Here is a 57,671-nt window from a genome sequence, read left to right as displayed (position 1 = left end):
GGCTTCCCAACTATAAAGCGCCAGAAGCGTTTTCTAAATATAAAGTAACCGTACATGTACCAAGAAGGCCTTATGTAGAAACCTTGCCAGGCATTCCTACCATCAGGCCTTTTGAGGCTTTAGCTTGTGGCATACCGCTTATCTCCTCCCCTTGGGAAGACACAGAACACCTATTCAGAACCAACCAAGATTACCTAATGGTGAAAGATGGAGCGGAAATGAAAAACCAACTTCAACATCTCATTCAGAATAAGGAAGCCCGAAACAATATTGCACAAAATGGCCTTGAAACCATTCAAAAAGCACATACCTGTAAGCATAGAGTGGATGAGCTAGAAGCAATTTGTGAAGAAATCGGATTAAACGTGTTTGAAACATTAAATAAATAATTGCTCAATGAACAATAAAAGCATTGCATTTTTTGGCTCTAGCCTTATTTCAGCATATTGGAATGGTGCCGCTACTTATTATAGGGGCATACTTAGGGCGCTGCACAATCTAGGCTACGACATTACTTTTTTTGAGCCAGACGCTTACCAACGCCAAGAGCACAGGGACATACCAGACCCTGAATATTCAAAAGTAGTGGTTTACAAAGCCACCGAAAAAGCTGTATTTGACATGCTGCAAAAAGCTTCTTCGGCAGATATTGTAATAAAAGCCAGTGGAGTGGGTGTATTTGACGAACTTTTGGAAGCAGAAGTTCTTAAGCTGAAGACCAGTAAAAACAAAATTATCTTTTGGGATGTAGATGCTCCTGCCACTTTAGACAGAATCGAAAAAGATCCTAAAGATCCATTTCATGAACACATTCCTCAATATGACATGGTGTTGACCTATGGCGGAGGAGAGCCTGTAATTAAAGCATATACTTCGCACGGGGCAAAAAAATGCATAGCGGTATATAATGCTTTAGACACAAACACGCACTTTCCAGTAAAGTCAGATGAAAGATTCCAAGCAGATCTGGCTTTCTTAGGAAACCGCTTACCAGACCGGGAAAGCCGTGTAGAAGAGTTTTTTATCAAAGCAGCCTGTCTGTGCCCACATAAAGAATTCATCATAGGCGGAAGCGGATGGCACGACAAACCTATGCCATCCAATATTAAAAACATTGGGCATGTATATACCAAAGACCACAATGCATTCAACAGTACATCCAAAGCAGTCTTGAACATTAGCAGAGACAGTATGGCCAGGTATGGCTTTTCCCCCGCTACCCGGGTTTTTGAAGCAGCCGGAGCCGGTGCATGCATAATCAGTGATCAATGGGAAGGTATAGAGTTCTTCTTTGAACCAGGCAAAGAAATACTCGTGGCCAATAATGGCGAAGAAGTAGCTGCTCTACTTAAAGACCTTTCGCCAAATACAGCTGCCAAAATTGGCGAAGCAGCCAGAAAGAAAGTCATTTCTGCCCATACCTATCCAAAAAGAGCAGAAGAATTGCACCCGGTATTACAAGAAAACATTGACCAAAACGTAGAAGTCTAACAAATGAAAATCGTCATATTAGGTTTATCGCTCACCTCTTCGTGGGGCAACGGACATGCCACTACTTTCAGAGGGCTAATAAAAGAACTTACTAAAAAGAACCACCATGTTACTTTTTTAGAAAGAGATGTCCCTTGGTATGCCTCAAGCAGGGACCTGCCCAACCCAGACTTTTGCGACTTGCACCTTTATAAAAGTTTGGAAGAACTAAAAGACCGGTGGCACACGACAATCAAAAATGCCGATCTTGTTATAGTCGGTTCCTATGTCCCGCAAGGAGTTAAAGTTGGTGAGTGGGTACAAAACACTACCCGAGGGATTGCTGCTTTCTACGATATTGATACCCCGGTAACTTTAGCAAAACTTGAAAGAAAAGATTATGAGTACCTAAAGCCAGAACTCATTCCAGCTTACGACCTCTACCTTTCTTTTACAGGAGGCCCAACATTAGACCTGCTAGAAAAAAAATATAATTCGCCTAAAGCCAAAGCTCTTTACTGCTCTTTTGACCCAAACCTATACCATCCAGTATCTTGTGAAAAGAAATGGGACCTAGGTTACCTGGGAACCTATAGCACAGACAGGCAGCCACCTTTAAATAACCTGATGTTAAAAGCAGCCACAGTACTGCCTGAACAAAGATTTGTTGTAGCAGGAGCCCAATATCCAGACAACCTACGCTGGCCAAAAAACACAGAGCATATCCACCACCTCCCCCCGGCTGACCACAGCTGTTTTTATAATAGCCAACGATTTACAATGAACATTACTAGAGCAGATATGATACGTGCAGGGTACTCTCCTAGCGTTAGACTCTTTGAGGCTGCAGCTTGTGGAACACCCGTTATCAGCGACGATTGGGATGGTTTAACAACTTTGTTTAAAGAAGAAGAATCTATTTTGATAGCCAGAAAAACTAGCGATACCACTTCTTTCCTTCAGGAAATACCAGACAGTCAGCGAAGGAGTATCGGTGAGAATGCACGAAAAGTAGTAATGGAAAACCATACCGCTGCACACAGAGCAGCAGAACTTGAAGAATACGTGAGAGAGCTGACCGATATAGGCATTAATGTGTAAAGATAAAATAAGCAATAATTACATAAACATCATAAACAAGAGGTATATACTATTTACATAAAACTTTTTATTACATGAAAGAAAAGGATATCACCGACCAGATACAATCAATGCAGCCATGGTTCCACAACATCCATTTGCCTAGTGGAGTACAAACGGCTCCTGATCATTTTCTCGGAGATTTCCCATCTTTCAAATGGCAGGCCTTAAAAGACCATATTCCTGCCGATCTCAATGGGTGGAAAGTGTTGGACATAGGCTGCAATGCAGGATTCTATTCCATAGAGTTGGCAAAACGCGGCGCTGATGTACTTGGAATAGATCTCGACCCACACTATTTACGACAAGCAGAATGGGTCGCAGAGCAGTTTAGGCTACCCAACAAAATCAGGTTTAAGCAAATGCAAGTTTATGACCTGGTAAACCTTAACGAAGATTTTGACCTAATTTGGTTTATGGGTGTGTTTTACCACCTTCGGTACCCATTATTGGCTATGGACATTCTTTCTAGAAAGGTAAAGGAAATGTTAGTTTTCCAAACCCTATCTATGCCTGGCGAAAAGCAAGAACATGTACCAGATGATGTGTCGCTAGAAAAGAGAGAAGTCTTTCTAAAAGATGAGTGGCCAAAGATGGCATTTATTGAGAAAAAATATGCCGGTGACCCTACAAATTGGTGGGCTCCAAATCCTTCTGCAATGGAAGCGATCATCAGAAGTTGCGGAATGGAAGTAGTAAGCGCCCCCTTAGATGAAACGCTTATCTGTAAACCTGTTTCACGAGACCATTGGAATGAGTCTGAATATCTATCAGCCATTGGCATGGATTGGAAGAAAGAAGCAGAGATGAAGGTAAAAAAGTAGTTTTGCTGGGAAGCTATAATGCCCGATTCTGGAAGCTGGCATTGGTCTTTGTGACCCTATAGGTATTTTCGGGGCTTGGTGGAGCTTCCACCTTTCAGTTCTCAGGGTCGCACCTTGAGTTATTTATTGCGCTCCTTTGGAGCTTGTTAATCTCAAAACAGGTCTTTTTTATACATTTCTAGCACCAACGATGCGTAATAATATAATAATGGATGATAGCCCCCAAAGGGGCGCAATATTCTTCAAAGACACCTCCCTTTTTAATATTTCTATAAATAAAGCATTACTAAAATTTTCGAGGTGCCTTATTATAAAATTCAATCAATTATATAAATTCCTTATCTTTGTGCCATAATAATATAGATATGGAATTAAATGCACTCACCGCCATTTCACCTGTTGATGGCAGATACAGACGCCAACTGAAGGACTTAGCTCCTTATTTTTCTGAGTTTGGGCTTATAAAGTACAGGGTAACAGTAGAAGTTGAATATTTTATTGCGCTCTGTGAAATACCGCTTCCTCAATTAAAAGATATTGACAAATCTGTCTATAGCAAGCTACGTGATATTTACCAAAACTTTTCAGAAGCTGATGCGCAAGAAATTAAAGAGACAGAAAAAACAACCAACCACGACGTAAAGGCTGTCGAGTATTTTATCAAAGCCCGTCTTCCTAAACTAGGTCTTGAGCAATACGAAGAGTTCATCCATTTTGGACTTACCTCACAGGATGTAAACAACACTTCTGTACCAATGCTGTTAAGAGACGCTGTTAACGAAGTCCTGCTTCCGAAAATACAGGATATACAAAACAAATTAAAAGCATTGGTTGAAGAATGGAAAGACATTTCCATGCTAGCTAAGACCCACGGGCAACCAGCCTCTCCAACCAAATTAGGAAAAGAAGTAATGGTTTTTGTGGAAAGAACTGAAAAACAGCTAGCCCTTTTAAGAACCATTCCATACGCTGGCAAGTTTGGTGGCGCCACAGGAAACTTCAATGCCCACCATATCGCCTATCCTGCAATTGATTGGTTAGCTTTTGCTGACAACTTTGTTAATGATACATTAGGTTTACAAAGAAGCAAATACACAACCCAAATTGAGCATTATGATCATCTAGGTGCTTTATTTGATAATCTTAAGCGCATCAGCACCATACTATTAGACTTGGACAAGGATATGTGGCAATACATATCAATGAACTATTTCAAGCAAAAAATCAAAGAAGGTGAAGTAGGTTCTTCTGCCATGCCTCATAAAGTAAACCCTATTGATTTCGAAAACTCTGAGGGTAACTTAGGTATAGCCAATGCCTTATTTGAGCACTTCAGTGCCAAGCTCCCAATTTCAAGGTTACAAAGAGACCTAACTGATTCTACCGTGCTCAGAAACATTGGTGTCCCTATTGCACACATGCTCTTGGCGTTGCTTTCATTAGAGAAAGGGCTTAATAAAGTAGAGCTTAATCCAAAGGCAATAGACCATGACTTGGAAGAAAACTGGGCTGTTGTGGCTGAAGCGATTCAAACAGTATTAAGGCGAGAAGGTTACCCTAAACCTTATGAAGCGCTAAAAGCCCTTACAAGAAAGAACGAAAAGATCACAGAAAAAAGGATCCATGAATTTATTGAAGAGCTCAATGTTAATTCAGAAGTTAAAGCAGAACTAAAAAAAATAAGCCCGTTCAATTATACAGGCATCAACTTCTAGACTGAGACAGGTAATATGAAAGGGCTCCTTATTGTTGATGTGTCGCAACCTAGAGCGTCTTTCAGCAAGCCCTAAAAGTTACCATTTTAGCTTTTTCATAAAAATAGAGGCTGTATTTACCAGCCTCTATTTTCTCTAATTTTCCAAAATTATAAACTCTATACGCCGATTTTTTGCCCTTCCCTCTTCTGTTCTGGGCGCAATAGGCTCCTCCTCGCCATATCCTTTGGCTACTAAGCGTTCTTTTTCTATACCTTTAGATATCAAGTAATTTACCACAGACTCACATCGTCTCTGGCTCAAAACCTTATTATAAGATGCAGCCCCTACATCGTCCGTATGCCCTGCTACTTCTATTTTCACCTGAGGGTTTTCCTTGAGGAACTCGGCAAGTTTATCTAATTCCTTATATGATTCTTTGCTCAACTCATGCTGGTTGAAGTCGAAGTAAATATTGCTTATCCTAGCAATGTCCCCTTTTTCTATTTTTCCTAAATAAAGGTCCATAGACACTTTTTGGAGTTTATCAGAAATAGCCGGCACTTCTAGTTCCTCTGCAATATACCCATAGTCTTTTTTCTGGGCTGAAACACTATATGCACCTTCCTTCTCAGGATTGATTTCAAACCTGTACGCCCCGTCATTTTCTGTTACCATTTCCTCAATAGTCTCTCCATCTTCATCATAGAGAATCACTTTAGCTTCTAACCTAATACCTGTATTTTGATCATATACAATACCTTCGACCACAACAGGTTTTTTCAACGCCTCCTTTTTTGCTTCCACCTGCCGTCTTTCGCGTTCGCGCTTTTCCTCTCCGGTTTCCACTTTTTTCTTGAGAAATTCTTCTTTCCTTTGGTCAATAAAAGAAGAGTCTCCTTTGGAAATCAGGTAATCATAATAACCAAGTCTGTCAGGAATACTTTTGGCAGTATCTTTACGGTCATTGCCAATTATTATTAATTCATTACGATTGTTAAGTTCATCAGCATCCTCAACCAAAGGGAATTTATCGCCATACCCGATAGGCTTAAGACGTTTCTTCTCTATACCTTTTTCTACGAGATAGTCAGCTACAGCATTGGCCCGCTTCTCGGAAAGTTTCTTGTTTTTCCGTTTAGACTCAAAGTCGTAGGCATGCCCAGAAATCTCGAAATCCAAATGCGGATTTTCCTCCATCTGCTCCCAATATCTATCAAGCTCAGGGAAAGATTCTTCTTTTAATTCTGCACTCTTGCTTTCGAAAAATATATTATTTAGAACGATATTTCCACCAGAGTCCAGCGGGGTCAAGCCAATGTCTTTCCGAACATTGTAAAACCCATGCAAAGGCAAATCAATATTTTCGGAATGAGAAAGAAAACCTTCAGACTCGATATAAACACCATAGTTCTTCCCAGGCTCTAGCATCACAGTATAGTCACCTTTGACTTTAGAAGAGTCATACTCAGCAACAACCTCATTAGTCTCATTATCAATAATTTTTATAGAAGACGGCACAAGGCTATCTTCCTCGTCTGTTATTTTACCATTAAAAAGGATTAAGTCCACATTAACATTTTCTCTGGTTACTGTATAAAGGTCATGATCGCCATGGCCATCTTCCCTTATAGCAGAAAAATACCCTTTTGTTCCATCAGGAGACCAAACGAAGAAGAGTTCATCATCAGCGGTGTTAATAGGATATCCAATATTTTCAGGTTCCGAAAACTTAAAGCTATCCTTATCAAAAGTGGCGGTAAATATATCAAAACCTCCTATACCATCATGACCTTTTGAGCTGAAATAAAGCGTCTTTCCATCAGCGTGTATAAAAGGTGCGTCTTCATCATAAGGGGTATTGATTTCTGGCCCTGCATTAACAGCTTCGCCCCATTCTCCATTATCCTGCTTTTTGCACACATATATATCCGTGCCACCATATCCCCCGTCTCGATCGCTAGAAAAAAACAGATACTCCTCACCAGCTGAAATACTTGCGCTGGGCTCCCACCCTTCTGAATTAATATGATCTGGCAGTTTTTCAGGCTGCTTCCACTCTTTGCCTTTTTTACTACTAAAGTAAATATTTCCTCCTTCATGATGGACAGTATCGTTCTTATAAATCAACAACTCCTGACCATCTGCAGAAAAAGCAATGCTGGCATCATGCGTTTCTGTATTTACCTCACCGGGCAAATTGATAGGGGTAGTCCACTCTCCGTCTTCTTTGTAAGAAATGTAAATATCTTCATAAAAATCACCTTTCTCATCCAATAAGCCCCCTGTAGAATTTGGTCTTCTGGATGTAAAAATTAGCACCTTTTCATCGGCTGAAATAACAGGAGCATATTCTGGATAAGAAGTATTAATGGTAGGCCCAATGTTTTCAATAGTTGCTTCAACAGGATTTCCGCTAAGCGCAATACCTGTCTTGCACCTTTCTATTTCCCGCTTTGCCTTATCTTTTAAATCCTTAGATTCAGAGAGGCTGAGTTCATAATAATCAATGGCTTTTTCAAACTCATGATGAAGATGGTAGGCTCTTCCAAGGTAAAACTCAATACCGTCATCCCTATAGCCTAAATCCCAAGCCTCTTCAAGATAATCCTTCCCTTTCAGTTTTTCGGGAGTCTGAGTATAAGAGATGCCAATTTTAGCCAAATATTCAGGGTTTCCTGGCTCATTATCATTCAACTCCAAATATAAAACCAGTGCATCCTTGTAGTCTTCTTGTTCAAACAGTTCTGCGGCCTCTCGTTTTATTGCTTTATAATCGCTCTGAGCAGAAGCATTAAAGCAACAAAGCATTAAGAAAAAACTTATTAGATACTTCCCATTCATAATCCCAACCTTTAGATAAGTTCTTACCCTTATAAGAATTACTGTGGGCGATACTAAAAGTTATGAGAATCAATGAAAAGTTTAAATTTTAATACATTAAAATATTCAGTTTTCAATTACCTTAAATTCAATTCTACGGTTTATCTCACGTCCATCTATTTCATCATCATTCGAGGCAATAGGCCTTTCCTCTCCGTATCCTTCTACACGTAAACGTTTTATATCTATTCCTTTGTTAATTAAATAATCTGCTACCGACTGAGCACGTCTCCTCGACAAAGTTTTGTTGTAGTCTTTATCTCCAACATTGTCTGTATGGCCTGAAATTTCAATCTTCAGCTCAGGGTTTTCTACGAGCAATTTCTCAAGTTTCTTTAGCTCCCGGTAAGACTCAGGACTTAACTTATAAGTATCTAAATCAAAGTAAATGTTTCTCAATTGAAAAACCTGCCCTTTTGCTAGTTCAGTCAAAACCAGTTCTACTTCTATTTCCTGAACTTCTGGACGATTCGCAGGAACTTTAACACTGCGCGTTAAATAGTTATAACCATTTATTCGTGCCGTAACAGAGTATTTAACATCCTTTTTGTTAAAAGCCTTAAAAGAGAAAGTACCATCGTTTCCACAAGTCATCTCTTCCAAGTCCACCCCAAAGTGATCACTCATTTGCACCGTAGCAGCCAGGGGAACACCTTTCTCCCTGTCCTGAACACTACCTTTGACAATAACAGGCTCCAGCTTACCGGCTTCTACACTGTCTTTTATGGCATCACGCAAAGAGACCTCTTTTTTATAAGCCGCGCTATCAAAGAAAACATAAAACCCAGGCTGCTTTTTCATAAGATAGCTGACCATTTTCTGTTTCTTAGATGCATGCTGCTCTTGTCCAGGCTTACTTTCATTATTGACAACCCCAGTCCGTTGTTTTTTACCCTTAAGTATCCCATCATAAGCCCCCAATCCAGCTTGTTTATAATCAGGATTCTCTTTCAAGTTTTCTTTTATAATTAACTCGGTTCGGCTTAGATCTTCGTCAGAACTGGCAAACCGATCACCATAACCAACTGGTTTAAGATTCTCATAATTAAGACCTTTGCTCACCAAGTAGTTAACAACCGCTTTAGCCCTTTTTTGGGAAACTTCCATATTTTCCTTACTCGATTCCATCTCAAAACAGTGCCCAGCAACTTCGATAACCAGTGAGGGGTTGTCATTGATCAGTTCAAAATACCGGTCTAGCTCATGCGTGCTTTGCTGGTTCAATTTACAGCTACCTTTTTCAAAAAGTACGTTATTGAGAACAATAAGTCCCCCTTTTTCCAAAGGAGTTAAAAAAACAGATTTATCTACTACATAAAAATCGTTAACTGGTACATTTACATTTTCGGAGTGAGACAAAAAGCCATCAGCCTCTATAGAAATAGCATAGTTCCGCCCGGGTTTAAGCATAATATTGCACTCTCCTTCAAAAGAAGTAGAGTCTCGTTTAGTAATTAACTCATTGGTAATGGCATCATATACAAAAAGGTTTCCAGAAGTAGGCTTAAAACCATCTGGCTCTCGACCATCGTAGAAACTAAAAGACAAGCTTACGTTTGGGCGGGTGATCATGTAAATATCATAGTCACCAAAACCATCTTCCCTGACTGAAGAAAAGTATCCTCTAGTACCGTCTGCCGACCATACGAAAAACTTCTCATCACCAGCAGTATTTATCGGGTAACCCAAGTTTTCGGGAGCTGAATATAGTCCCGTTTCAGGATCGTAAGTAGTACTAAAAATATCATAGCCACCTATTGACTTATGTCCTTCAGAGCTAAAAAACAAGGTCACCCCGTCTGCATGCAAAAAGGGAGAAGACTCATTGTAAGGTGAATTAATCAAGGATCCTAAATTTTTCGGCTTTCCCCAATCTCCGTCTTCCTGCTTATGGCTAACATAAATATCGCTACCCCCAAAACCTCCTTCTCTATCACTACAAAAGTAAAGAGTGTTACCATCTGGCGATAAACAGGCACTATTCTCCTCACCGGAAGTGTTAATGCTCAACTTTTTAGGGTCTTGCCATTTTCCTTTGCCATATTCCGAATAGTAAATATTGGTTCCAGAAGATTCCCGTAAGTCTTGCCGACCTAACAACAAGCCTTTGCCATCAGGAGTAACGGCAAGAGAAGCATCATTACCAGAACTGTTCACAGAACCAGACAACTTGATCGGTTTCTGCCATTTGTCATTTTCATAATAAGAAACATAGATGTCTTCAAAATACTGCCCTTGTTCATCTTTCAGGTTTCCGGTTGTTCCCGGACGTCGAGCTGTCAGAAACATGGTTCGCTCATCACCTAAAATAACTGGCCGGTATTCGGGAAACTCAGAATTAATTTCCTCTCCAAGATTCTCTATGCTTACTTTAACAGGGTTTTTACTCAACTCCAGACCGTTCCTGAAATGGCTCATCTCCGTCTCTATCTCCTCACGCAGGTCTTTGTACATTGAACGACATTGCCCCATAATAGAAATAGCTGTTTCAAAATCGTGGTGGGCATGATATGCTTTAGCCAAATAAAAATCTATATAGTCTTTTTTATATTTCTTTTCCTTGGCTGCTTTCAAATAGTCAAGCGCTTTTGTTGCCGGTCGCGTCTTTAGGTAGCAAATACCTATCCTAGCCAAAGTTTTGGCATCGCCGGGCTTTTCGGCATCTAAGGTTTCATAGAAATGCAAGGCCCTGTAGTAGTTGCCTGCTTCAAAATTTTTATCAGCCTTCTTTTTAATACTTTTAATATTCTGACCATAGCTTGCTAAAGAACACAAGCAAAAAAAGACTATGACAAAAACTTTATAGCTTTTCATATACAAGATTATTTTAATATAGCAACAGATGAAGCGTTAAGCAAACTAACTCAATCCGTGCCGTCCTTTTAACCAGAAAACTCCAACCATAGAAATCGGAGTTTAAATATAACTATTCTTACTGAATCAACTATAGTAGAAGTCAGCTTTTTAACTTTCTTTCTTATAAAACAAGATATTCAGACCCCACTTAAGCCCAAAAAACCATAAACTAATACTCAACAGGAAAGTAAACTATGGGAAAGACTAGCACAAGGGTTCATGCAATATAGGCTAGTAAAAAATGTTTTACTTATATTTGGCATTTAACAAAGTAAAATGAAGCACCTGATAAGTTTTATAATACGAAAAGTACCACGGAAATACCTACAGAAAGTCAGCCACTTTGTACTAGGCATAGTAGCTTTTTTTTACCGTGGCAACAAAGTTGAAGACCCTGTATCAGGCAAAACCTACCGAAAGTTTCTTCCCTATGGACGCATTCCGCGAGAAAATGCCCTTTGTCCAGGCTCTTTGACCCTTGAGCGGCATCGTCTGATGTGGTTATATTTAAAAGAGAAAACAAACTTTTTCACCGCAAATTTAAAGGTACTGCACATGGCCCCAGAGTATTGCTTTATCAAAAGGTTTGAAGCTTTAAAAAACTTGGACTATATAACAGCAGACATTGAATCCCCTTTGGCAAAAGTCAAGATGGATGTCCATGACATTCCTTTTCCAGACAACACATTTGATGTATGCTTCTGCAATCATGTAATGGAGCATGTAACAGATGACTTGAAAGCCATGTCAGAAATATACAGGGTATTAAAACCTGGAGGCTGGGCCATCATACAATCACCTATTGATTATAATTTAGAAAAAACTTTTTCAGACCCTAACGCCGACACCCCTGCAAAAAGGGAAAAAGTCTATGGGCAAAGCGACCATGTAAGACAATACGGCACTGATTATGGTCAGATTTTACAAAAAGCTGGTTTTACGGTTAAAGAAGATAAGTTTGTAATGGAAATGCCAGAAGAGAAAGTAAAACGATATGCCCTTCCGGCTGAGGAAATTATATACTTCTGCTCTAAAAATTGATTACGCAAATGGATATTATTTGCCAAGACTATTAAAGGCGTTTTTTATATAAACCAGTAAAATACAATACAAAGGGATAAGGCACCTAATTTCCCCCCTTTATCAATCAACTATAGAGCTGCTTTCTAAAATAGTTGATATTTTTTTCATTTTCCACTCTTACAAACTCTTTACAATTACAGCCTACCCCACTGCCTGCAATTCTTTTCAACACCATCTCTGATATACAGCAACAGCTCCCAATCCATCGACAAGCGACACTTACACCACCCTGTACAAGCAAAATAATAAAATTAAATATTAAATATAATTTTTTTAATGTAATTTCACGGGTTCAAAATTAACCTTATCATCAATGAAACTCTTTGTTAAAGTTTTGTTAGCAGTATGCTGCTTTTCTATCAAAACAGTAGTTTATGGCCAATTAAGTGAAGGTGGCAAGCCGATAAGCTTTAAAGGAAACTTAAAATCACGTGTCGAGTTTATTGACATGCCGGCCGTCGATGTAGAAAAACTGTTAAAAGAAGATTCTATCAATAAAGATTTAGGCAAACCATTTAGGTTTGGCCATGAAATGAAAGTTGACTTCAGCTTAAATAACTCTGGCAAATGGGAAGACTTAGGCGAAGGAGGAAGAGTCTGGCGACTTGGCATCCGCTCCACAAATGCCATTTCCATAAATTTAATCTTTAAAAAGTATAATTTACCTGCAAATGCACAACTATTTGTATATAATCAGACAAAAACTGAGGTTTTAGGTGCATTTACAAATAGAAACAATAAAGAAAGCGGGGTTTTCAGTATTGCACCTATAGAGGGCGATGCTATTGTTTTAGAATATTATGAGCCGAAAAATGTAAAGGGACAAGGTCAAATTGAATTAGGAAAAGTTGTACATGCCTATAAGGATATATTAGGGTTCGGTAAAGAGAAATCATTTAATTTTGGAGGATCAGGCAGTTGTAACATGAATGTCAATTGCCCTGATGGTTCTGATTGGCAAGAACAAAGAGACGCTGTAGCTATGATTATTATTGGTGGCTCTACGTGTTCAGGATCTATAATCAACAACACTTTAGAAGATGGAAGGCCTTTTCTGCTATCAGCAGACCATTGTTTGCTCGGAGGAGACGACACAGGCGAATGGATTTTTGTTTTTAACTATGAAAGCCCTAACTGTTCAAACATTGAAGGCCCAAGAAACCATACCGTATCAGGTGCTCAGCTTAGGGCTAAAGATACCCCTTCCGATTTTTTACTTGTAGAGTTAGAAGAAACGCCCCCTTTAGAATATAATGTATTTTATGCAGGGTGGAACAACATGGACGAACCTGCAAACAATACAGTTGGCATTCACCACCCATCCTCAGACATCAAAAAAATATCATTTGATGATGACAACCCCGTTTCAGACGCTTACTATAATTTTAATAACGACACACATTGGAAGGTAATTTGGAATAGGAACACCACTACCGAGCCAGGCTCGTCCGGCTCCCCTTTATTTGACCAAAACAAAAGAATTGTAGGCCAACTGCATGGAGGAGATGCTTCATGCACAAACCTAACAGGTTATGATTTATATGGCAAATTCTCTTATTCATGGGATGCAGGTTCAAATGCCACTAGCAGGCTTAAAGATTGGCTAGACCCGAACAATTCTGGAGTTACCACCCTTGATGGAGGTTACATCAACCAAGCCCCTTGTGCAGGACCTATTCAAGGAGGTGAGGTTGAAACAGATCAAGAAGTGGTCTGCGAAGGGTCACCCTTTACCCTGTTCTTAACGAATGCAACTGCAGGTGCTGGCACTACATATGAATGGGAATACTCTCTCGATAATATTGACTGGACAAGCATAAGTAGCGCTAATTCTTTTAGGCTCACTATAACTCAAAACGAAAGCCGCTACTACAGGTGCAAAATAAGCTGCGAAGAGGAAACTGCCTTCTCCACCTCCTTATTTGTTCCATTAAGTGAAAGCGACTGTGAATATATAGTACCGGAAAATGGTAGTATTCAAATAACTTCATGTTCAGGATCTATTCATGATTCTGGAGGCCCTAATGGCTATTATTCAAACAACAATGATGGCGTGGCAACAATCTATCCAGATACCGAAGGTCAACTGATTCAATTAGGTTTTACTCAATTTTCCCTCGAACCCGTTTATGACTATTTGGAGATCTACAATGGCACATCTACAAATGCAGAACTTATTGGCACTTTTACAGGAACCGAAAATCCTGGAAATGTTTACGGAACCACCTCTTCTGGTGCCATTACCTTAAGGTTTGTAACAGACCATTCTATTATCGCTCCAGGATTTTCTGCCAATATTGAGTGTGTTACCGAAGTACCCGATGCTGAACTAGCGATTGAATCTGTAGACCTGATTCCCTCAACAGTAGCCCCAGGAAGTACAGTAATAGCAAGTCTTAATATTGCCAACACAGGCGGTAGAACTACTCACAATGATGACCTACACTTCTTTTTCTCTACCGACGATCAATGGGACGAAAACGATACATTCATAGGAACTTACACAGCAGGCGTTATAAGGCCTGGCGCAACTGTGCCTGGAGATCACGTGTTCACGCTACCTGATCAAATTGATTATAATGAATACTACATATTAGCTTATATCGGAAATCTTGAAGAAACCATAGAAAGAGACAATTTCCATGTTACCCCTATCACAATAGGCGAGCAATATGTTATACCATATACTGGGTCACAAGTAATAACCACTTGTAGCGGCCCAGTTAGTGACCACGCACACAACAACAATTATTACCCAAACTCTAATGGAACACTCACTATACACCCAGAAGACGAGTCTTCCTACCTACAACTGTCCTTTTCCAGATTCCAAGTTGAAGAAGATTTTGACTATCTGGAAATCTTTGACGGCGCTACTACATCCTCTCCTCTGATTGGCGAATTTAGTGGCCACAACCTCCCTCATGACATTGTAGCTTCACAGGCAGGAGGAGCATTAACTTTACGCTTTTATTCAGATGGCAGTATAGAATTCCGTGGATTTGAAGCAGAAATCTCCTGCATAGACGAAAAGCCTTTACCTGATGTGTTTATAGAAAACGTTGCAGTTAATTTCCAGTCAGCATTTCCTGACAAATACATTTCAGTGAATGCGACTTTAACAAACAATGGAAGTGGTGTATTACTCAATAGCAACATAAGTTATTACTTGTCCAATGACATAAACTATAGTCCTAATGATATTCACCTTGGCTCCTCTCAAAATGGAGCAATTCCACCTAATAGCTCTGTTACGATAAACGAAGTATTAAATATTCCACAAAATACTAGCCAAGGAAATTACTATTTAATATTATATGAAAACAACAATCCTTATTTAGATGAAAATGACGAAGCAAGGATTGCATACATACCTATAGAAATAACAGATGAAGCCACAGCGCATTACACAATGCCTGAATCTGGCCAAGAAACCATTACTACCTGCTCACAAATAATAACAGACCATGCAGGGTTTCAGAACAATTATGATAATAATATAGATGGCACACTTGTACTTTATCCAGAACGTGAAGGCGAAATGCTAACCTTAAGTTTTATACATTTTGAACTTGAAGACTTGTATGACAACCTTAATGTGTACGATGGAACGTCAACACATGCTCCATTATTAGGTCGACTTAACGGCTTTTCCTTGCCGGAAGATATAACCGCAACAAACCCGGCAGGCGCCTTAACGCTCAGGATGGTCACCGATGCAAGTGTTACAGAAAGCGGGTTTATAGCTTATGTTTCCTGCCCTGAAGCAGAAACAAGCGATGATTTACCAGACTTGACCATTTCTACAACTACTACCCCAAACAATGCAATAGCAGGTTCTTCTATTGACTTATCCTGTACTATACAGAATATTGGCTCCACGGCATCTACTCCTACTAATGTCCATTTCTTATTGTCTCAAAAGCCTGATTATAACCAAGATGCAATCAACCTAGGGAGCTCTCAGGTTAATTCGATAGAGCCAGAAGAGAGTTTGTCAATAACTACACAAGCAAGTATCCCTGAGAATATTTCTGGGCAATTCTACATTTTGTACTATGTAAATTTCGAAGGAGAGATAGAAGAAACAAATCTCAGTAACAACACCTATACTGAACCAATCAATATTACGCTAGACGATCAATATGTTGTTCCACATACCGGGTCACAAACAATAACGACATGTACAGGCTCAGTCAGTGACCATGCACGAAACAGCAACTACTCTCCTGATGCCAACGGTACGCTAACTATACACCCAGAAGATCAAACTTCTTACTTAAAGCTTTCCTTTACCCGTTTCCAAGTTGAAGAAGACTTTGACTATCTGGAAATCTTTGACGGCGCTACTACATCCTCCCCTCTACTTGGGAAATATAGTGGCCATGATCTCCCTCATGATATTGTAGCTACACAGGAAGGTGGGGCATTAACTTTACGCTTTTATTCAGATGGCAGTATAGAGTTCCGTGGGTTTGAAGCAGAAATCTCCTGCCTAGACGAGAAACCTTTACCTGATGTGTCTATAGAAAGCGCAGCGGTTAATTTCCAGTCAGCATTTCCTGACAAATATATTTCAGTATCTGCGACTTTAACAAACAATGGAAGCGGCACATTATACCATAGCAACATTAGCTATTACTTGTCCAATGACATAAACTATAGTCAAAATGATAGATACCTTGGCTCCTATCAAAGCGGTACAATCCCATATAATAGTTCTATTACAATTAATGAGCGATTAGACATACCGCAAGATATTAGTCTCGGCAATTACTATATTATTATACGTGAAAACAGCAACCCTTACTTAGGAGAAGATGATGAAGCTAGGTTTGCATACATACCTGTATTAATAACAGACGAAGCCACAGCACATCACACAATGCCTGAATCTGGTCAGGAAAGTATGACCACCTGCTCGCAAATAATAACAGACCATGCAGGGTATCAAACTAATTATGCTGATAATATAGATGGAACACTTGTGCTATATCCTGAACGTGAAGGCGAGATGCTAACCTTAAGTTTCATACATTTTGAAATTGAAGACTGGCATGACAACCTTTATGTTTACGATGGCACATCCACACAAGCGCCATTACTAGGCCGACTTACCGGCTTCTCCTTACCGGAAGATATAACAGCAACAAACCCGGCGGGCGCCTTAACGCTCAGGATGGTCACCGATGCAAGTGTTACAGAAAGTGGATTTATAGCTTATGTCTCTTGCCCTGGCGGATCAAGCTACTTGCCAGACTTGACCATTTCTACTCCTTTAAACCCCAGCAATGCAGTAGCTGGATCTGATATAAACTTATCCTGTATTGTACAAAATATTGGCACTGCAACATCTACTCCGACTAGTGTCCATTTCTTCTTGTCTCAACACCGTAACTATAGCCAAGAAGCCACCCCGCTAGGCAGTGCCCAAGTTAGTTCAATAGAAGCTTCAAGCAGTGAACAGGTTAACACCCAAGCCAGTATTCCTAACAATATTGAAGGGCAGTACTATATCTTATATTATATTGATTATGAAGGGGAGGTAGAAGAATCGGATATAAGCAATAATATGTTCTCTGTACCAATTGAAATTACTAGAACAACATCTTTAAGGGAGCAACAGAACAGCAAGGTAAGCGTCAGCCCGAACCCGTCAAATGGTATTTTCCACTTGTCTATAGAAGCCCCTGCACAAGAGGTGAGCATTAATGTTTACAACTCCATTGGAACAGAGGTGTTTTTCCAAAAAACCCAAATTAATGGAGATAATGCAGTATACCCGATAGATTTATCGTTTGTTCCATCAGGTATGTACACGGTAAAACTAATGTTGGGTCAAGAAGTACAGGTAATGAAGGTAATTAAAAAATAGGTTTATCTTTCCCCCTGAAAATGCAGTAGAACTCTAAAATAAAGCAAAAAAGCTACTTTTTGCCATACAGGAGTTCTACTGCTAATTTCAGGACTGAAGCATTTCGGAAATACTTTGTCAAAAGTGTGATTTAGTGTTATTTTCCCCCTCATATAGAAACTCTATCGTATAACTTAAATAGAGCCAATTTTACACCTTCATTTATGAAACATTTTATTTTAAAATTTCTATTATGCTTAGTTTGCATAGGGTTTATAAGCGGATCAACTGCTATTGATAAAAAAACTTTAGGCAAAACACTTTCAGAATTGAATGATGTCGAAAAAAAAGAAGTTATTACGGATATGCTTAAAGGTAATTGTTCCTATAAAGACATCAAGCTTTATGGAAAGGTGACATTTGTAAAGAGTTTCCCCGACATCAAAATACAGTATGTAAAAAGCTTTCCAGATATTAAAGTACAGTTTGTTGATAATTTCCCAAACAAATGTGGCCAATGGCAGAAAGTTGATAACTTCCCAGACTTCAAGGTTCAAGTGGTAGATCAATTTCCAGACATCAAGGTCCAAGTAGTTGATAGTTTTCCAGGCATGGATTAAGTTTAAGGCCATATTTATTATACATTTAAGGCGCCTTCAACATGCCTTTGCCCCTTCTATCTTATACGCTCACTGTAGCTTGCAGCTACAGCACGTACCGTCAAATAAAGCGTATTGCAAAAGGTAGCTTGTAGCTACCAAAATTCTATAAAAAATCTACACTTTTCTCTCATAGAATTTTGTGCCATCATAAAAAAGGCATAGAAACAAAATGATCCTGTTGTCTGAATCAGAATTTACAGGATTAGAGAATTCACAGAATGGGGGAAATTCAATTTATCCAGAAGGTTTACTAGTAACCTACGCTCACTGTAGCTTGCAGCTACAGCACGTAACGTCAAATAAAGCGTATTGCAAAAGGTAGCTTGTAGCTACCAAAATTCTATAAAAAAATCTACACTTTTCTCTCATAGAATTTTGTGCCATCATAAAAAAGGCATAGAAACAAAATGATCCTATGCCTTTAACTGCTCTTATTCTTTTACAAATTACCTTGTTATCATAGCATCTCCCCTGCGCTCCTGTTGTCTGAATCAGAATTTACAGGATTAGAGAATTTACAGAATGGAGGGAGGTTCAATTTCTCCAGAAGGTTTACTGGTAATCTACGCTCACTGTAGCTTGCAGCTACAGCATGTAACGTCAAATAAAGCGTATTGCAAAAGGTAGCTTGTAGCTACCAAAATTCTATAAAAAAATCTACACTTTTCTCTCATAGAATTTTGTGCCATCATAAAAAAGGCATAGAAACAAAATGATCCTGTTGTCTGAATCAGAATTTACAGGATTAGAGAATTCACAGAATGGGGGAAATTCATTTTCTCCAGAAGGTTTACTGGTAACCTACGCTCACTATAGCTTGCAGCTACAGCACGTAACGTCAAATAAAGCGTCTTGCAAAAGGTAGCTTATAGCTACCAAAATTCTATAAAAAAATCTACACTTTTCTCTCATAGAATTTTGTGCCATCATAAAAAAGGCATAGAAACAAAATGTCCCTATGCCTTTAACTGCTCTTATTCTTTTACAAATTTCCTTGTTATCATAGCATCTCCTCTGCGCACCTTAAGCAAGTAAATACCTGTTTTTAAGTCCGACACATTCACCTGCGCTGAACTTCCAGATTCAATTACTTGCCCAATAGACGACATGACAGTCCAATCACATTCTTCAGAAAGTACTAGCTGATCGTTGACTGGGTTAGGGTAAAATGTAACTTGAAAATCCTCTTGGGTGGCAAGAGTAGATGTAGTCAACCGCTCTGGCACTACGGCGTCATTTATCACATTGTCGTTGTCATTTGTAGAGAAAGCCAGGATCAGAGAGCCATCTTTGTTCCCTACATTTTTAGGTACAAAATCAGCTATATTTCCTTCAAAAGTATGCTCGGAAAGGTTCCAATTGGACAAGCCATTATCAAAATTGTCTTCAAAAATAGGCTCTTCTGAAAAAGTAGAACCTTCAATCCACTCATAAACCTTTACATAATCAATAAATTGGTAAGTAGGGAGCCGGTCTTCTTCCAAAGGGCCTACCCATCCGGCTTCCTCGTGAGACCAGCAATTGAGCATTAGAAGCATAGGCTTTGCCCCTAAAACCTCAAGAACATCTGCATCCGTAAACTTCCGAAATGATTGTCCATTCACAAACCACTCCACATAATCAGGAGTCCACTCAATAGCATAAGTGTGCCACTCGGCCACAGAGCCACCATCGGGGATAGTATGAGTTTCTTCATCTGTAATTTGTGGCCCGGCAGGGTTGGTTTGATAGATCACATTACTCTGCCATGTATTGCGGGGTGCTTTGCCAAAAACTTCAATGTCTATTTCCTGCCAAATATGCTCATCCCGCCAGCCATCATTTTCAAAAAGAAATAATGTAGAAAGTATACCGCTTACATCAGATGCATAAAAGTTGGCTTCAAACCTTCCGTAATGATATGCTTGTTTAGACTGCACCTCTCCCCCTTTATAATCTTTACTAGACTCTTGACCATCTTGGTCATCTTGAGCCACAGCCAAAAAAGGAAAAACCAATAACAAGGACAGTAGAATTTTACCCATAGATAATGTATTTGCTCTTTTCATGTTGTATAAATTATTTGTTCGAACCTGAGCAAAAATAGATTTTCTCTGAGCAGATGGGTTTACATTTTCGTATTTTGGCTTTACATTTTATGAAAAATGCTTGATAAATGCATTTTATTGGGCTTTTTCTGTCACAACCCTGCCCCTAAACTCTGAAGGCGTACATGCTTCGAGTGACTTAAAAACGCGGTTAAAGTGACTGGGGTTACTGAACCCTACCCTATAGGCAACCTCGCTAATATGAAGCGCCTCCAAGTGAAGTAGCCTCTTTGCCTCGGTAATCCTTATTGTATTCAAATACTCTTTAAAGCTTAGATTGAACCTCTTTTTAATTTCCGCAGATATTATTTTCTCAGGAATTTTCAAAGTGGCACTTACGCCTTGAAGACTTAGGGCTGGATCAGGATATTGAGCTGCTAGATATTCCAGTGCAGCATCCAACTCTCCTGACCTCTTTAGCACTTTACCTTCTGTGGGCTTATAATGAATAGAAGGATTAGCCACCTGCTTTTTTGGAAGAAATTTAAAATAAACCAGTAAGCCAGAAAACCAAAATAGCAAAAAGCCACCAGACCAAAGGTAAAACCATTTCATATCTTTGGAAAATGTAATACCATTAATTCGGATCACCTGATCTTTGTGCTGGTCAAGCTTAATTTTTCCGGTAAAAGAAAATGATCGAGTTTTTGACAAATCAGCATGTCCGAGTTCCGCACTCCTGAGCTTAAAGCGCTCAAGCCACCACTGCGCTATAGCCATCCGGTCGATAGCCAAGGTATAAGACTGAAAATTGTCAGAAATAGGAATTTCAAGAATATTATGTCTAAAGCTCAATGGCTCATTTTCTTTGGTAACCCCGTTCTGGTAGGTAGATATGGTCAATTCAAGGTTTCTAATATTTTCTATCTCTAGATCTAGCTTTATATTGTCATACCCAGAAAGATCCCAATAATTGTCAGGTCTAAAAAAAGAAACGCCTGCATAGGGAGAAATAAACCCCTCTTGCAGATTGAAGCGAACAGACTTGAAGTTAACACTGTCTTCCGTTGCTAATACTTGTGATTTTCCCCCATCGGTATCCTGATCTGAAAATGCTGCCGTTTCAAGATTAGAAAATTCCAGAATAGAAACCGGCTCACGGTAAGTAATTGCCCAAGCTATAGCTATTATAAACAAAGGCAAAAGAAGCAAAAGGATGTTTTTTTTCATTTCTTACGACCAAACCGACTATAAAAGTAAGGAAAAATAGGCATGCAAACATGCATTTGTGAGATTATTCTTTGGAAAGACCAATTTAACCAACCAATCCTCTAATCACCAAACGCACTTTGAAGCATAATAATTGCTTCTAATATGGTGTATAATATCCCTATGTAGGCCAGACCTCACAGAAATTTAACAGACAAGTTTGTCCGCCACAAAAAGTTCTGACATTTTCTGAGTATTAAACCCAGAGAGGCTCTCCCCTACTGCCCCTGGCTAAAGCTTTCCTCAAAAAAAACATTAACAGTTATTGCCATTAAGGAAATGCAGCGGAACACAAACTTAATACGTATAATTTTCGTTATATTTGTACGTATGAATAAGAAACTAACAATATCGGTTGATGATGCGACAATAGAGAAAGCAAAGCAATTTGCAAAATCTAAAGGTCAGAGTCTATCTGAATTAGTAGAGAACTATTTGAAATTGATTACAAGAAAACCGGAAAAACCACAGGTTTCCTCAAAAATATCAAAACTAAAAGGAACTGTTAAACTATCTGCAGAAACTGAATACAAAAATATTCTCAAAGAGTCAATCTCCGACAAATACTTAAAATGAGACATTTTTTAATTGACACTAACGTTCTGCTTGATTTTTTATCTGATAGAAAACCTTTTTCTGACTACGCAGAGGTACTTTTTGAGTATAAACTACAGGAAAAAATTGAAATCTATGTATCTGCTATATCTTTTAACAACCTCTACTATATCATAAATAAAATTAGTGGACATAAAACAGCAATTATGCTTTTATCAGAGTTAGCTGATTTGGTGAACACCATTCCTCTTGATAATTCTATAATTCGAAACTCTTTAAAGAGCAACTTTTCTGATTACGAGGATGCCATTCAATATAATTCTGCATTAAGAGTGAAAGTTATTGAGGGAATAATAACCAGGAACAGTAAGGATTTTAAGAAATCAGATTTGCCAATTTTAAGTCCAGAAATAGCTAGGGTCTGCTGAAAAACTCAAATTTAACATATGTAAAAAACCGGCCCTGAGCGCTCGCCAGGCCGGTTTTTTATTGTCATCCTTTCAAATACGTCTTTCAGACCCCGAATTATGTTAAAAATTGACTTATGCCATGCTGAAAAACTCAGAAAATAGAGTGCCTGCCTGGTCAATTTGACCAGGTTGAGCACCAGGATTATTGAGGCGATCCACGTTTGGCTGGTATTCTTAAGTCTGGCACGGATACGGTTCATCCCATAGCTGTTTTTTGCTTGTCCAAACTTTCCTTCAACCGGATTCCTCTCTCCTGGACTTACGTGGTTTTCCACTGCCTTTGCGGATGGCCTGCCCAAAGGTTTGGCTGCCAGTTTTATTCCTTTTCCCTTCAACCACTTCCGGTTTTCACGGGTGCAGTAAATTTTGTCTGCCAGTACTTTGGCAGGATAAAAACCAAACCGTTTCCGATATTTTTCAACGTAATCAACAAGATGACTGCCCTCGTTAAAAGCCTCCCAGGACACAGTGTCCAGAAAGGAAAAACCATCCACCATGCTAAGGTGGATCTTGGCTCCAAATTCAGTTTTGGCTCGTGACTTTCCCCGTACAATAGGTCGCACATGAGGCTGATGGATACTAACAATCCGATCTGCTACATGGTGGCCCCGGTTCTTAAACATGCCAAGCTGTTGTTCATAAAGTGTCTGAATGACCCAGTATGACCGCTGTGTACGATGACACAAAGGAAAAACCTCAAAGCTGTCCAGCTGCTTTTCAATGGTCTTGAAGTTTCTTCTAAGGTATTGGAGCTGGGCTTTTATCCCTTTGCGAATTACTTTTCTTGATGGATTCTTGTTCTGGGCCACCTTCAGATAGGTTTTACGAGCTATTTTTCTGTAAGTCCTTGGTTTCTTCCCCTGGGTATTTTTACAATGAAGCTCATCTATGATCTGTTGGGTGATTTCCCTTGCTTTGTTCAGCAGCCCCAAATCGGTTGGGTAAATGATATCTTGAGGACAGGCAGTTGCGTCAAAGATTGCCTCTCCTTTGTTAGACTCTTGCCCACTGGCAAAGGAAGGAGGGTCATTTTTTCCTTTCGTAGTTTTGTCAACTTTTTTTGGGGCTTTTTCCATGTAAAACTCATGGATCCTTTCATTCATCGCATTGATAAGTTCCTGCCCCAACCGTTTTCTGATATCTACAAACAAAGATGGATCAAATGGAGGCTCCTTGATATAAGAACTGTACCCCAGAAAGTATTGCAGATACATGTTTTCGGTAATCTGGGCAACTGTCTCACGATCATCCAGGTTGAGGATATGCTTGATGATCACCACTCCAATCAGCACACGAGGGTTAAGCGCCGGTCTCCCTGTCTTTTTTGGAGGATTGCGTTTGTTGTAGAGATTGACAAGTTCATCCCATGGAATTTTGTTGCTGAGCAAAACCCACCGGTTGTTGGGGTCAAGCTGATTATGAAACGGTGTCTCGAAACCAATAATTGACAACTGGCTGGGACTTGAATATTCGCAGCGTGGTGCACGCCTTTTAGGGGTCTTCTGCATATTTCTTTGCACTTGGACTCCCTCAAATTCATAAAAATAGTTCTAAAATCCTCTTAATGCCGCTATTTTTTATTTCTAAGCAGACCCTAGCTATAAAATTAACAGAAGAAAAATAATGCCTGCATATAACCGTGCAAATCCCCCTACCAGTCCACCTAGTCCCAGGGCTAACGCATTTAGAAAACATCTAAAATTTCTTCCCTAAAAGCATCGTTGAATATTGCTTTATACCTTTTTTTTGGCTTTGTTTCCTTAGATTTATGTTTTTGTAGCAAGATCAGGGACACTTTATTCAAGATGTGGAAGTTTTGTGCTGTATACCCCTTTCTTCTTCTGGAACTATCTTCCCCAAAAACCACATCCAGGCTCCAGTGCAGCTTGTTTTCAATTGCCCAGTGGTTGCGTATTGTACCGTTAAGCCATTCAGCGGTCTTGTCATGGCTGCTTATATAATACCTCACCTGTTGCTCCTGCTTTCCTGTAAGCTTGTTATAGCGCTCTGACTCTAACCTTGCCACTGACTTTATGCCGCACCATTGATGTGCTGCATCTATGAACCTCAGGTCATTTATCAGTTTGCAGGTGCGGCTCTCCAACCTGCCATGTCCCGTGTCTATCTGTTTGTGCACATCTGCAACCCCCTGTTTTTCAAATACCCTATCTATTTGCTGGAATAGCTCTTTCTGGTTGTTCTTTACAGCAATTACATAGTCACCGTTTTTCCGGATTATTTTTTCCGTAATATCTTTTTGGCAGCCCATGGCATCTATTGTCACTGTTGTGTTTTCAACAGTTATCATATCCAGAAGCTTGGGGATGGCTGTGATCTCGTTGCTTTTGTCTGGCACGGCCAATTGACCGAGGGTAAGATGGTTAGCGGTGGCATAAGCCGATACCATGTGCAATGCATTGGCGCCCTTTCTGCTGTCATACGATCCACGGATTCGCTTCCCGTCAATATTGATTGTCTCGTTTTCGACTGGCCTGAACATGGTTGATGCCCACTCTACAAAACACTCGCCAAACTCATCCGGTACTATCTTTGCAAATACCCTTTCCAGGGTATCGTGCGAAGGGACACCGTTACGGTAAGGGAAAAATTTACGTAGCCATTCAATTTTTTCTTTGCCGAATGTAACAATCTCATGCCAGTCCCCCGCATTGCTGACAACGGCACTTACGCACAGAAACAGGATCTCCTGCAGCGGATATTTGAAATTGCCTTTGATGGTTCTTCTTGGTTCTGACACAGTGCCAAAGATACGAACAAATGAATCGGAAACTGAATTTTTTAATGGAGTTCTCTATATAGAAAAAAGTCAAGCCAAAAATAATAAAACACTGATTATCAATTAAAAAATTATTATATTTGTATCGTCAGTGCCCCGTAAGGCACCCATAAATTAAATAAACCCAATAAAGGTTATGAGACTTACGGAACGCCCTGTAAGGCAGTTCCTTACACCCTAAAGTCTAAATGCGTCAGCCCTGTACCTAGTCCTAGCATATCGGTTTAATTTCAAAAAAATTATAGGTAGGGCAATTCCCTTACTACTTACATTTTTTTCACTAAAAATTAGTATCAATAATTTTACATTCGACTCTTCTATTGACAAAATGAGCTTTTTCTTGTTCTTCTAAAGCCATTTTTTTTATTTCCACATCCGGGATCAAAGGATTAGACCCTTCATAACCTTTGGGCGTTAACCGTTGCTTGTTTATCCCTCGTTCAACAAGGTAATTAACTATCGACTCAGCACGTTTTTGGCTCAAACGTCTAGAATACATTTCAGAACCCCGTGTGTCAGTATGTACCCCAATTTCCATCTTCACATTTTGGTTTTTCTTTAGGAATTCAGCCAAACTATCTAGAATGATGCTAGCGTCATTCCGTATATTGCATTTATCATAATCAAAGTATAAGTTACGAACTATATGAGTCTGACCGTTTTGAAAAACAGAATCCTCTAAAGAAAAACTTTGAGCTTTAAGGCCTGATGCAACTACCAGAAAAAACAGAAAAAATGAATAGTGGTATTTCATACAAAGATTGTTATTTTTTAAAAAACAAGGTAAAGCTAAGCAGATGCATTAAAGATAAACCTTATAAAAACCAGTTAATTATTATGGAGAAAAACGCCAGTAATAATAAAGCCCTAAACATTTTTTTTACAAAAAAATACCTTGCTATACTTCTCTTCAACTCATAATCATTTGTTTCATAATGAAGAGCCTTTACGGTTTTTTCGTCATACTTATTTGATGCCCCTGTTTCCCTAATACCTTTAACAATTTTATAGTAAAGCACTTGTCCATAAATATTAAACACCAAAAATCCTACAACACAAAATAACAGTATAATTTGAGTTAAGTTAATCATTAGTTCCCCCTGATAGTTAAGGTTAAATTTACAATATTACTGCCATCCCCCTACTAGCCGTAGCACCCCAGCTCAGGACTTATTATTTCAGGTAGCATCCCGCTTTTTCAAAAGTCCCCGGTAAGATAGCAAAGCCACTATGGGTTTAAATAAAACATCCAGATTTATCCGCCACAAAAGATTCTGACATTTTTATTGAATATGTAAATCTATAAGGCCTCCCCTCCTACAAGCTGTACCATGGCTAAAGCTTTCCACCAGAGGGAGATTCCTTATCATCAAAAAAACAACTTTATTATTCAAAAAAAACATAAATACCTAACCCTATCCACTATAACCCCGTACTTTATACCTATTTAAAAACAAATAACCGAAAACATTACAAAGCACAAAGTCATGAAAAAAAAATCTTTACTCTTTATTTTAACAATCTTGTTGCTCCAGGGGACTATGGGGTTTGCACAAAAAATCAAACACACATCTGGAGACCTTAAATCAATAAAAGGCATTTCAAAACTAAACATCGTTTACGACTACAGCTCAATGAGTGTGGGCAAATTTGACAAAGAGGAAGACTATGTTAGCGAAAAGGTCGAAAAGTACAATAAAAAGGAACCGGGCAAAGGCGATAAGTGGAAAGAAAACTGGGTTGCAGATCGAGAAAACAGATATCAACCTAAATTTGAAACACTTATAAACAAATCTTTACGAAAGCAGAATGTAGTTGTTGGAAACTTCGAGGACGCTGAATATACAATGATTTTAAAAACTACACATACCGAATTAGGATGGAATGTAGGTGTTTCTCGTGTACCAGCACATACTAACATGGAGGCGATTTTTGTAAAAACAGGCACTACAGAACCTGTCCTCACCATTACAATCAAGAAATCTCCAGGAAGGGATGCGGCAGGTTTTGATTTTGATAGCGGCGTTAGAGTCCAGGAATCTTACGCCAAAGCAGGTAAATCTCTTGGAAAATTTCTAGCAAAGAAAAGCTTAAAGTAAGTACCTGATACGTAAAGAACCTCTAAGGTTAAACAGCCTGAGAGGTTCTTTTTTTTAGCAAACCTTTTTATGTGCGCATAAAGGTGGTTTAACCTATCTATTTAAGCCTCACCACTTAAATTATCCACAGCAAGGGACAGCGCCAGGTACTGGAGTTTTCATCGGTTAGCAGACGCTATGACCATAAAGGACACAGCCTTGCTCAGACAGTTTAAAGAGGTGGACACTATGCCAGAAGATGATAAAGTCACCCTGATGAAAGTGATCAGTGCTTATATCAGGGACTTTAAAACCGAAAGTGCTTGTTCTGCCTAAAAATCCTGTTAATTCTCTAATCCTGAAAATTCTGATTCAGACAAAAAAACCGAAAAGCCTCTCAAAAAGACCTCCCGGTTTTCATTTTCTTTTTTCTCAACTCCCGTTACGCAAGATGCAAACTTGCAATGTTTTAGGTCTAAGATACGCTTTCGCTAATCTTAGACCAGAGGGAATTACTAACCCTTGAATCAGCTATTAATTTTTCTGATAAGTTTTAATTTTTCAATTTGACACTTATTAAAATCATCCTTACTTTCTAATAAGAAATAAAATTTTAGCTTTTGAGAGTTTCTTAACTCGAACCGAATATAATTATTAGCTCCATTACTGATAAAAATTCGAGTTCCGACAATTTTCATTTGACCTCTATACCCTTCAATAAAAAAATTAAAACTTGATAAATCCTTGAAACTTAATTTGGTATTTAAATGATCCAAATATACAAACTTTTCATCAAAAGTAAGTTTCCCTACTTCTTTATACTCTTTAATAACAAAAACTAAGACTAGCAAAACCAAGATAATAGAAAGGTTTATTTTAAAATAAATTGCCCCATCTAAATGATCAAAAAAAAACAAAATACCAGAAATGATAAAAAAAGAAATTAGATATATTTTTTTAAAATACCCAAAAATAATAAAACCTAAAGTGCGTTTAACCTCAATTACCTTTAATTCCATTTTTATTTACTTTTTTTCTCTTCTATAGTACTATTTGCTCCCCTACTTACATTAATGACAGAGTTCACGTTTCCTGACACCTCAATTAATTGAATTGTAGAGTTTTCCAGTTTAATTAATTTTCCTGCTGTACTTAAAGCCTTAACACCAGGCAGCAATACATCTAAAGTATTTTGAAAGTAATCCAAATTACTAAACTCGTCTACCTTTTCACCTTTTAATACTTCGAATGCAACATAGTATGTGACATTTTTTCCAATGTAAATTTCAATTATAGATTTCACCTGCCCAATCCCAGGAGTCAGGGATAATCCAACATCTGCAGAAGCTGCTTGTATTATATATCTCTTCCTTTCTTCAATTTGCAATAAAGCAGAATTGTTAGCAATCATTTTTTCAAGGACGTGTGACATATTAGCTTTTATGAACTTCATCCGATGAAGATTGGTATAATAATTTGTCACGTCTTTATCATTAAGTAAAGTTTCTATATCCTCTGGTGTTGGAGGAATCACAATACACTGTCCATTAGCTAAATTATTATCAATACCAGGATTAAATTGTTTAATTTGATTTTTAGATACCCCATATTTTTCAGATAAAAGATCAAGAGTTTCTCCTGCAGAAGCATTATGGAGATGAAACTGATAAAATGCGGCTACATATTGTTTCCACTCAGGAGTATTCTTTTCAAGACCATAAGTATCAGGAGTAATTAATTGAACTTTTCCTATGCCAGCGCTTCTCCACACAAATTCATCGCCCTCTCTGTAGTCTAAAGATTCCAGTCCATCTAAATCAATTGATTTAATAGGTGTATTAGAGGCATATTGATAAGGTGTTAACATTGGGAAATAGGCCATTAAAGGATCCACACTCAAAAACTTACCTATCTGTGGGTTATATATCCTAAACCCGTAGTCATAAGTAGCTCCGCCGCCGCCCATTCCTTCAGTGTCTAGCTCCTTACCGTTATACCCATACCTATAACACCCCGCCATCACAACTACGATCTACTAATACTCCACCGTACTTTTTACCTTTCCATTGGCTTTAAAAACCTTCCACTCCCCTACCCGCTCTCCTTCTTTCATTTCACCTTCCATATACAATCGTCCTTTCTCATCGTACTCCTTCCAAAGTCCTTCCTCTACCCCTCTTTTGTAATGTCCCTCGTAAGACAGTTTTCCTTTGGCTGTATAGAAAAACCACCGTCCATCTGGTTTGCCTAAGACATAATTCCCTTTTGATTTAATGGCTCCATTCTCATAATAGTTAACCCACTCACCCTCATATAAGCCTTTTTCAAAAACACCTTCTCTTTTTATATTGCCGTTTGGATAATAAATAAAAGAGGAGTCTTCTTCCAGTCCGTTTTTCCACATTCCTACAGACACAAGGTTCCCATCTATGTCCCAGGTTTTAACTTTCCCATGCAGTTCACCCGAATCATAAGTTTCTTCCATATTTAAAGAGCCGTCTGGAAAATAAAATTTCCAAAGCCCGTCCCTCTCACCATCTATAAGCACCCCTTCTTCCTTAACAGTACCGTTGTCATAGTGGGTTTTAACAACTTCCTGCGCCAGGCTTGTGAAACAAAGAAAAATAAAGACACTAAAAATCAGACTCTTCTTCATCGTCAAACTGTTTAATTTCTTTTAATTTACCTTGTGAGTAAATTTTCCAAGTTCCGGTCATTTTATCATCTGCATAGTTTCCTTCTGCTTCTTTCTTGCCGGTATCAAAGTAAAACTTCCAATATCCTTCTCTTTTCCCCTCTTCCATAGGCCCCTCTCCACTAATTTTTCCATTTTCATGGTAATACTTCCATTTTCCATGAGGGAGTCCATCTTTAAAAGGGCCTTCAGCAGATAGGTTTCCATAATCATCATAATTCTTCAACATGCCATTTCCGTCTTGAAAGCTCCCTTTCAACATCACTTTACCTTCTGGCGACCAAACATTAAGAACATTGATCAAACGGCCATTTTCATACACTTCTTCCTGCTTTTTCTTTTCATTAGGATAGTAGTAAACCCACTTGCCATCTTCTTTGCCCATATTGTATTTTCCTGTAGCTGCTAGCACACCATTGTCATGGTATTCCTTCCATACACCATTTTCCTCCCCTGCCGCAAAATTGCCTTCCGATTCGAGCTTGCCATTTTCATGATAAATTTTCCAATATCCATCTTCTAGCCCTTCTATAAAAAAACCTTCCATGGCCACTTTCCCGTTTTCGTGCCAGCTCTTCCATTCGCCTTCTTTCAAGCCTTTAACAAAAACACCCTCGCTGGACGGTATGCCATCAATATAGAATTCTTTCCAAAGTCCTTCTTGCTTACCATCTTTATAAAAACCATGGGCGGCTATGGAGTCGTTATTCCAATACTCAGTCCATTCGCCATCAGGGTAACCGTTCTTGTAATAGCCTTCGCTCAATACTTTCCCATTTTTATGGTATTCTACCCAAAGGCTGTCCTCTTCTCCTTCATTATAAAAGCCTTCTATCTGGATTTTACCATCAGAATAATATTCTTTATAAGGGCCGTGTTCTTTACCGTTTACATAATTAGTTTCCGCAGCAAGTTTCCCGTTCCTATGATACTCTTTCATAAGACCATGCTCCTTACCTTCTTTAAAAGTAAGCTCAGACTTAACCTTTCGGTTGGTTGTGTAGTAAGACTTGGCCGGACCATGCGGTATACCGTCTGCATAGGTAATTTCAGAAACCAAACGACTTCTGTTATCATACACTTTGCGCAGTCCGTTTCCATCCTCCAAAGTACCGGCTTCGATCGGCATTCCTTTCAAGTTTAAGTACGAGGTTACACTCAAAAGCTTTCCTTTCTCCCAAACTTCCTTGTTTTTTGGTTCGCCATTGTCATAAAAAAACTGCCATTCTCCATGCATGGCATTGCTTTTATATTCTCCAACAGCTTTTTTGTTACCGTTATCATAATACTCTGTCCAAACCCCTACTTCTTCTCCTTCTTTAAATTCCCCTTTGGTATAGACCTTTCCATTGCGAAAATACTCAATCCATTTACCATCTTCTACACCTTCTATATAAGCACCTTCTCTTTGCAATTGCCCATTAGGAAAATACTTTTTAGTCATTGCATTTGGAAGGTCATTCTTATATATAGACTCAAAATATAGGTTACCATTTTCATAATATTCTTTCCACTCCCCTTCACGCTTTCCGTTCTCAAAATGTCCGTTTATTTTAACTTGCCCGTTGGACCAGTACTCTTTCCATTTACCTACCTTTTCTTCATTTTCAAAAGTCCCATCAATAGCAATTTGCCCATTAGAATAAAACTCCTTCCAGGCACCGTTTCTTTTTCCTTCCTCAAAATAACCATCTACCCGTGTCTGGCCATTTACAAAGAACTCCTTCCAATGGCCGTGTTCTTTACCTTCTTTATATTCCGCCTGTAGCGACACATCTCCATTTTCAAAATACTCCTTCCATTCACCATCTTCCAAATCGTTGAGGTAGCTTCCTTCTGAGCTAAGGTTTCCGTGAATGTCAAAGTATTTCCAAGGACCATTTTTTAGTCCATCTTTCACATTACCCTCTGCTGCCAACACATTATTATTATAATAATCCTGCTGCATCTGCGCCGAAACCAGAAAAGGAAGTAAACAAAAAGCAAAAACTATACTTTTCATATAATATTTTTTTATTTAATGAGCTCTAACTGGGATATTTAACATTACTTGTGATTTTACAGCAGTACCATTTTCCAATGCAGGCACGTATTTTACCATTTCAAGGATTTCCTTTACATTCTCAGCTATACCAAAACCAGGGTCTCGCACAATCCGAAAATTAGATAAGGTACTATCTGGATTTACGACAAACACCACAGCGACATTGCCTTGAGCTTTAGACTCCTTTGCCTCATCAGAGTACTTGATCCCATAAAAAATATGATTTATCAATGCTTCTTCTCCATCAGGATAATAAGCAGATTGTGTTTGCTCTACTTTCATATCTTTCTCTTCCTGAGCCAAAAGCTCCATTCCTGAAAATATCACAAGCAAAAACAAAAGGACTAATTTATTCATAGTCAAACCAGATTTTGTGTTTCTAACGTCTTCACAATTTACAAAGTATAAAGTTACCTCATTACCTATAATTTACCAATGACAAGGTTTACACTCTATTTTTACGAAGAATAAAGAAAAATGGCCCTATGTGGAATACTGTGGGTAATTGAATTTCAATTTAGAGGAAATAAAGTAAATCATGTTGATAAAATTTGTAATATTCCGATATCCACGAGCTCTTCTTTTAGCTAGTTGTATTTTGCTGTTAATCCCTTCCATGACACCATTGGCAATCTGGGACTCGACATAATTGGTAATTCCTTGCCAGTGGGACTTTATTGTGTTTACAAACTTCTTGAAGGCATACAAGCCTTCCTCTTCAACAAGGTCACACCAGTAAGCCAAGAAAGCAGAGCCCTCTTCTTTTGTTTTAAACTCCCAAAAGCTCTGAAATAAGGTCTTTAACCGATAAGCCTTCCCAATAGTTGGTAACAGTTCAATAAGTACCTGCCGGTCCTGCTTCTGTTTAGCGCTAAGTTTGTGTGTGGACTTTAATAGCGTGTATTTGTGTCCTTTAAGTATTGAGTGTTCTCGGACTTCTCGCTTACGTACATCGTCCATAGCTTCATTAAGCAGTTTGACTACATGAAATTTATCAAATGTTACCGAGGTGTTAGGAAAATGTTCGAGCATGCCTGCGATAAAACCTGTAGACATATCAATGCATGCGTCGGTAATTGACAGATGTTCAACACCCTTTGCTTTTAAATGGTCTTTAATTCTTCCGATAGTGTGCCGATCCTTGCCTGGAGTAACATGAATCACACGGCGAGTAGCCAAATCTGCTGCTACGGTCACATAATCATGTCCTTTTCTTACAGAAGTCTCATCAATACCCAATTGGGTCACCGAGCTTTGATCATCTGCCCGATAGGCAATTTGTATCCAGTAGTTAAATATATTCCATATGCGCTGTGGGTACTCATTCACTAAATCAGCTGCTTTGTTCACGGGCATCTCTCGCTCAATCAAAGCCATGCTAAAAGCCTCAAACAACAAAGTAAAACCACTTCCTTTTCTAGCCCACGGCACTTCCACGGTTTTTACCTTTCCATCCGTTGTTTTGATTCGAGGGACTTTGCAATGAAGATAACATTCATGTTCAAAAAAATTGAGGTGACGCCAAGTCCTATATTGAGTATCATGAACTTTACTTTCTGGTTCAAATACGAAACCACGCTCAAAGCTAATGGTTATATGAAGTTCTTGTTTACCATTGGATGCTTCCTGAAACCTAACATCGGTTACCGACCAAGGCTTTGTTAACTGCAAAGCCAATTGAAATATTTCGATACTGTTCATTTTGTAAAAATAACTACATTATATCACCTTTCCACAGTAAATCATATAGACCCAGAAAAATGCTGGATAATGCATAAAATTTTGCAAAAAAATATCTTCCGTTGGCATACTACATTTCATTTTTCAAAAAAAGGACATGAATTTTATAGAAAACTATTGACTTAAACCTTATGTGTCAATAAATTAGCATCACATTTTTTTTTAATGGAAGAAATAAGTTCAAACAACAACCCAGGACTTATGTATATCCGACTTTTTTTAATATTAGGACTATTTTTTTTGTCTTACTTACAGCTCTACGCACAAGGTGGAGGAGAGCGGCTAAGTGGTGCCAGAGCTGCAGGCATGGGTTTTACTTCTGTAACCCATGAAGACGCTGCTGCTGTGTTTAATAACATAGCCGGAACTGCTAACTTAAAATCTATACAAGCCTTTGCGGGCTATGAACACCGCTTTTCTTTAAATGCCTTCAATACATCAGGTATGTCTCTGGCATTGCCAAGGCATTGGGGAACGCCAGCCATTAGCGCCCACCGATTCGGCGACGATGTATTTAACATCCAAAACCTTGGGATTGGCTATGCCCATAGTATTGACAAAGTAAACCTAGGGGTAAAAATCAACTACCTACAGTACAATGTTTCCGAGTTTGGAACAGGCAGATTTTTGGTCTTTGAAATGGGTGGTATTATGGAACTAATTCCTGAAGTAAAAATAGGCGCCCATATCTACAACTTAAACCAAGCAAGGGTGGATGAATTTCAAGACGAGCGTATACCAACCATAATGAAAGCTGGCATTTCCTGGCAAGCAGACAAAAAGGTTATAATCAACATTGAAACGCTCAAAGACCTGGACCATAAGCCGGTTTTCCGTGCAGGAATAGAATACCAAATGGTAGAGCATTTCGTAGCACGCACAGGCTTCTCTACCAACCCTTTTATCAATACCATTGGTGTAGGCTTCCACAGGAACAGTCTTTTTATTGACTATGCCATTGGCATGCATTACCAACTAGGGTTCCTCCAGCAACTATCATTGGTCAAAAAGTTTAAGCGTCGTCATGAAAGTTAAAGTTCTAATACTGATACTTTTGCTTTTTATACACCCTCCTGTTTTGAGCCAAACGTCTCTTGAAGATTTTGACATAGATGCCTTTATACTAAATATTTTTGGAAACCAAAACGAAGACTTAGATTATGAAATTCTTTATGAATCTCTTTACCAATATTATTTAAACCCTCTGGATATCAACACAGCACAAAGAGAAGAACTTGCTTCGCTATTTATTCTCAAGGAATATCAGCTCAATAATTTTATCTTGTACAGAGAAAAACTGGGGCCTTTTTTAGAAATATACGAACTACAGGCGGTACCTGGGCTTGACATAAGAACCATAAAGCAATTGCTGCCATTTATCACTGTTCAAGGCAGTTTGAAAAATAGCTTTAAAGGGCTCGCCAAAAGAATGTCAGAATTTGACAATAGCTATTTTTTAATAATGAACAGCAGGACTTTGGAGCACCAACGAGGCTATATAAAAAACGAAGAAGGCATATCTGCATATACAGGAAGCCCTTGGCGGACTGTCAGCAGGTTTCGGAACAGTAGACCAGGTGATTTTAGCATGGGTTTCACACTAGAAAAAGATCCTGGAGAACCATTCAAGTGGGACCCTTCGGGCAACTGGTATGGCTTCGATTTTATTTCTTACCATTTTGCCATTTTCAACAAAGGGAAAATAAAATCTTTATGTATTGGAGATTTTCAACACCAGTTTGGACAAGGCCTAACCCTTTCCTCCGGTTTTAATATTGGCAAAGGAGGAGAAACGGTACTTACTGCCAGAAGAAGCAACCTTGGACTAAGACCGCACTCGTCTGTGCAGGAGTTTGGCTTTTTCAGAGGAATTTCTACCACTATTGAAACAGGGCCAGTTGATCTGACCGTGTTTTACTCTAACCAGTTTGTCAATGGCCGTCTAAGAGACTCCGAAGAAGGAAGCTACATACAAACCATCAGCACCAGTGGCTTTCATCGAACAATGACTGAAAAGGCGAACCGTAAAACCGTGCAGGAGAAAGCTTATGGCGGAAATGTCAGCTGGAAGAACAAGTCCCAAAGGTTGCACATAGGGGCTACAGCCGTTGCCAACCATTATAGTGTCCCTATCAAAAGAGATGCAGCACCTTTTAGGGCGCATGAGTTCAATGGAACTGAGAACTTTGTCGCAAGTATGGATTACCGCTACCTTATTCAAAACTTTAACTTTTTTGGAGAAATAGCCAAGTCAGCCAGTGGAGGCACAGGTACCATTCAAGGTATGATTGCCAGCCTGACGCCAAAGATTGATTTTTCAATGGTCGGACGAAGGTATGAAGAAAATTTCCATAGCTTCTATGGCAATGCTTTCGGCGAAAACACACGCAACATTAACGAAATAGGTATGTATTGGGGCATGTCCTGGCGACCATTTCAGGAATGGACGTTCAGCGCTTTTTATGACCATTTCAGGTTTCCATGGATGCGCTACCTGGTAAATAGTCCATCTGGTGGCCATGAATATTTTCTGCGCGCAGAATTTAAACCCTCAAAACAAGCATCACTGTTAATTCAGTACAGAAGTGAGACCAAAGACAGAAACCTGCACAACAATGACCTTTACCATGTCAACGCACCTGCGCCGGTGCTAAGGAGTAATTTTTTGATCAATGCTGATTTTAACCCCAACGCTGTCCTACACCTCAGAAGCAGGGTTCAAGTGAGCAGGTATGAACAACTGGACTATATTAGTCAAGGATATGCCATAATCCAAGATTTTAATTTAAATTTGCACAAAGTACGTTTCAGCTCTAGGTTTGCAGTATTCGACACAGACGATTTCAACAGCCGCTTATACGTTTTTGAAAGAAATGTGCTTTATGCATTCTCTTTTCCGGCTTACCATGGCCGGGGCGTAAGAAAGTACTTGATGAGCAGAATCAGGCTCTGGAAGAATAATGATCTTTGGATAAGATATGCAAGAACCTTATACAGAGACCGAAACCGAATTAGCAGCGGTCTCCAGCAGATAGAAGGAAACAGAAGGACAGATATTACTGTTCAGTTCATATATAATTTTTAGTAATCAATTTTCACGCTATAAAAGTTATATAGAGGATAAAGACAGCATGCAGGAATTTCAGTCTTATAACATACTGAACTTAACGCCCGGAGCATCAGAAGAAGAGATTCGAAAAGCTTATAGAAAAAAAGCCAAAGCGTACCACCCTGATGTAAACGACTCTCCGGACGCAAGGGAAAAATTCCTGATGGTCAAACGTGCCTATGATTCACTGCTTCACTTAAAAAAAAACCAGCGCTACTTTAGCGAAACAAACACAACCGCACCAGCACAATATGATTTTAGCCGCTACAAAAACCCTTTTACAAGAATTAACATTGAAGGGGAGGCTGCTAAAAGAAAACGTGCCTGGGAGGCATTTCAAGCCCAAAAACGAGCCGAAGAAAAGTTTCAAAGAACCAAAAAGAAACTGCAAAACTCTATGTGGTTTTACCCCGCAAAGATCGGCCTTTACGCATCAGTAGCATTGAGTTGGTTATTTAGTGTTTTGATCATAGCTGGATGTCTGGCTATGGTGATATTTATACACCCTGTGGTCATCTTTTTTCTTATTCCATTTATAACAGGGAGCATATTCCTATTGCTAAGGACTTATGAATGGTTCAATAAATATAAAGAAATGTTTGAATAAACAAGGGTGTAAATCTTAGTAAAAGCCGAATATATTTTTACAAATACCGTTACTCATTCTGCATGCATGAACACAAGAAAAACATAAAAGGAAGGGCTGCAGGATATAATTCACCCAACAAATTTTCCTCAAAAAACTATGCTTTTGATCATATAGAAGGTATAGACGAGCCTTTTTATTCAAACGAAAACACCCAATATCTCACAGAAACCCCTGCTACCATCGTACACAAAGTCAACAGCCCTGATGTAGGCCTGGCTTATTCACTAAATGCGTACCAAGGCTGTGAGCATGGTTGCATTTATTGCTATGCAAGAAACTCTCATGAGTATTGGGGATATAGTGCAGGTTTGGATTTTGAGCGAAAGATCATTGTAAAGAAAAATGCTCCTGAGTTATTAGAAGCTTTCCTGAACAAACCCAAATGGACAGCTACCCCAATTACCATTTCCGGAAACACAGATTGTTACCAACCTGCTGAAAGAAAGTTTGAACTCACTAGAAAAATACTTGAGGTATTTCTAAAATATAAACATCCAGTTGCAATAATTACCAAAAACTCGCTCATACTTAGAGACCTTGATCTATTGGCTGAACTAAATAAACTCGACTTAGTCCATGTAAATGTTTCAATAACTACACTTGAAGAAAAAGTCAGGCAAAAACTAGAGCCTAGAACATCTACAGCTACCAATCGTCTGAAAACTGTAGAAGCCTTATCTAATGTAGGTATCCCTGTCAACGTAATGACCGCGCCAATTGTACCAGGCCTTACGGACCATGAGATACCGGCACTGATAAAGGCTGCGTCTGAAGCCGGCGCTGTTTCCGCTTCTTATATCATCACAAGACTGAATGGCACGTTAGACCAGTTATTTAAAGAATGGATACACCGGGAATTTCCAGAAAAAGCAGATAAAGTCCTGAACCAAATTGCCGCTTGCCACAACGGTAAACTTAACGATAGCCGCTTTGGCATCCGCATGTCTGGTGAAGGGAAAGTAGCGGAAGCCATACGGGACCTATTCAGACTGTCCTGCAAGAAATACCTCAACAACAAAACACTGAAACCCCTAAATCTCTCCTTGTTTACACCTAGAAATGGGAGCCAGCTATCTATGTTCTGAAAGACCCACTCCTGTCTAATGTACATCATATCCCCCTTCCACCTTCTTTGTCTTGAAGGCTTAAACTATACCAGTCAATTTGACGGGAGTAATACATTACAAGTCCAAGGATAACAAATACTCCTATACTTCCAATTAACAAAGCATAATCCTGAAGCTGAATCAATACAAAAATAAAGGCATAAAGGACGGTTAGAATACCAGAAATAAGTATTGTCAACTTCTTTGACTTCAGAATGGCTTTTACATAGCCTGAAACCAACAACAATGTTGAAAAAGCTGAAATTATAAATGCTAAATTGTACTCTACATGCTCAGATATAGATAATAATAATGTATAGAAAACAACCAACGCAATACCTACAAGAATGTACTGTATCGGATGGATAAAAATTTTATTCATCACTTCAATAAAAAAGAAGACTAAGAAAGTAAATGTGATAAATAAAATAGCATACTTAATAGATCGAAAAGATTTTTGGTAGTTATCTACTGGCAGCAGGAGGTCTATTCCAAAAGAAGACCCATTGATGGAATGGGTATTGCCAGTCCATGATTGCGGAAAATTCCTGTTCAGATGCAATACGTTCCAATGTGCTTTAAACCCATTTTCTGACACTTCACGGTTGTCCGGAAGAAAGGCTCCATTAAAACTGGGATTATTCCAAATAGAAGAAAAGTTTATATCTGTCACTTTGCCAACAGGGGTAAAGTAAAGCAATTGACTGCCTTTCAATTCAAGGTTCATGCTAAATGCATAATTCAAACTATCATTGTTGTTTAACTTAAGCTGTGCATTTATACCATTTTTCACAACATCATTGGATGAAACACCAGGATTGAAAAGAACCTTATCATTGTTCCAGTCCAGTTCCACCTGTTTCTCAATACCTCGTAAGTCACTAATACCCACAACAAACTCTGCCTTATCAAATAAAACATCTTCTACCTTGATATCATAAGCATTAAGGTCTATAGCATCAAAAACCCCAGATATTTCCACCTGAGAATTATACACGACAATTTCATATATTCCTCTGTACCTTTTTTCAGGGCTAATATCTCCCGAAATATTGAGTTTGTTTGGCAACAGGTGCAAATACTCTTTCACTTGCACCACTTTATCTACAGAGTCTTTTTTAGAATACCTTTTCACATATCTATAATAAGGGATAGAAACTAAAGGCCCTGAAATCGTTTGTCCCCTAGCCCATTTTGAGCTTACCTCACTGATCGCGTCCCGCTGGGTCATTTCCCGCTCCACAATCAAGCTTTTTATCATGGAAGTTGGGATCAACAACAACAAGGTAATGACTACTATTGCTAAAAGCTTTAAATAAATATTGTTTTTTAGGTTTTTCATATCCTTAAAAGAGTACTTGTGCAGTTTTTTTTCAGCCCTTCTGTTGGTCAGCAGATATACTTTTACGACAAGTTATATAAAAAAGTTGATTACAAACAGCATGTAAAGGTTTAAAAACAAAAAAATTACATATTAATTATTTCAAACAGATGCCGGAACAAGTTCCGGTAAAGTAGCATGTACCGTTTTACAGAAAAATTACCTGTCAGCGTCCTTTGGTCCTGACAGCGTAAGTGTTAACGATACAGACCATGCCGATAAAAAATCGGCACTACATTTAAACGTCCCATCATCGGGGGGCTGTTGGAGTAAAGCAGGAATGTAAATTAGCAAATATTCGCCGGTGCCAGCGACTAACAGATCCCTCGTTCCTCGGGATGACAGGTTATTATTAAGGTTGTAATTAGCAGAAACCAAAATTTAACCGTCATTGCGAGGCGCAAGATAGTGGTGGGTAAAGTTCTTGATTTAAAACTTAAGCCTTTAGTTTCTATGAAAAAAGGCCGCGGCAATCTGTTGGTGGTAAGCTATGCTAGTTGATTGTTAGGGTGATAATATTAAACCTGACGATGAGATTGCTTCGTCGTGCCTCCTACCGATGTTGGGGTAAAAGGTACCTAAACAAACAATATAGTTCATGCCGATAAAAAATCGGCACTACATTTAAACGTCGCATCATCGAGGGACAGTTGGAGTAAAGCAGGAATGTAAATTAGCAAATATTCGCCGGTGCCAACGGCTAACAGATCCCTCGTTCCTCGGGATGACAGGTTATTATGAAGGTTGTAATTAGCAGAAAAACAAAATTTAACCGTCATTGCGAGGCACAAGATAGTGGTGGGTAAAGTTCTTGGTTTAAAACTTAAGCCTTTAGTTTCTATAAAAAAAGGCCGCGGCAATCTGTTGGTGGTAAGCTATGCTAGTTGATTGTTAGGGTGATAATATTAAACCTGACGATGAGATTGCTTCGTCGTGCCTCCTACCGATGTTGGGGTAAAAGGTACCTAAACAAACAATATAGTTCATGCCGATAAAAAATCGGCACTACATTTAAACGTCGCATCATCGAGGGACAGTTGGAGTAAAGCAGGAATGTAAATTAGCAAATATTCGCCGGTGCCAACGGCTAACAGATCCCTCGTTCCTCGGGATGACAGGTTATTATGAAGGTTGTAATTAGCAGAAAAACAAAATTTAACCGTCATTGCGAGGCACAAGATAGTGGTGGGTAAAGTTCTTGGTTTAAAACTTAAGCCTTTAGTTTCTATAAAAAAAGGCCGCGGCAATCTGTTGGTGGTAAGCTGTGTTGGTTGATTGTTTGAGAGAAAGTATTAAATTATCAAACTTAATTATTACCTGTCAGCGTCCTTCGGGACCTGACAGCGTAAGTGCTAAATAACCTGACGATGAGATAGCTTCGTCGTGCCTCCTACCGGTGACGTGGTTGGGTGAGTTGTAATAGTAGGTGTTATATACCAGACCTGACGGTGAGAACACCATCGACTTATTAAATAACCACATCACCAATATATCTTTAAAAAACTTAATGAGCTAATGTCACCTAAAGCTCATTCTCCACTTTTTCTTACCTTTTTTGCTTGTCCAAAAAAGGTAACCAAAAAAAGACACTATGGCTGAAAGGCATATTGCCACGCACTAAACGCACAGTCCCTCCCTGCCAGAAAAAATGCCTTAACTGACGATTCATTGTCAAAGGCAGTATTTTATGGCGGCATTTTTAAAAATCCGGCACCCCACAAGCCGCAATATGCCCACGCCAGCCATAGAGTCCCCTCCCACCCTTAGTAGCTACCGGACTGCTGATTATGGAGTTTAACCTTTTTGTCTACTATTCGGCTCTTACCGGTTTGGAGGTTATCGCTGGCTTTGGGTGTTAGTTTTTAGGATGGTGTTTTAAGCTCTAAAAGTAAACACTATAGCTGTCTCCGCGCACATGTTGCGGGGTCTGTTGGAGTTAAAAAGGGATGGTTGTTTAATTGACCAGTAATGATACCAATGCTAATATTACCCTCTGCCCTTAACACTTCTACCTGTCATCCTGACGAAGGAAGGATCTGTTTGGGGTATCAGCATGAATGTCTTTATCTGCTCCTACTACAATGGTAGGTGCCAACGGCTAACAGATCCCTCGTTCCTCGAAATGACAGGTTATTATCAAAGCTGTAATTAGCAGAAACCAAAATCTAACCGTCATTGCGAGGCGCAAGATAGTGGTGGGTAAAGTTCTTGGTTTAAAAATTTCAACCTTTAGTTTCTATGAAAAATGGCCGCGGCAATCTGATTGCGGTGAACTGTGCTGTTTTTTTGCTTGAGAGAAAGTATTAAATTATCAAACTTGATTATTACCTGTCAGCGTCCTTCGGGACCTGACAGCGTAAGTGCTAAATAACCTGACGATGAGATTGCTTCGTCGTGCCTCCTACCGATGTTGGGGTAAAAGGTACCTAAACAAACAATATAGTTCATGCCGATAAAAAATCGGCACTACATTTAAACGTCGCATCATCGGGGGGCTGTTGGAGTAAAGCAGGAATGTAAATTAGCAATATTCGCCGGTGTCAGCGGCTAAAACCAAAGTGTAACCGTCATTGCGAGGCGCAAGATAGTGGTGGGTAAAGTTCTTGGTTTAAAACTTAAGCCTTTAGTTTCTATAAAAAAAGGCCGCGGTAATCTGTTGGTGGTAAGCTGTGTTGGTTGATTGTTTGAGAGAAAGTATTAAATTATCAAACTTAATTATTACCTGTCAGCGTCCTTCGGGACCTGACAGCGTAAGTGCTAAATAACCTGACGATGAGATTGCTTCGTCGTGCCTCCTACCGATGTTGGGGTAAAAGGTACCTAAACAAACAATATAGTTCATGCCGATAAAAAATCGGCACTACATTTAAACGTCGCATCATCGAGGGACAGTTGGAGTAAAGTAGGAATGTAAATTAGCAAATATTCGCCGGTGTCAGCGGCTAAAACCAAAGTGTAACCGTCATTGCGAGGCGCAAGATAGTGGTGGGTAAAGTTCTTGGTTTAAAACTTAAGCCTTTAGTTTCTATAAAAAAAGGCCGCGGCAATCTGTTGGTGGTAAGCTGTGTTGGTTGATTGTTTGAGAGAAAGTATTAAATTATCAAACTTAATTATTACCTGTCAGCGTCCTTCGGGACCTGACAGCGTAAGTGCTAAATAACCTGACGATGAGATTGCTTCGTCGTGCCTCCTACCGATGTTGGGGTAAAAGGTACCTAAACAAACAATATAGTTCATGCCGATAAAAAATCGGCACTAAATTTAAACGTCGCATCATCGAGGGACAGTTGGAGTAAAGTAGGAATGTAAATTAGCAAATATTCGCCGGTGTCAGCGGCTGACAGATTCCTCTCCCGATAGCTATCGGGACTGAATGACAGGTTACTATTAAGGGCTGTAATTAGCAGAAAAACAAAATTTAACCGTCATTGCGAGGCGCGAGATAGTGGTGGTAAAGTTCTTGGTTTAAAACTTTCAGCCTTTAGTTTCTATGAAAAAAGGCCGCGGCAATCTGTTGGTGGTAAGCTATGTTAGTTGATTGTTAGGGTGATAATATTAAACCTGACGATGAGATTGCTTCGTCGTACCTCCTACCGATGTTGGGGTAAAAGGTACCTAAACAAACAATATAGTTCATGCCGATAAAAAATCGGCACTAAATTTAAACGTCGCATCATCGAGGGACAGTTGGAGTAAAGCAGGAATGTAAATTAGCAAATATTCGCCGGTGTCAGCGGCTAAAACCAAAATCTAACCGTCATTGCGAGGCGCGAGATAGTGGTGGTAAAATTCTTGGTTTAAAATTTTCAGCCTTTAGTTTCTATAAAAAAAGGCCGAGGCAATCTGATTGCGGTGAACTGTGTTAGTTGATTGCTTGAGAGAAAGTATTAAATATCAAACTTGATTATTACCTGTCAGCGTCCTTTGGGACCTGACAGCGTAAGTGCTAAATAACCTGCCGATAAAAAAATTGGCACTACATTATAGCTTCGCTTAGCCGATAGGAAATCAGCTCTACAGTCATGCCTCGCAAAATTGGGGTATGCAAAAAATAAAAAACAGGAACACTGAGAGTGTTTTGTTGCAAATTTATTAAAAGCTGGTCTAGGTTTTAGACCAGCTTTTAAAACTAGTCAGCTATACACAGCCTGGCTTTGATCCCAGATCTGCACCATTTTTCCTTCCTCCTCATTCCAGTACTCGATCTTCTCCATATGAATTTTCAATAGTGCAAGACTTTCATCTTCCAGGCCTGCAGAAATCCATTCATTTAACCATGGTTTCCACATTTCCTGCATTTTACTTCTATTATTAACAATTTCAGCTTTACCTGAAACAGATACGTAAATACCTCTTTCTACATCTGTATAAGCTAGATTTACACACCTGTTCTCCCTGATCTCACTAACCTTTTCTGTATTAAAATTAGTAAAAAACCATACTACGCCTTCACACTCAGTTTTCATTGTCATCATAGGTATACTTCTAATACACCCCAAGTGATCCTGTGTACTTAGCATAGCAATTTTAATATCCTTGATCAGGTCACGAAACACATTGTAATTTTGACAATAATTCATACTCCCAGAATTTTTTCCTGCACTATTTCCTTATAAAGAACAAGATTTTTGTTTTTTGCGTTTCATAGATGGGAAACGCCATTTTTATACAAAAGACATATTACAATCATGCTTCTACAGCTAAAGGTTCAAGTGCAAAAATATACAGATAAACAACTAAACATTACACACTAAAAAACCTTTATGGTATTTTTTGTACCTTTAAAGCCCTAGCTATGAACTTTATAAAAACAAACAACAACAATTAATGAGGGGAAGGAATATCCAAATAATATTAAAAGCGTTGGCTTCTTCGGTAGTCGTCCTGATCATACTTATATTGGTTGCATTCAGGATATCGGACAACCTGAGCAAAAGCTACGATGACGTAGAAAGAACCTATCAGATTATAAGAAACTTTGAGGCCATTGAGAGCAAAATAACTAAAGCAGAATCTGCTGTCAGAGCTTTTTACATTTCCAGCAATCCTGTAATAGAAGAAAAAATTAATCAAAACCTGATAGAAACACGCGACCTTCTCGATGAAACTCGCGAACTTATTTCCAGCGAAACTGTCCTTGAAAAATTTGCGCTTCTATCTTATAAAGTACTTCAGAAAGAACAAAATATCAAAGACAACATAGCAATATCTAAGCAAAATGGTGCTTTATCAAAAGAGGAAATCCTACTCCCTATCCAAGAAGGTATCCAAATGATCAAAGAGATCGACACGCTTTTTCAGGTTATTAGAAAAGAAGAAGGTGAACTTCTTGCAAAGAGAAAAAGCCATTCAGCAAATGCTCTCCGTTTTACTATGTGGAGCCTCTCTGTTGTTGGTATCTTGTCCATTGCTTTAGGCACATTGGCTATAATGTCCTTTAGGAAAGATATTCGCCAAAGAAAAAAGACAGAAGAAGAACTCCGAAAACTGGATGAGAACAAAAACAAATTTTTCACAATCATCAGCCATGATTTGAAAGGGCCAATAAGAGGCATTGCCGCTCTGACCCAAATGCTTCAGGAAAGCCAAGGGGTTCCTCCTGAGCAACAACGGACGGTATTAGACCACTTAAACCGTTCCACGCAAAATCTTTACAGGCTGGTAGAAAACTTACTGGATTGGTCTCGTCTTCAAATGAACCGCATGGAATTCTCGCCTGTAAGTTTTAAGTTTGAAGAACTTGCTAAAGAAGCGGCAGAACAAACCATGTTAGTAGCTGAGGAAAAAAATGTCAAGCTGAATAATCAGGTATCAACAGATGCTTTAGTCTTTGCAGACAAAGACATGCTGCTCACTGTTTTGAGAAACCTCATCTCTAATGCTGTAAAGTTTTCCAACAAAGGGAGTGAAGTAGATATTACAGCAAAAAACAATAAAAACTACCTTGAGGTGAACATAACTGACTATGGAGTTGGAATTAGCGAGGATGGGCTGACGAAACTATTTGCCATCGGACAAAATTATAGTTCAGAAGGTACCAGTGGTGAACAAGGCACCGGTCTTGGCTTACTTATTTGTAAAGAACTTGTAGAGAAAAACAACGGAACTATTAATGTAAAAAGTACCAAAGGGAAGGGAACAACATTTACTGTTTCAATTCCTTTAGTTTAAAAACCATATCATGGACAACTTGCAGCAGTTTAAAGAAATATTTTGGGACGCCTTTCAAAGACCCGGATTAAAGTCCCATAAATTTATAGCTAAATGGCAAGAACTAGAACCTATCAATGACCAATTGGCAGGCCCTTTGTTCGCTATTTATGAAAAAGGTAATTGTGATTATATCTTTTCAGACAATGAGCGTTTCCCACAAATCAACAAACCAGAAGACCTATTTGAAAGGTTAGAAAAAATGATTCACCACTACCATGACGAGGTAGCGATGGCAGAGCCTAAAAACGATATCGAAAAAGAAGACCAACAGGCTTTATTGTTCCAATCAGATAAAAAAATGCAGCTTGCAGAATTAGCTTTACTGATTACCCAAAACTGCGACTAAACTGCTTTTATGTCTTGGCAAGCTCAAATAGGGTTATTTCAGGAGGCATACCGACCCTGCCAGGAAAACCAATAAAGCCAAAGCCAACGTTGACATAAAGAAATTGATTTTGGTGCTGGTACAAACCAGCCCAATGGTCATACACATACTGTACCGGACTCCATTGTACTCCGGGCGCCCTAATACCAAATTGAAAACCATGTGTATGACCTGAGAAGGTAACGTTTATATCTGGAAACTTCTGTATCACCTCATGGCTCCAGTGACTAGGGTCGTGAGAAAGCAACAGTTTAATAGGTTTGTCTTCTACCCCTTTGTAAGCTTTTTCCATATCTCCATACTTTGGCCAGCGTTCACCCTTGCCCCAATTTTCCACGCCAATTATGGCAATTTCATCATTACCAATCTTCAATGTACGGTTTTCATTCCTCAACAAGTCCCATCCCATCTCCTGCTGGTTCCTGACCATATGCACCATATTTTTCTCCCTATCTTCAGCCGTCCAATGCCTCACATAGTCACCATAATCATGATTTCCTAAAATACTATAAACACCCATAGGAGCTTTCACTTCACTAAAAACCTCTAAAAACCGATCTAGCTCTTCTGCCTTATTATTAACAATATCGCCCGTAAAAAAAACTACATCGGGCTTCTCCGCCATAAGCATCTGTACCCCTTTTCTGACTTCGTCTAGGCCAAAGAAACTCCCACTATGAATATCGGATATTTGAGCTATGGTCTTGCCCACAAAAGAGTCTGGCAGGTTAGGGAGTGAAAGCCTTACACGTTTGATTCGATAGTCATGTATGCCATGCAAAACGCCTTTGACCATGGAAGCAAAGGGAATAGCGGAAACCAGTAAACCCGATTTTGCCAAAAACTGAGAACGGGTAATAGGAGTTCCTTTTCCACCCTCACTTTTGGCAGGACTTGTATTGAGTTTACGCTTCACCCACAGGGTAAACCGCCTAATATCATCCGCTAAAACAAAAAACGCTATAAATAATTTTGTAAGGTATCCAGTAAGAACGATAGCGGAGAAAACACCCCTAAAACTATGCGGTACTTGACCTATACGAAAGATAAATCCGAGAAACCCTAGTAAGGCAAAGATGCTTACAGACCAGTAAATAGCATATATAATTTTCTTTTTATTTTTTCCTACCTTTTGGCAAGCTACCCTTACTGCCTGAAACGCATATATATCAATGCCTCCAAAAAAGGCGAAAAACAACATTGAAACAATTACTTCTCTCATCCCTTGGTATTTAACCTTGCATGTGCACTAAAACCAGTAAATTTCACCTCGACCTTCCCTCTACAAAAATTGTAAACATATCATTCAAACCCTATGGATATCTGAATTTAGGTCAACAAACTAGTTTTGTGATAAAAATAATAAAGGAAGCAGAAGTAATTACTCCTGCTCCTTAAGCTTTAATAAACCTATATCTGAACTTTTCTATTAACAGATACATAACCGGTACGATAACCAATGTGAGGAATGTAGCAAAAGTCAGACCGAAAATGATCGTCCATGCCATAGGCCCCCAGAACATTGCATTATCCCCTCCAGTATAAATTTGAGGGTCATAGTTCTCAAGAAAACCTAAAAAGTCGATATTTAAACCTACAGCCAGAGGTATAAGTCCAAGTATAGTTGTAATAGCAGTCAGCAATACAGGTCTTAACCTGGTCTTTCCCGCATCTACAATCACTTTAATAAGTTCAGGCATAGGCAAACGACCTTCAATACCCAACTCCTGTTGCCGCTGTCTCTTTATCAACTCAATAAAGTCTATCAATACAATAGCATTGTTCACAACAATACCTGCCAAAGAGATAATACCGATCATGGTCATAATCACCACAAATTCCATATTAAAAATAACCAAACCAAGGAATACCCCAATGGTACTAAACAATACAGAAGTCATAATAATAAATGGCGCAGACACTTTATTAAACTGTCCCACAATAATCAGGAAAATCAAAAATACCGCAAAAAGCAAAGCACCTGATAGATATTCCATTTCCTGTTGTTGTTTTTCCTGCTGCCCAGTAAACTTAATCTCATACCCTACCGGAATACTTAGATCAGATAACAACACCCGAATCTGGTCATTAATTTCTGTTGCATTAAAACCATCTAGTACATTAGAGGTAATATTGGCCACCCTTTGTTGATTTGTTCTTTTTATAGAGCCTGAAGTAGTGCTATACCGGGCTTTAGCAATTGCAGAAATAGGCACTTTATGAATTTTTCCGGTAGATGGATCTCTAAAGATTACCAGTTGCTCCATCAAAGCATCTATATCATGACGATACTTTTCGTCCAATCTGACCTGGATAGGGAAATCGTCCTCATCTTCCTTATATTTAGAAACTTCTTTTCCAAACAGTGCCGTTCTTAGAATAGACGCCACTTGAACAGTGGAAACACCAAACCTACGAGCCTTTTCACGATCTATATCAACAATCAGTTCAGGCTTACCCACTTCCATATCGTTAGAAAGTGCTTCTATACCACTAATACCTGAATTGTTGATTTTCACCCTTAACTGTTCGCTCAGTTCATACAGTTTTTCAAGATCCCTACCAACGACCTCAATACTGATAGGCTTACCTACGGGTGGCCCTATGGCATTTTTGTCAACAGTCAAAGAAACACCAGGGAAGTCGTTAATACCACTCCTAAGTTTCTCCATAACTTCTGTGGTCGAAATACCATCACGGAGCTGGGTCTTGTGAAACGCTACCGTAATACGACCTTTGTGCGGGGTATTTCCAGAAGCTACCATTTCCCTTTGAGGATCACCAGTCCCCTCTCCTACTTGAGCAACTACTGATTCAACGGCTTTTTCATAAGGTGCAATGATATCAAAGACCCGGTCTTCTAATTGTGCAGTCAACTTATTGGTCACTTCAATATCCGTACCTACAGGAAACTCAATAAATACATTGACATATTGAGGTTCGTTCTCCGGGAAAAACAAGACTTTGGGAGAGTTGACCTTCAGCAACCATAAGGAAAATACTAATAGACCAACAGTACCGCCAAAAAAAGCAAAAGCACTAAGGTTTGTTTTAACTGCCTTACTAAGCAATTTTTCATAACCTCGTTCCAGCTTTGGAAGTACGAAGTTTTGAAACTTCAAGGACCATGGACCCAATAAAAAGATATTGACAAGGTTGATCAATGCAAATATAATCAGCAGGTTTCCTATAGACATGTACTGACTTAATAGCGAAACGATTCCTAATGCCACAAGAACTCCTGAAACTATGAATACCCTTAGCTTATTCACCTTCTTCTCTTCTTGTACATTCATAAAGTAACTTACAAGCACAGGATTAATGACCAAGGCAACAAACAAGGAAGAGCCTAAGGTAATAATCAGTGTAACAGGGAGGAACTTCATAAACTCACCCATGATCCCAGGCCAGAAAGCCAGAGGAAGAAAAGCTGCAAGTGTAGTAGCCGTAGAAGAAATAATTGGAAATGCGACTTCTCCTACTCCCCTAATGGTCGCATCTATGGCATTTAAACCCTCTTCACGCAAACGATACACATTTTCTACTACCACAATCCCATTGTCCACCAACATACCCAAGGCCATAATCAAGCCAAAAAGCACCATCATATTGATGGTAATGCCCAATAGACCCAAGATCATAAAGGATAGAAACATGGATAAAGGTATAGCCACTCCAACAAAAAGAGAGTTTCTGGACCCTAAAAAGAACAGTAAAACCAATACGACCAATATAACCCCTGATATGATATTATTCTCAAGACTGGAAACCTGATCTACAGTATTTTGCGACTGGTCGTTGGTAATTGTAATCATCAAGTCTGCCGGAAGAAAATGCTTTTGTTCATGCGCAAGAAGCTCATTGATTTTCTTCGAAGCATTGATCAAGTTTTCTCCACTTTTCTTTACCACATCAAGCATTACCACTGGCTGTTTGTTTAAGCGGGCATAACTTTCTTTATCTTTGTACCCAAACTCTACTTTTGCTATGTCCCTCAGATAAACGATATCCAGCTTTTCATCCTTAACAATAATATTCTCCATTTCCAAGGGGTCTATAAACTCCCCCGTTACACGAATGTCCCTTCTTTCGCCATTAGAGAGAAAGCTACCGCCAGACATTGTTATATTCTCATTCGAAATAGCGTTTTCGATATCATTGAAAGTGACCTCCCTTGAAGCCATTTTGTGCATATCCACATTAATCTTAACCTCTTTCTCTTCCAGCCCACGGATATCAACTTTTGAAATTTCAGGAAACTTCTCTATTTTATCTTCCAAATGCTCAGCCATTTCCTTTAGTTTTTCATTACTAAAGTCTCCTGAGAGGTTAATATTCATAATCGGAAACTCAGACACATCAACCTCATTGACTTCTGGATCCCGGTCCAAATCATTAGGAAGGTCTTTTTTGGCTTTATCTACCGCATCTTTTACTTTACGCAAAGCTTCTTCAGCAGGCACGTCCAAGGTAAACTCCACCACAATAGAAGAGAAATCTTGCGAAGAGGTTGAAGCTATCTTATCAATTCCAGAAATATTACCTACTTCTTTCTCAATAGGGCGAGTAATTAAGTTTTCGATATCCCTGGGGGAGTTTCCAGGGTAAGTCGTACCGATATATACTGTTGGAATCTTAACATCAGGGAAATTTTCCTTAGGCAACTGAATATAAGAGACAACCCCCATAAGTGCCACAATAAAAGTAAGCACCAACACAGTAGTCCTGTTTCTTACCGCCCATGTAGTAAGCCCAAATTGTTTATTTACTTTATCAGACATATTATCAGAGGTTATCAGTTAAAACTAACGGTTTCACCATCTACCAAACCACGGAAACCTTTGGTTATAACTTTGTCATTCTTATTCAATCCATCCACAACAACTGTTTGTCCCTTATAGGTTATTCCAGTAGAAACATAGGTTTTTTGGGCAACTTTCTTTTCGCCCTCTTTACGTACTGTAAAAAGGTAATCGCCTTGTCTATCACTTTGGATAACAGATGCAGGGACAACCAAAGCATCGTCAACTGCAAAATCCCTGATCTTTACTACTGACAACATATTAGGTTTAAGCACTTTTTCCTGATTGTCCAGGTTTACAGTGACCCTAAATGTTCTATTGTTAGGGTTGATAAATTGGCCTGCGGCAGATATTTCAGCATCAAGCTCTTTATCTAATGAAGGAAGATGCACTTTTACCGGATCGCCTTTAGAAAACCTGCCAATGTAAGTTTCAGAAACATCTGCCGAGATGTATACTTTGTCCAAGTTTACAACCCTGGCAAAAGGCGTCTGAGCTGAGGTCATTTCACCTGCTTTACCAAAGATTTCATCTACCTCTCCACTCACAGGGGATTTTATATAAGCCTTTGAAAGCTGGGTTTTCAGTGTTGCCAGATTCGTCTCAAGCCCTTCTTTGCGGTTTTTGGCCTCTAGGTACTGCATTTCAGTACCTACTTTTTGGTCCCATAACCGTTTCTGTTTCTCATATACACTTGTGGCAAGTTCAAGGCTTGTCTCCACCTCTTTGATATTTTGCCTAATCATATCCGTGTTGATCAAGGCTAAAGTTTGGCCTTTAGAGACTGTTTGTCCCTTCTCCACATAAATTTTTTCTATAGGGCCATTAGCTTCTGGCATAACCTGAACATTCATATCCGCCTCAACAGTGCCATGCACATCTATAAAGTGCTCAAATGTAGAAGGCACAACTTTGGCCACTTCCACAAGCACCCCTTTAGAGACCGTTTCGATATTTAGCTCACTTTCAAGATTGGCAATCTTTGCACCCAGTTCGGCATGTTCTTTTTTGAGTTGTGCCAACTCTGCCTTCTTTTTTGCTGTTTCATCCGTTTCTCCGCAAGCAATCAACAACAGTACCACGGAAAAAATCCAAAACTTTTGTAGGGTCTTCATAATGGTTGTATAAGGAAAAGTATAATATTTATTCATTTTCATTAAGTGTGCCTAATGCTTTTCTGTAGTCAACATCTGCCGTTAAGACATCGAACAAAGCATTGTAATAATTAGTTTGAGCTTGACGCAGGTCATTCTCAGCAGTAGTCACTTCTAGGTTACTACCAACCCCTTCTTGGTATTTTATACGCGTCACCCTAGTGACTTCTTGGGCCAATCGCAGGTTACGGCGTTTTGCTTCCAGCAACTTAAGGTTATTGTCCAAAGTCATACGAGCTTCCCTCGTCTGAAGCTCAATGCTGTTCTCTAGATTTTTAATGTCGTTTTCAACTTTAGCCACATTATATTTTGCCTGACGAACACGATACATCCTCCCCAAACCATCAAAAATAGGTATATTCAATCTTAGGCCATACATGCTATAGAAGTACCATTCATTGGAAAATAAATTAGGAATACTTGTATGCTGCGTCATATAACCACCGGTAGCAAATGCTGACAACCTAGGCAAAGAGGCTGCTTGTTCATTCCTGACATCTAAATTGTATAACCTATGGTTCGTCTGTAATAAGCTATACTCAATCCTGTCTTCATAATTTACAGGCAACCTTTCAGAAGAAATCTGCCCTTCAAAATCGTCCAAACTTTGAAGCAAGGAAATATCATCATCCATAGGCATACCCATTTGAAATTTAAGCATCAAACGGCTTATCTTCTCCATATTCTCAAACCGCTGCTTATCTACCAAAAGGTTGTTATAATTTACTTCAATACGCGAAACATCAACTTCTTCTGCAAAGCCTTCTTGGTACATAGCCCTGGTTTCCCTGAGCAAAGTATCTAACCTAGCCAAGTTATTGTCAAGCAAACCAGTGCGCTCTTGGTTAATGAGCACCATATAGTAAGCTTTTGTAACAGCATCTATAGTCTCAATTTTTGTCTGGGTCAACGACTTCTGAGCCAGCTCACGGTAGACAGTTGCAGCTTTTAACCCTACAAAGTAAGAACCGTCAAAAAGCAACTGACTGAGGGTTCCGCCAGCATCGCCTGAAGCCCTTAGTTGAAAAAGGTTCTCGACACCCACTACCTCACCAGGCGGTGGCGGAGTAGGCATCATGGTACCCAGCATAGGATTGTCCCCACTTAAGAACATCCTGCGGAGCTGCGGATTGTCAGCAATCTCTACAGTTCCACTCAACTGCGGCAAACCAACCGAACGCACCTCCCCCACCCGGGCATCTGCCGAGTTTACATCCAAAGCTGCATTCTTTACTGATGCATGGTTTTGAAGTGCATAGTCAATACACTGTTGTAAGGTCATTTCATGCGACTCTTGGGCGTGAACACCAAAAGCGAAAAACAACAGAAAAATTAGAATTAAGCGGTTCATAAAAACAGGTTAGAAATATTTATTCTTCTTCAGAGATTTTTTTGTATTTGTTAATAAGTTTATGCCCTTTTAATGTGCATATGCCATATAAATAATGATCTATAAACTGAAGCTGTACTTTGGTAAAGTCAAAGACATCTGGTGAAAAGACTGTTGGGTTAAAAGCCATCTCTACTTGTTCAATCCTTAGAATAGAAATGATATCAACGTCAACGTCAGCCCTGTACAAGCCGGCCTCAATACCTTTTCTTAAATTATTGGCTATAGATTCACGTATACAAGACTCTTTATGCTCCAAAAACAACTTAAAAGCTTGTGGAAAGTACTTTTCAACTTCAAAAAGCACCATCGGATTCATGCTCCGAAACATTTCTTTAATATTGTTGGATATTTTCAATATCTCATCTACAGGATCCAAGGCCTCCTCTGCATATTTCTCGCACTTCACCCGGTTTTCCTGCAAAAATTTATCTGTCACAGCAATGACAAGTGCACTCTTATCTTTAAAAGACTGATAAATTGTCTTTTTAGAAACAGCCAAATGACTGGCAATTTCGTCCATTGTAACAGACTTGATCCCATACTTAAAAAAAAGTTCGCTCGCCCCATCTATTATACGTTGTTTATTTATATCCATTAGATCAAGCATTTAAGACCTCTACAAAACTATGGAAACTATACTATAACTCAAAGTTTCCAAGCTTGAATCTTTAACACTTTTCTACACCCTATTATTTTATAGATGTAATATTTTCTATATAAACTTTAAGAATTCCCTCAATAGGTTGCACAAAAAAATACAAGCGAGCACTATAACAACAAAAAACATTACGACAAGAACCTTATTTACAAAAACTTAAAACTAAACATTTACTATATATCCTCGAAAAACAAATTAAACATAACATACGAAAGGCTTACTGCTTAATAAATGAAAAATTGAACAAATTAAATATTAAATCACCACTAAAGCAGGATAAAAAACCTATCATAGACAAACTAATCAAAGATTTATTTACTTTTGCAAGTATGGCCAAGAAAAAGAAACAACCGTTTACGCTGGAAAACATCCAGGTAATAGATATAGCTGCAGAAGGAAAAAGTATAGCCAAACATGAAAACAAGGTTATATTTGTAGACCATGCAGCTCCAGGTGACATTGTGGACCTTTATGTTTACAGAACTAAAAGGGACTTTGCATTTGCCAAACCAATTAAGTTCCACCAATATTCTCCACTAAGACAAGAACCTTTTTGTCAACACTTCGGAACCTGCGGCGGATGCAAATGGCAGCACCTTAACTATAAAGAGCAATTAAAGGCCAAAACCCAGCAAGTAAAGGATAGTCTGGACAGGATAGCCAAAGTCACCTATCCTGAAATCTTACCTATACTAGGTTCACAGGCAACCCAATATTACCGAAACAAGCTTGAGTATACTTTTTCAGACACTAAATGGTTGACAGATGAAGAAATACAGTCTGGCGAGGAGTTTCAAAGAAATGGTCTTGGGTTTCATATCCCACAGAAGTTCGATAAAATTTTGGATATTGAAAAGTGCTACTTACAACCCGACCCGTCAAATGAAATTCGAAACGCATTAAGAGACTACGCCATAAAGAATGATGTTCCCTTTTTTAACATACGAAACCAAGAAGGCTGGTTAAGAAACTTAATCATTAGAACGGCAAATACAGGAGAAGTAATGGTCATACTCCAAGTGTATTACGAAGCTCCTGACTTAATGAAGGGGGCTATGGAATTTTTAAAGGACAAGTTTCCTCAAGTGACTTCGCTCAATTATGTTATAAATCCAAAAGGAAACGAAACCTTTCACGACCTAGACATTATCAACTACCATGGGCTACCTTATATAACAGAAACTATGGAAGGGCTTAAGTTTCGCATTGGGTCCAAATCGTTTTACCAAACAAACTCAGAACAAGCTTATACTTTATATAAAGTAACTCGAGATTTTGCAGGTTTATCAGGAAATGAAGTTGTTTATGACCTATATACCGGCACTGGTACTATAGCAAATTTTGTATCAGGCATGGCTAAAAAAGTAGCAGGGATAGAGTATGTTGAAATGGCTATAGAAGATGCTAAGGTAAACTCAAAAATAAACGGTATAACCAACACCTATTTTGAGGCTGGCGACATGAAAGATGTGCTAAATGAGCGTTTTATTGAAAAGAATGGCACTCCTGATGTAGTAATAACCGACCCGCCAAGGGCAGGTATGCACAAAGACGTTGTAAACATGCTCCTAAGGCTAAAAGCAGCAAAAATCGTGTATGTGAGTTGCAACCCAGCTACTCAGGCTAGAGACTTGGCTCTATTGGATGAAAAGTATAATGTCACAAAAGTCCAACCTGTAGACATGTTCCCTCATACGCAACATATAGAAAATGTTGTATTGTTGGAGCTAAAACAGTAATATGCAGTTAAAACCACAGTAAAACGGTTTACTTTTTAAAAACAAATCACATAGTAAGACAACATATATATACGGTTAATTCAATCTGGATTATGCATTAGATTTTGCCACGCAATAGAAAGTTTTAATGTGTATTTCAGGTTTAAGCGAAACACAACTAACATAGGGCCTGCTGAAAAAGTCACAAGTGTGCAAGATACGCATGGCCTTATATGAAGACGTATTGGAATACTTCGAATGTAAGCCATAAAGTAGATTGTGCGCTTGTGGCTAGCCCAAAAAAAGTATTGGATTAAAAGTTTCTCAATTTACTGTGCACGGAAAAATAAGAAATAACTGAAAAACTCTTGCACCTATACCTCACCTCTTTTTATACAAATAAAAACAGATCAATATTTGGGCGTTTTTCAGCGCGCCCTAACATAAGTCCTTGTAAGTTATGACAATCGTCATTCATGTACTGCTTGCCATGTTTTTTCTTTGCAGAAAAGATTAGTAAAAAATAAAGGCCATGAAAAATTATGTTGTTTCCGCATTAATCGCATTAAGTGTGTCTGCTGCTACTTTGTATTTTGGAGTTAATAAAATTCAAAACACTTCAGACACCCGAACTGAGCAAGCTTTTACCATGCCCACCAGAGGAGTGGCTTTCATGCAAAATGCCAGCAATGAAATAGTCCCACTTGACTTTACGGTAGTTGCGCCAAAAGTTATGGAAGCTGTTGTGCACATAAAATCAACCCAAACTGTGACCCACCAGAGGCAGCAGCAACAGGATCCTTTCAGGGAATTCTTCAGAGATGATTTCTTTGATCATTTTTTCGGCCCTAGATTTAGGTTTGAGAACCCTAGGCAGCAAGCGCCACAAACAAGGATAGGAACTGGCTCTGGGGTAATTATAAACCAAAATGGCTATATCGTTACTAATAATCACGTCATAG

41 protein-coding genes (2 of these 41 only partly in view) are annotated in these 57,671 nt (G+C 39.0%); 20 read left to right on the top strand and 21 right to left on the bottom strand.

What is annotated here, in order from left to right; translation table 11 throughout:
* The 5 genes from RCC89_09400 to purB all read left to right on the top strand — a co-directional run.
* Positions 1-389 carry the 3' portion of a glycosyltransferase gene (locus tag RCC89_09400; GenBank protein WMJ73377.1) on the top strand. The gene continues 721 nt to the left of window position 1, outside the view, so 389 of the gene's 1,110 nt are visible here — the last part of the coding sequence; the start codon falls outside the window, past its left edge; the stop codon is at positions 387-389.
* 7 nt (positions 390-396) lie between these two features.
* Positions 397-1,491, top strand: coding sequence for a glycosyltransferase (locus tag RCC89_09395; GenBank protein ID WMJ73376.1), 1,095 nt, complete (start codon positions 397-399; stop codon positions 1,489-1,491).
* 3 nt (positions 1,492-1,494) lie between these two features.
* Entirely contained in the window at positions 1,495-2,571 is a 1,077-nt protein-coding gene (locus RCC89_09390; protein WMJ73375.1) for a glycosyltransferase, read from the top strand.
* A gap of 74 nt (positions 2,572-2,645) precedes the next feature.
* Complete coding sequence (locus RCC89_09385; protein ID WMJ73374.1) at positions 2,646-3,434, top strand: TIGR04290 family methyltransferase; 789 nt, start codon at positions 2,646-2,648, stop codon at positions 3,432-3,434.
* A 365-nt stretch (positions 3,435-3,799) separates the two neighbouring features.
* Positions 3,800-5,149 carry an adenylosuccinate lyase gene (purB, locus tag RCC89_09380; protein WMJ73373.1) on the top strand — a complete coding sequence of 450 codons (1,350 nt, stop codon included), beginning with the start codon at positions 3,800-3,802 and terminating at the stop codon, positions 5,147-5,149.
* 135 nt (positions 5,150-5,284) lie between these two features.
* Here purB and RCC89_09375 read toward each other — a convergent pair whose 3' ends face one another.
* Complete coding sequence (locus tag RCC89_09375) at positions 5,285-7,939, bottom strand: OmpA family protein (GenBank protein ID WMJ73372.1); 2,655 nt, start codon at positions 7,937-7,939, stop codon at positions 5,285-5,287.
* 138 nt (positions 7,940-8,077) lie between these two features.
* Positions 8,078-10,825 (bottom strand): OmpA family protein, encoded by a 2,748-nt coding sequence (locus RCC89_09370; protein WMJ73371.1) that lies wholly within the window; start codon positions 10,823-10,825, stop codon positions 8,078-8,080.
* Between the two features lie 318 nt (positions 10,826-11,143).
* Between RCC89_09370 and RCC89_09365 the strand changes: the two genes are divergently transcribed.
* The 3 genes from RCC89_09365 (at position 11,144) to RCC89_09355 (ending at position 18,424) form a co-directional block, all read left to right on the top strand.
* Positions 11,144-11,908, top strand: coding sequence for a methyltransferase domain-containing protein (locus tag RCC89_09365; GenBank protein ID WMJ73370.1), 765 nt, complete (start codon positions 11,144-11,146; stop codon positions 11,906-11,908).
* A gap of 355 nt (positions 11,909-12,263) precedes the next feature.
* Positions 12,264-17,825: a CUB domain-containing protein gene (locus tag RCC89_09360; GenBank protein WMJ73369.1), complete on the top strand. Its 5,562-nt coding sequence runs from the start codon at positions 12,264-12,266 to the stop codon at positions 17,823-17,825.
* A gap of 203 nt (positions 17,826-18,028) precedes the next feature.
* Positions 18,029-18,424 carry a hypothetical protein gene (locus RCC89_09355; GenBank protein ID WMJ73368.1) on the top strand — a complete coding sequence of 132 codons (396 nt, stop codon included), beginning with the start codon at positions 18,029-18,031 and terminating at the stop codon, positions 18,422-18,424.
* A 1,016-nt stretch (positions 18,425-19,440) separates the two neighbouring features.
* Here RCC89_09355 and RCC89_09350 read toward each other — a convergent pair.
* Positions 19,441-20,514, bottom strand: coding sequence for a family 16 glycosylhydrolase (locus RCC89_09350; GenBank protein ID WMJ73367.1), 1,074 nt, complete (start codon positions 20,512-20,514; stop codon positions 19,441-19,443).
* A 114-nt stretch (positions 20,515-20,628) separates the two neighbouring features.
* Entirely contained in the window at positions 20,629-21,723 is a 1,095-nt protein-coding gene (locus tag RCC89_09345) for an AraC family transcriptional regulator (GenBank protein ID WMJ73366.1), read from the bottom strand.
* Positions 21,724-22,092: 369 nt separating this feature from the next.
* On the opposite strand from RCC89_09345, the gene RCC89_09340 reads away from it, so the two are divergent.
* A complete protein-coding gene (locus RCC89_09340) occupies positions 22,093-22,338 on the top strand; it encodes a DUF6364 family protein (protein WMJ73365.1) in 246 nt (81 codons plus the stop codon).
* A complete protein-coding gene (locus RCC89_09335; GenBank protein WMJ73364.1) occupies positions 22,335-22,745 on the top strand; it encodes a PIN domain-containing protein in 411 nt (136 codons plus the stop codon). The genes RCC89_09340 and RCC89_09335 overlap by 4 nt, the downstream gene beginning before the upstream one ends.
* 11 nt (positions 22,746-22,756) lie before the next feature.
* Here the strand turns inward: RCC89_09335 and RCC89_09330 are convergent, their stop codons facing one another.
* The 4 genes from RCC89_09330 to RCC89_09315 form a co-directional block, all read right to left on the bottom strand.
* Complete coding sequence (locus RCC89_09330) at positions 22,757-24,295, bottom strand: IS5 family transposase (protein WMJ73363.1); 1,539 nt, start codon at positions 24,293-24,295, stop codon at positions 22,757-22,759.
* A gap of 176 nt (positions 24,296-24,471) precedes the next feature.
* A complete protein-coding gene (locus tag RCC89_09325) occupies positions 24,472-25,545 on the bottom strand; it encodes an ISAs1 family transposase (GenBank protein WMJ73362.1) in 1,074 nt (357 codons plus the stop codon).
* 319 nt (positions 25,546-25,864) lie between these two features.
* Positions 25,865-26,338: an OmpA family protein gene (locus RCC89_09320; GenBank protein WMJ73361.1), complete on the bottom strand. Its 474-nt coding sequence runs from the start codon at positions 26,336-26,338 to the stop codon at positions 25,865-25,867.
* Positions 26,339-26,399: 61 nt separating this feature from the next.
* Positions 26,400-26,675 (bottom strand): hypothetical protein, encoded by a 276-nt coding sequence (locus RCC89_09315; protein ID WMJ73360.1) that lies wholly within the window; start codon positions 26,673-26,675, stop codon positions 26,400-26,402.
* 396 nt (positions 26,676-27,071) lie between these two features.
* Between RCC89_09315 and RCC89_09310 the strand changes: the two genes are divergently transcribed.
* On the top strand, positions 27,072-27,683 hold the full coding sequence (locus RCC89_09310; GenBank protein ID WMJ73359.1) for a hypothetical protein: 612 nt from the start codon (positions 27,072-27,074) through the stop codon (positions 27,681-27,683).
* 177 nt (positions 27,684-27,860) lie between these two features.
* Complete coding sequence (locus tag RCC89_09305) at positions 27,861-27,998, top strand: hypothetical protein (GenBank protein ID WMJ73358.1); 138 nt, start codon at positions 27,861-27,863, stop codon at positions 27,996-27,998.
* 191 nt (positions 27,999-28,189) lie between these two features.
* Here RCC89_09305 and RCC89_09300 read toward each other — a convergent pair whose 3' ends face one another.
* From RCC89_09300 to RCC89_09275, 6 genes are all read right to left on the bottom strand, one after another.
* Positions 28,190-28,681 (bottom strand): hypothetical protein, encoded by a 492-nt coding sequence (locus RCC89_09300; protein WMJ73357.1) that lies wholly within the window; start codon positions 28,679-28,681, stop codon positions 28,190-28,192.
* 2 nt (positions 28,682-28,683) lie between these two features.
* Positions 28,684-29,682, bottom strand: a complete 999-nt coding sequence (locus RCC89_09295; protein WMJ73356.1) for an RHS repeat-associated core domain-containing protein — start codon at positions 29,680-29,682, stop codon at positions 28,684-28,686.
* Positions 29,683-29,697: 15 nt separating this feature from the next.
* Complete coding sequence (locus tag RCC89_09290) at positions 29,698-30,318, bottom strand: toxin-antitoxin system YwqK family antitoxin (protein WMJ73355.1); 621 nt, start codon at positions 30,316-30,318, stop codon at positions 29,698-29,700.
* Positions 30,296-32,359 (bottom strand): toxin-antitoxin system YwqK family antitoxin, encoded by a 2,064-nt coding sequence (locus tag RCC89_09285; protein ID WMJ73354.1) that lies wholly within the window; start codon positions 32,357-32,359, stop codon positions 30,296-30,298. Before RCC89_09285 ends, RCC89_09290 begins: the two co-directional genes overlap by 23 nt.
* Positions 32,360-32,374: 15 nt before the next feature.
* Complete coding sequence (locus tag RCC89_09280) at positions 32,375-32,758, bottom strand: energy transducer TonB (protein ID WMJ73353.1); 384 nt, start codon at positions 32,756-32,758, stop codon at positions 32,375-32,377.
* Between the two features lie 126 nt (positions 32,759-32,884).
* Positions 32,885-34,102, bottom strand: coding sequence for an ISL3 family transposase (locus tag RCC89_09275; protein WMJ73352.1), 1,218 nt, complete (start codon positions 34,100-34,102; stop codon positions 32,885-32,887).
* A 279-nt stretch (positions 34,103-34,381) separates the two neighbouring features.
* On the opposite strand from RCC89_09275, the gene RCC89_09270 reads away from it, so the two are divergent.
* The 4 genes from RCC89_09270 to RCC89_09255 all read left to right on the top strand — a co-directional run bounded on the left by RCC89_09270 (position 34,382) and on the right by RCC89_09255 (position 38,984).
* Positions 34,382-35,176, top strand: coding sequence for a hypothetical protein (locus RCC89_09270; GenBank protein ID WMJ73351.1), 795 nt, complete (start codon positions 34,382-34,384; stop codon positions 35,174-35,176).
* Positions 35,166-37,226: a helix-hairpin-helix domain-containing protein gene (locus RCC89_09265; GenBank protein WMJ73350.1), complete on the top strand. Its 2,061-nt coding sequence runs from the start codon at positions 35,166-35,168 to the stop codon at positions 37,224-37,226. The genes RCC89_09270 and RCC89_09265 overlap by 11 nt, the downstream gene beginning before the upstream one ends.
* 46 nt (positions 37,227-37,272) lie before the next feature.
* On the top strand, positions 37,273-37,857 hold the full coding sequence (locus RCC89_09260) for a DnaJ domain-containing protein (protein ID WMJ73349.1): 585 nt from the start codon (positions 37,273-37,275) through the stop codon (positions 37,855-37,857).
* Positions 37,858-37,919: 62 nt separating this feature from the next.
* Positions 37,920-38,984: a PA0069 family radical SAM protein gene (locus tag RCC89_09255; protein ID WMJ73348.1), complete on the top strand. Its 1,065-nt coding sequence runs from the start codon at positions 37,920-37,922 to the stop codon at positions 38,982-38,984.
* Positions 38,985-39,009: 25 nt separating this feature from the next.
* On the opposite strand, the gene creD is transcribed toward RCC89_09255, so the two are convergent.
* Complete coding sequence (gene creD / locus RCC89_09250) at positions 39,010-40,347, bottom strand: cell envelope integrity protein CreD (GenBank protein WMJ73347.1); 1,338 nt, start codon at positions 40,345-40,347, stop codon at positions 39,010-39,012.
* A 4,172-nt stretch (positions 40,348-44,519) separates the two neighbouring features.
* Positions 44,520-44,966 carry a pyridoxamine 5'-phosphate oxidase family protein gene (locus RCC89_09245; protein ID WMJ73346.1) on the bottom strand — a complete coding sequence of 149 codons (447 nt, stop codon included), beginning with the start codon at positions 44,964-44,966 and terminating at the stop codon, positions 44,520-44,522.
* Positions 44,967-45,213: 247 nt separating this feature from the next.
* On the opposite strand from RCC89_09245, the gene RCC89_09240 reads away from it, so the two are divergent.
* The gene (locus tag RCC89_09240) at positions 45,214-46,557 is read left to right on the top strand and encodes an ATP-binding protein (protein ID WMJ73345.1); all 1,344 of its coding nucleotides are present in this window, start codon (positions 45,214-45,216) and stop codon (positions 46,555-46,557) included.
* Between the two features lie 10 nt (positions 46,558-46,567).
* A complete protein-coding gene (locus RCC89_09235) occupies positions 46,568-46,945 on the top strand; it encodes a hypothetical protein (GenBank protein WMJ73344.1) in 378 nt (125 codons plus the stop codon).
* A 7-nt stretch (positions 46,946-46,952) separates the two neighbouring features.
* Here the strand turns inward: RCC89_09235 and RCC89_09230 are convergent, their stop codons facing one another.
* From RCC89_09230 to RCC89_09210, 5 genes are all read right to left on the bottom strand, one after another.
* Positions 46,953-48,206: a metallophosphoesterase gene (locus tag RCC89_09230; protein WMJ73343.1), complete on the bottom strand. Its 1,254-nt coding sequence runs from the start codon at positions 48,204-48,206 to the stop codon at positions 46,953-46,955.
* Positions 48,207-48,378: 172 nt separating this feature from the next.
* Complete coding sequence (locus RCC89_09225) at positions 48,379-51,765, bottom strand: efflux RND transporter permease subunit (GenBank protein WMJ73342.1); 3,387 nt, start codon at positions 51,763-51,765, stop codon at positions 48,379-48,381.
* Between the two features lie 14 nt (positions 51,766-51,779).
* Entirely contained in the window at positions 51,780-52,943 is a 1,164-nt protein-coding gene (locus tag RCC89_09220; GenBank protein WMJ73341.1) for an efflux RND transporter periplasmic adaptor subunit, read from the bottom strand.
* Positions 52,930-54,291 (bottom strand): TolC family protein, encoded by a 1,362-nt coding sequence (locus RCC89_09215; GenBank protein ID WMJ73340.1) that lies wholly within the window; start codon positions 54,289-54,291, stop codon positions 52,930-52,932. The genes RCC89_09220 and RCC89_09215 overlap by 14 nt, the downstream gene beginning before the upstream one ends.
* 19 nt (positions 54,292-54,310) lie before the next feature.
* Entirely contained in the window at positions 54,311-54,928 is a 618-nt protein-coding gene (locus RCC89_09210; protein ID WMJ73339.1) for a TetR/AcrR family transcriptional regulator, read from the bottom strand.
* Between the two features lie 392 nt (positions 54,929-55,320).
* Here RCC89_09210 and rlmD point away from each other — a divergent pair, with 392 nt between their 5' ends.
* Together rlmD and RCC89_09200 are read left to right on the top strand one after the other, a co-directional pair.
* On the top strand, positions 55,321-56,730 hold the full coding sequence (gene rlmD / locus RCC89_09205) for a 23S rRNA (uracil(1939)-C(5))-methyltransferase RlmD (GenBank protein WMJ75651.1): 1,410 nt from the start codon (positions 55,321-55,323) through the stop codon (positions 56,728-56,730).
* Between the two features lie 511 nt (positions 56,731-57,241).
* Positions 57,242-57,671 carry the start of a Do family serine endopeptidase gene (locus RCC89_09200; GenBank protein WMJ73338.1) on the top strand. The gene runs 1,073 nt beyond the window's last position, so the window shows 430 of its 1,503 coding nt (coding positions 1-430); its start codon is at positions 57,242-57,244; its stop codon lies beyond the right edge, outside the window.

This window comes from Cytophagaceae bacterium ABcell3, from assembly GCA_030913385.1.
GTDB lineage: Bacteria > Bacteroidota > Bacteroidia > Cytophagales > Cytophagaceae > ABcell3.
The sequence above is the reverse complement of the archived record's forward strand: the minus strand, read 5'-3'. Positions and strand labels throughout refer to the sequence as shown.

Coding starts and splice junctions, on each gene's coding strand:
- RCC89_09210 (WMJ73339.1), bottom strand. CDS start 54,928: ATGGATATAAATAAACAACGTATAATAGATGGGGCGAGCGAACTTTTT.
- RCC89_09335 (WMJ73364.1), top strand. CDS start 22,335: ATGAGACATTTTTTAATTGACACTAACGTTCTGCTTGATTTTTTATCT.
- RCC89_09240 (WMJ73345.1), top strand. CDS start 45,214: ATGAGGGGAAGGAATATCCAAATAATATTAAAAGCGTTGGCTTCTTCG.
- RCC89_09365 (WMJ73370.1), top strand. CDS start 11,144: ATGAAGCACCTGATAAGTTTTATAATACGAAAAGTACCACGGAAATAC.
- RCC89_09315 (WMJ73360.1), bottom strand. CDS start 26,675: ATGATTAACTTAACTCAAATTATACTGTTATTTTGTGTTGTAGGATTT.
- RCC89_09305 (WMJ73358.1), top strand. CDS start 27,861: ATGACCATAAAGGACACAGCCTTGCTCAGACAGTTTAAAGAGGTGGAC.
- RCC89_09350 (WMJ73367.1), bottom strand. CDS start 20,514: ATGAAAAGAGCAAATACATTATCTATGGGTAAAATTCTACTGTCCTTG.
- purB (WMJ73373.1), top strand. CDS start 3,800: ATGGAATTAAATGCACTCACCGCCATTTCACCTGTTGATGGCAGATAC.
- RCC89_09260 (WMJ73349.1), top strand. CDS start 37,273: ATGCAGGAATTTCAGTCTTATAACATACTGAACTTAACGCCCGGAGCA.
- RCC89_09275 (WMJ73352.1), bottom strand. CDS start 34,102: ATGAACAGTATCGAAATATTTCAATTGGCTTTGCAGTTAACAAAGCCT.
- RCC89_09355 (WMJ73368.1), top strand. CDS start 18,029: ATGAAACATTTTATTTTAAAATTTCTATTATGCTTAGTTTGCATAGGG.
- RCC89_09245 (WMJ73346.1), bottom strand. CDS start 44,966: ATGAATTATTGTCAAAATTACAATGTGTTTCGTGACCTGATCAAGGAT.
- RCC89_09265 (WMJ73350.1), top strand. CDS start 35,166: ATGAAAGTTAAAGTTCTAATACTGATACTTTTGCTTTTTATACACCCT.
- creD (WMJ73347.1), bottom strand. CDS start 40,347: ATGAAAAACCTAAAAAACAATATTTATTTAAAGCTTTTAGCAATAGTA.
- RCC89_09340 (WMJ73365.1), top strand. CDS start 22,093: ATGAATAAGAAACTAACAATATCGGTTGATGATGCGACAATAGAGAAA.
- RCC89_09295 (WMJ73356.1), bottom strand. CDS start 29,682: ATGGCGGGGTGTTATAGGTATGGGTATAACGGTAAGGAGCTAGACACT.
- RCC89_09395 (WMJ73376.1), top strand. CDS start 397: ATGAACAATAAAAGCATTGCATTTTTTGGCTCTAGCCTTATTTCAGCA.
- RCC89_09300 (WMJ73357.1), bottom strand. CDS start 28,681: ATGGAATTAAAGGTAATTGAGGTTAAACGCACTTTAGGTTTTATTATT.
- RCC89_09370 (WMJ73371.1), bottom strand. CDS start 10,825: ATGAAAAGCTATAAAGTTTTTGTCATAGTCTTTTTTTGCTTGTGTTCT.
- RCC89_09375 (WMJ73372.1), bottom strand. CDS start 7,939: ATGCTTTGTTGCTTTAATGCTTCTGCTCAGAGCGATTATAAAGCAATA.
- RCC89_09230 (WMJ73343.1), bottom strand. CDS start 48,206: ATGAGAGAAGTAATTGTTTCAATGTTGTTTTTCGCCTTTTTTGGAGGC.
- RCC89_09255 (WMJ73348.1), top strand. CDS start 37,920: ATGCATGAACACAAGAAAAACATAAAAGGAAGGGCTGCAGGATATAAT.
- RCC89_09225 (WMJ73342.1), bottom strand. CDS start 51,765: ATGTCTGATAAAGTAAATAAACAATTTGGGCTTACTACATGGGCGGTA.
- RCC89_09220 (WMJ73341.1), bottom strand. CDS start 52,943: ATGAAAATGAATAAATATTATACTTTTCCTTATACAACCATTATGAAG.
- RCC89_09285 (WMJ73354.1), bottom strand. CDS start 32,359: ATGAAAAGTATAGTTTTTGCTTTTTGTTTACTTCCTTTTCTGGTTTCG.
- RCC89_09310 (WMJ73359.1), top strand. CDS start 27,072: ATGAAAAAAAAATCTTTACTCTTTATTTTAACAATCTTGTTGCTCCAG.
- RCC89_09215 (WMJ73340.1), bottom strand. CDS start 54,291: ATGAACCGCTTAATTCTAATTTTTCTGTTGTTTTTCGCTTTTGGTGTT.
- RCC89_09345 (WMJ73366.1), bottom strand. CDS start 21,723: ATGAAAAAAAACATCCTTTTGCTTCTTTTGCCTTTGTTTATAATAGCT.
- RCC89_09290 (WMJ73355.1), bottom strand. CDS start 30,318: ATGAAGAAGAGTCTGATTTTTAGTGTCTTTATTTTTCTTTGTTTCACA.
- RCC89_09390 (WMJ73375.1), top strand. CDS start 1,495: ATGAAAATCGTCATATTAGGTTTATCGCTCACCTCTTCGTGGGGCAAC.
- rlmD (WMJ75651.1), top strand. CDS start 55,321: ATGGCCAAGAAAAAGAAACAACCGTTTACGCTGGAAAACATCCAGGTA.
- RCC89_09320 (WMJ73361.1), bottom strand. CDS start 26,338: ATGAAATACCACTATTCATTTTTTCTGTTTTTTCTGGTAGTTGCATCA.
- RCC89_09360 (WMJ73369.1), top strand. CDS start 12,264: ATGAAACTCTTTGTTAAAGTTTTGTTAGCAGTATGCTGCTTTTCTATC.
- RCC89_09330 (WMJ73363.1), bottom strand. CDS start 24,295: ATGCAGAAGACCCCTAAAAGGCGTGCACCACGCTGCGAATATTCAAGT.
- RCC89_09235 (WMJ73344.1), top strand. CDS start 46,568: ATGGACAACTTGCAGCAGTTTAAAGAAATATTTTGGGACGCCTTTCAA.
- RCC89_09280 (WMJ73353.1), bottom strand. CDS start 32,758: ATGAATAAATTAGTCCTTTTGTTTTTGCTTGTGATATTTTCAGGAATG.
- RCC89_09385 (WMJ73374.1), top strand. CDS start 2,646: ATGAAAGAAAAGGATATCACCGACCAGATACAATCAATGCAGCCATGG.